Below are 57671 nucleotides of genomic sequence, written 5' to 3' on the forward strand. Positions count from 1 at the left end.
CCGTAGCCGCGGTTGTCGAGGATCACGACGATGATCTTGCGACCGAGCAGCACGGACGTCGCGAGCTCCGCGTTGAGCATCATGTACGAGCCGTCGCCGACGATCACGATCACTTCGCGCTCGGGCCGCGCGAGCTTCGCGCCGAGACCGCCCGCGACCTCGTAGCCCATGCACGAGTACGCATAGTCCATGTGATAGTTGCCCGGCACGCCGCTGCGCCACAGCTTGTGCAGCTCGGCCGGCAGCGTGCCGGCCGCGCACACGACGAGATCGTCGCGCGCGCTGTCGCGTCCCGCGTCCGCCGCCGAGTCGCGCACCGCGCCGATCACTTCGGCGTCGTACGGCAGCGTGTCCTTCGGCACGCGCGTGGTCAGCTCGGTCACGCGCGCGTTCCACGCGGCGGCGTGGTCGCGGTTCGCGGCGGTCCATGCGGCATCCGCTTGCCAGCCGGCGAGCGCGGCCGACAACTGGCCGAGCCCCGTGCGCGCATCGGCGATCAACTGCCGGCCGCGCTTCTTGCCCGCGTCGAACGGCTGCACGTTCAGGCTCAGGAGCGTCGCGTTGCCGAACAGCGCATGCGAGCCGGTCGTGAAGTCCTGCAGCCGCGTGCCGACCGCGAACACCACGTCGGCCTGCGCGGCCGCGCGGTTCGCGGCGGGCGAGCCCGTCACGCCGATCGAGCCGAGGTTCAGCGGGTGGTCCCACGCGAGGCTGCCTTTGCCGGCCTGCGATTCGGCGACCGGCACGCCGTGCGTGTCGGCGAAATTGCGCAGCGCGTCCCACGCCTGGCTGTACAGCACGCCGCCGCCGGCGACGATCAGCGGCTTCTTCGCGGCCTTCAGCACGTCGAGCGCATCGGCGAGTTCGAGCGCGTCGGCCGGCGGCCGGCGCATCCGGATCACCGGCGGCGCGAAGAAATCCTCGGGCCAGTCGTACGCGAAGGTCTGCACGTCCTGCGGCAGCGCGAGACACACGGGCCCGCATTGCGCCGGGTCGGTCATCACCTGGATCGCGCGCGGCAGTGCGACGAGCAACTGCTCGGGCGACGTGATGCGGTCGAAGTAGCGCGTGACCGGCCGGAAGCAGTCGTTCGCGCTGACGTCGCCCTGTTCGAAATCCTCGACCTGTTGCAGCACGGGGTCGGGCAATCGCGACACGAACACGTCGCCGGGCAGCAGCAACAGCGGCAGCCGGCCGACGTGCGCGAGCGCGGCGGAGGTCAGCATGTTGGTCGCGCCCGGGCCGATGCTCGATGTCGCGGCCATCATCCGCTGACGGAAATTCGCCTTCGCGAACGCGACGGCCGCGTTCGCCATCCCTTGCTCGTTGTGCGCGCGGAACGTCGGCAGCCGGTCCTTCTCTGCATGCAGCGCCTCGCCGAGGCCGGCCACGTTGCCGTGGCCGAAGATCGCGAACACGCCGCCGCAGTACGGCAGGATCTCGGTGCGGCCGTCCGGCTGGACGACTTCGGCGCGCAGGGCGGCCAGGTAGCGCACGAGCGCCTGGCTGACGGTCAGTCTCACGGTGGTGGTCATCGTCTGTCGATCAGGAAGAGTCGGGTGGTGATTACGGGCACGGGCAACTGTCGGGCCTCGATCGCGGGCATCCATCGACCCCGCATCAGGCCGCGGCGGCGGCGCGCGCGGCGCCACGGCGCGCGAGCCACGCGTCGACCAGTTGCGCGAAATTGCCGGCCACTTCGTCGATCAGCGCCTGGTCGTCGATCCGGCCGGCGAGCCAGTTCAGCGATGCATCGACCCACAGCGTGCGCCCGACCATGAAGCCCTTGACGATCGGGTTGGTCGCCGAGCGGAAGCTGTCGACCAGATATTGCAGCGGCTGGTTCAGCCCGAGGATCACAGCGCCCCGGCAGTACGGATCGCGCTCGGCCACCAGCGTTTCGAGCCGCGCCCAGCCGTCCGCGCTCATCGGCGCGAGCTTCCACCATTCGGGCATCACGCCGAGGTTGTAGAAGCGCGCGACCGTGCGCAGCACCGCGTCGTCCTCGGTGCCGGCCGGCGTGACCGCGCGCGGCGGGATGATTTCCAGCAGCAGCTCGTTGCCGCTCGCGCGCGTGGCTTCCCACAGCTCCAGCACGCGCTGCTCCTGCGCGACGCGCAGGTCGACGTCGTCGTCGGGGTGGTAGTGGACGAGGCACTTCACGACCTGCTCGGTCGGCCAGTGCGTGAGCGCCGAGCCGACCGAGCGCGTGTCGTCGAAGCAGAGCGGCCGCGAGCCGGGCAGCTCGACCGGGCGCCCGACCCACCAGCCGCGGCCGGTGGCCGACGCGAGCGCATCGCTGCCGTACGCGCCGCCGTCGATCAGCACGCCCACATGGCCTTCGATGCGGCGCTCGCGCTCGACCTGTTCGGCCGCGCGCACGAGCAGGCGCTTGAGTGTCTTGATCCGCGCCTCGTCGGCACCGGCCTGCACCGCGAGTTCGTAGAACTGGCTACGATGGTCGAACGCCATCACGCACAGGTCGTCCCATTCGCGGCGCGGCACCGTCACGCGATGCAGGTGCGCGAGCGTGCGGTCGGCATCCACCTGCGGATTGCGGCTGCCGCCGAACCAGTGCGCGAGCTCGGCCGGCGTCGGCATCGCGGCCGAACACGCGTGGCGCGACACGACGATCGCGCCGCACGCGTTCGCGATGCGCGTCGAATCGGCCCAGTCGCGCCCGCGCAGCAGCCCCGACAGCAGGCCCGACAGGAACGCGTCGCCCGCGCCGAGCACATTCAGCACTTCGACACGTTCGCCGTGAAAGGTCGGCGCATCGTCGATGCGCGCGGGGACGTCGCGTTCGATCACGCAGCAGCCGAGCGCGCCGCGCTTGACCACCAGCACCGCGTTGCTCGCGCGGCGCACGGCCTCGAGCGACGCGATCAGGTCGTGCGGCACGCCGCCCGCGATCAGGAATTCCTCCTCGGTGCCGACCAGCAGGTCGAATTCGCCGAGCACCTGCTGCAGTTGCCGCGTGACGTGCGCGTCCGGAACGTAGCGGTTTTCGCCCGCGCCGCGCGCGGTCAAGCCCCACAACACCGGCCGGTAGTCGATGTCGAGAATCCGCACGACGCCGTGGCGGCGCGCGTAGCCGAGCGCGGTCAGCGACGCTTCGCGGGTGGCCGGCGTGGACAGATGCGTGCCGGTGATCGCGAGCGCGCGGCAGCCGGCGATGAAGTCCTCGCGGATCTCGTCGGCGCGCACGGCCATGTCCGCGCAGTTCTCGCGCACGAACAGCAGCGGGAAGGTGTCGCGATCCTTCAGCCCGAGCAGCACGAGCGCGGTCTGGCGCTCCGGGTCGGTCTGCAGCTGGCTCGTGTCGCAGCCTTCGCGCTCGAGCGTCTCGCGCACGAAGCGGCCCATCTGCTCGTCGCCGACGCGCGAGATCATCGCGGTCTTCAGCCCGAGCCGGGCGACGCCGAACGCGACGTTGCCCGACGAGCCGCCGAGATACATCTGGAAGCTGCGCGCATCCTCCAGGCGGCTGCCGTACTGCTGCGCGTAGAGATCCACGGCGACGCGGCCGAGGCAGGCGAGATCGATGGGGCGGTCAGTCGGAAAGTTCAACGGGCTCATATCACGTATCACGCTCGCGGCCGGCGTTCGACCGTGCCGGCGGATTAGGGGACCGATCGAGCGGCGCTGGCGCGCCACGCCTGCGGCATGACACACGAGCACCTGCCGCATCGAATCGGGCTACGGAACGGAGTCTAGGCCTTTTGGAAATACAGTTCCCTAGGTGAAATCACGTAGAAATAAATTTCCAAATCGTCGAGGAAGTGATCTACAGTTTCATCCGGATGCTTCAGTCCCGATCGGACCAGATCGGACTCGGCACGACGGCGCGCAACGCGCCGCTTTCCGCCCCCCGGAGATGAGGAGACAGAGTGATCATGAAGACCAAGCTGATGGCCGCCGCGGCCGCCGCAATCCTGGCCATGCCGCTCGCGCATGCCGAGAAGATCGGCGTGACGATGGCATCGTTCGACGACACGTTCCTGACGATCCTGCGCAACAGCATCGGCGATGCGGCGAAGAAGGACGGCGCGACCGTGCAGATCGAGGACGGCGGCAACGACGTCGGCAAGCAGTTGAGCCAGGTCCAGAACATGATCGCGCAGAAGGTCGACGCGATCATCGTGAATCCGGTGGATACCGATGCGACGCCGAAGATCACCAAGATGGTGACCGCCGCGAAGATTCCGCTCATCTACGTGAACCGCAAGCCGGTCGATTTCGACAAGCTGCCGGCCGGCGTCGCGGTGGTTGCGTCCGACGAGAAGCAGTCGGGCACGCTGCAGGCGCGCCAGGTGTGCAAGCTGCTCGGCGGCAAGGGCGACATCCTCGTGCTGATGGGCGAGCTGTCGAACGAGTCGGCGCGCGCGCGCACCAAGGACATCGAGGACGTGATCGCGACCAAGGACTGTTCCGGCATGAAGATCGTCGACAAGCGCGAAGGCAAGTGGAGCCGCACGCAGGGCCAGGACATCACGATGAACTGGCTGAGCTCCGGCACGAAGTTCGACGCGATCATTTCGAACAACGACGAGATGGCGATCGGCGCGATCAACGCGCTGAAGGCCGCGCGCAAGCTGACGCCGAAGACGGTCGTCGCGGGCATCGACGCAACGCCGGACGGGCTCGCGGCGATGAAGAGCGGCGACCTGAAGGTGTCCGTCTATCAGAATGCGTCCGGGCAGGGCGCACAGGCCGTCGCGACCGCGCTCAAGCTGGCGACGAAGCAGCCGGTCGACCGCTACGTGAACGTGCCGTTCGAGCTCGTCACGCCGGAGAACATGAACCAGTACGCGAAGCACTGACCGTTTTTTCCGCTGAACTGCGCGGGCCCGGCGCGACCGGGCTCGCGTGAGACTTTCGAGGAACGTCCATGTTTACAGCCAGGATGGCGCGCTCGATGGCCAGCGAAAGCGCGCCGGCCGCTTCGTCCGCCGCGCCCGGTTCGTCCGGCGCTTCCACGGCCGATTGCCTGCTCGAGGTGCGCGGCGTCGGCAAGTCGTTTCCCGGCGTCGTCGCGCTCGACGGCGTGCAGTTTCGCGTGCGTCGCGGCACCGTGCATGCGCTGATGGGCGAGAACGGCGCCGGCAAGTCGACGCTGATGAAGATCATCGCCGGCGTCTATACGCCCGACCAGGGCGAGATCCTGATCAACGGCGAGCCCGTCGTGCTGAACGGCCCGCTCGACGCGCTGGATCGCGGGATCGCGATGATTCACCAGGAACTCAACCTGATGCCGTACATGACGGTCGCGGAGAACATCTGGATTCGCCGCGAGCCGAAGAACCGCTTCGGGCTGATCGACCACGCCGAGCTGCGCCGCCGCACCGCCGCGCTGTTCGAGCGGCTGTCGATCGACATCGATCCGGAAGCCGACGTGCGCACGCTGACGGTCGCGAGCCGCCAGATGGTCGAGATCGCGAAGGCCGTGTCGTTCGACTCCGACGTGCTGATCATGGACGAGCCGACTTCCGCGCTGACCGAGAAGGAGGTCACGCACCTGTTCCGGATCATTCGCCAGCTGCGCGAGCAGGGCAAGGGCATCGTCTACATCACGCACAAGATGAACGAGCTGTTCGAGATCGCCGACGAGTTCTCGGTGTTCCGCGACGGCAAGTACATCGGCACGCATGCGTCGACCGACGTCACGCGCGACGACATCATCCGGATGATGGTCGGCCGCGAGATCACGCAGATGTTTCCGAAGGAAGAGGTGCCGATCGGCGACGTCGTGCTGGCCGTGAAGAACCTGAGCGTCGACGGCGTGTTCCGCGACGTCAGCTTCGAGCTGCGCGCGGGCGAGATCCTCGGCGTCGCGGGCCTCGTCGGCTCGGGGCGCTCGAACGTCGCGGAGGCGTTGTTCGGCGTCGTGCCGGCCACGTCGGGCGAGATCCGCATCCACGGCAAGCCGGTGCGCATCACCACGCCCGCGCAGGCGATGAAGCACGGGATGGCGTTCCTCACCGAGGACCGCAAGGACACCGGCTGCTTCCTGAATCTCGACCTGCTCGCGAACATGGAAGCGGCGGTGCTCAGCAACCGCTACGTGAGGTTCAACTTCGTGCGGCAGGCGCAACTCAAGCGCGACTGCGAGGAAATGAGCCGCATGCTGCGCGTGAAGACGCCCGGGCTGCACGAGGAAATCCAGAACCTGTCGGGCGGCAACCAGCAGAAGGTGCTGATCGGCCGCTGGTTGCTCACGCAACCGCGCATCCTGATCCTCGACGAGCCGACGCGCGGCATCGACGTCGGCGCGAAGGCCGAGATCCACCGGCTCGTCAGCGCGCTCGCCGGCAAGGGCGTCGCGGTGCTGATGATCTCGTCGGAGATGCCGGAGGTGCTCGGCATGAGCGATCGCGTGATGGTGATGCACGAAGGCCGGATGACCGGCATCGTCGAACGCAAGGACGCCGACCAGGTCCGCATCATGGATCTGGCGTCGCGCTGAGCCGCAACAAGCATGGAGACAATGAAATGGGCAACCTGAATCCGGTCGCGGACGCGCAGTCCATGACGATCAAGACGCGGCACGCGAAGTGGCCGCCCGAGCTGAGCATCTTCCTGGTGCTGGTGGGCATCAGCCTGTTCTTCGAGGTGATCGGCTGGCTCGTCGTCGGCCAGAGCTTCCTGTTCAACGCGGAGCGGCTCGAGATCATCGTGCTGCAGATGGCCGTGATCGGCATCATCGCGGTCGGCGTGAACCTCGTGATCATCACGAGCGGCATCGACCTGTCGTCGGGCTCGGTCGTCGCCGCGGCGGCCGTCGTGTCGGCCAGCCTCGCGCAGGTGTCCGATTTCCCGCGCGCGGTGTTCCCGCACCTGACCGACCTGCCGATCATCTGGCCGGTGCTGGCCGGGGTGTGCGTCGGGCTGCTGGTGGGCTTGCTGAACGGTTCGCTGATCGCGCTGACCGGCATCCCGCCGTTCATCGCGACGCTCGGCACGATGGTCGCCGCGCGCGGCTTCGCGAAGTGGTTCACCAACGGGATGCCGGTATCGATGCTGACCGACCAGTTCGCGGCGATCGGTGCGGGGGCGAACCCGGTGATCATCTTCGTCGTGGTGGCCGTGATCTTCCACGTCGTGCTGCGCTACACGCGCTTCGGCAAGTATACGTATGCAATCGGCGCGAACCGTCACGCGGCCGTCGTGTCGGGCATCAACGTGACGCGCCACCTGGTGTTCGTCTATGCGATCGCGGGCCTCCTGAGCGGGATCGCCGGCACCGTGACGGCCGCGCGGGCGATCTCCGGCCAGTCGGGCATGGGCGTGATGTACGAGCTCGATGCGATCGCGGCGGTCGTGATCGGCGGCACGTCGCTGTCCGGCGGGCTCGGGCGCGTGACCGGCACCGTGATCGGCGTGCTGATCCTCGGCGTGATGACGTCGGGCTTCACGTTCATCCGGATCGACGCGTACTACCAGGAGATGGTCAAGGGCGCGATCATCGTCGCGGCCGTGATCGCCGACCAGTACCGCAACAAGAAGTCGCGCCGCTGACCGGCCGCGACCGCCCCTCCAACCGTCCGGGAAGAAAATGAAGATCGCTCTGGATCCCTACATGATTCGCCACCTGCCGCTCGACCGGCTGCCGCACGCGGTCGCCGAGCTCGGCTACGACCAGATCGAGCTGTCGCCGCGCAGCGACTTTCTCGACTGGTGGGTGATGCCGCGCGCGACGCGCGAGCGCATGGCCGCGTTCCGGCAGGCACTGCGCGCAAGCGGCGTGGGCCTTGCATCGCTGCAGCCGATGTACCGCTGGGCCAGCCCGTTCGACGACGAGCGGCAATGGGCGGTGCGCTGCTGGAAGAAGGCGATCGAGGTCGCGATCGAGATGGAATGCACGCTGATGGTGTCCGAGTTCGGGCGCGGCGCGTCGCCGGAGCGCTCGGTCGGCGAGCGGCCGGGCGCGAACCCGAAGGAGCTGTGCGAGGCCGCGTGGTTCCGTTCGATGGACGAGCTGCTGCCGATCCTCGAGCGCGAACGCATCGTGCTGTCGGTCGAGCCGCATCCGGAAGACTGGATCGAACAGCTGCAGCCGGCGAGCGACATCGTCACGAACATCGGTTCGCCGTCGCTGAAACTGTCGTACATCGCACCGCACACGTTCTACTACGGCGACGACATGGCCGCGATGATCGCGCAGGCCGCACCGATCCTCGCGCACGTGCGCGTGGCCGACACCTTCGATCACCGCAAGAGCAGCCAGCTGCGCTACATCGTGAACCCGCCCGGCTCGAACCAGATCCGCGTGCACCAGCATCTCGACATCGGGCAGGGCGAGATCGACTGGGACGTGTTTTTCCGCGCGCTCGGCGCGGCCGGCTTCGACGGCGTGATGTCGTCGTGCGTGTTCGCGTGGGAGGACCGCGCGGAAGCGTCGTCGCGCTATATGCGCGAGACGATCCAGCGCTACGTCGAGCGCCATTTCGAGCACGCGGTGCGCTGACAGATAACCGACGGCGCGGCACGGGTCGCGCCGCTGATGAACGAACGACTGGAGATATCCGGATGACCTTGCAAATCGGCGTGATCGGCTGTGGCGCGATCGGCCAGGACCATATCCGCAGGCTCACGCGCACGCTGTCCGGCGCAAGAGTGGTGGCCGTCAACGACATCGATCCGCAGCAGGCGCGCGATGCGGTGACGAAGTATGGGCTCGATGCGGAAATCTACGGCGACGGCCACGAGGTGGTCGCGGCCGCCGACGTGCAGGCCGTGCTCGTCACGTCGTGGGGGCCGACGCACGAAGCGTTCGTGCTCGACGCAATCGCGCACGGCAAGCCGGTGTTCTGCGAGAAGCCGCTCGCGGTGACGGCCGAAGGCTGCATGCGCATCGTCGAGGCCGAGGTCGCGCACGGCAAGCGGCTCGTGCAGGTCGGTTTCATGCGGCCGTACGACGAAGGCTATCGCGCGCTGAAGCGCGTGATCGACAGCGGCGAGATCGGCGCGCCGCTGATGCTCCATTGCGCGCACCGCAACCAGTCGGTCGGCGAGCGCTACACGACCGACATGGCGATCACTGACACGCTGATCCATGAGCTCGACGTGCTGCGCTGGCTGCTCGGCGAGGACTACGCGAGCGCGCAGGTCGTCTATCCGAAGAAGACGCGCCACGCGAGCGCGCATCTCGCCGATCCGCAGATCGTGCTGCTCGAAACCGCGAGCGGCGTGCGCATCGACGTCGAGATCTTCGTGAACTGCCAGTACGGCTACGACATCCAGTGCGAGGTGGTCGGCGAGAACGGTATCGCGAAGCTGCCCGATCCGCCCGCGATCGGGCTGAAGCACGCGGCGCGGCAGTCGGTCGAGATCATGACCGACTGGAAGGAGCGCTTCATCGCGTCGTACGACGTCGAGCTGCAGGCGTTCATCGACGGCGTGCGGCAGGGGGCGCTGACCGGTCCGTCCGCCTGGGACGGCTATGCGGCGGCGGTCGCGGCCGACGCGTGCGTGCGCGCGCAAAAGAGCAGGGCGGTCGAGTCGATCGCGATGGCCGAACGCCCGGCGTTCTATCGCGGTTGAACAGGCTGAACCGACTCACACCGGGCCGCGCGGACATGCGGCCATGCTCGCGGCCGCGCGCCGCTTTCCTGCCGGACTGACCGACATGACGATGAAGATTGGCTGCGCGCCCTGCTGTTGGGGCGTCGATGACGTGAAGAACCCGCACCTGCCGCCGTGGCGGCACGTGCTCGCCGAAGCGGCGCAGGCCGGGTACTCGGGCATCGAGCTCGGCCCGTACGGCTACATCCCGCTCGAACTCGACGTCGTGAGCGCGGAGCTCGACCGGCAGCGCCTGAGCATCACCGCCGGCACGATCTTCGACGACCTGGTGTCCCCGGAGAACCTGCCGAACCTGCTGCGCCAGACGCGCGAGATCTGCGCGCTGATCACGCGGCTGCCGAAGCTGCCGACGCAGCCGGGCCAGCGCTATGCGGCGCCGTACCTGGTCGTGATGGACTGGGGGCACGAGGAGCGCGACTACGCGGCCGGCCACGCAGATCGTGCACCGCGCCTGTCCGCCGAACGCTGGGCGCGAATGGTCGACCACATCCGCCAGATCGCGACGGTTGCGCGCGACGAGTTCGGCGTGCGCGCGGTGATTCATCCGCATGCGGGCGGCTACATCGAGTTCGCGGACGAGATCGACCGGATCGTCGCGGACATCGCGGCCGATACGGCCGGCCTCTGTCTCGACACCGGCCACCTGTACTACTCGGGGATGGATCCCGACACATGGCTGCGCCGTCACGCGGCGCGCCTCGACTACGTGCATTTCAAGGACATCGACGCGGCCGTGTACGACGCGGTGATGGGCGAGCACATCGCGTTCTTCGCGGCCTGCGCGCGCGGCGTGATGTGCCCGATCGGCAACGGCGTGCTCGACTACCGCGCGATCCGCCGTGCGCTCGACGACATCGGCTATGCCGGCTACATCACGATCGAACAGGAACGCGATCCGCGCAATGCCGGCACGAGCCTGCGCGACGTCGCGGCGAGCCGCGCGTTTCTCGCATCGGCCGGATTCGCGTAAGCGCGAGCGACGGCTCGCACCTCTGAACCCATTCTGAACACCCGAATACAGACAGGAACACGACAATCATGATCGACGGACAGATTCTGCTCGGCCATTCGATTCGCTGGGGCATGGTCGGCGGCGGGCTCGGCAGCCAGATCGGCTACAGCCACCGCTCGGCCGCCTTGCGCGACGGCAGCTTCCAGCTGGTCGCCGGCGCGTTCGACATCGATGCCGAACGCGGTCGACAGTTCGGCGTGAAGCTCGGCGTCGATGCGGACCGCTGCTATCCCGACTACCGGACGATGTTCGATGCCGAGGCGAAGCGTGCCGACGGTATCCGCGCGGTGTCGATCGCGACGCCGAACAACACGCACTTCGAGATCTGCCGCGCGGCGCTGAATGCGGGGCTGCACGTGGTCTGCGAGAAGCCGCTGTGCTTCACGACGGAAGAGGCCGAGGCGCTGCAGCGGCTGTCGGTCGAGAAGAACCGCATCGTCGGCGTCGCGTACGGCTATTCCGGACACCAGATGATCGAGCAGGCACGCGAGATGATCGCGCGCGGCGATCTCGGCGAGATCCGCATCGTGCAGATGCAGTTCGCGCACGGCTTCCATAGCGAAGGTGTCGAGGCCGCGAGCGCGGCCGCGCGGTGGCGCGTCGATCCGAAGTTCGCGGGCCCGAGCTACGTGCTCGGCGACATCGGCACGCATCCGCTGTACATCTCGGAAGTGATGGCGCCCGAGCTGAAGATCAAGCGTCTGATGTGTTCGCGGCAGAGCTTCGTGAAGAGCCGCGCGCCGCTCGAGGACAACGCGTTCACGATCATGGAATACGACACCGGCGCGATCGGCTACGTGTGGTCGAGCGCGGTGAACGCGGGCTCGATGCACGGACAGAAGGTACGTGTGATCGGTTCGAAGGCGAGCGTCGAATGGTGGGACGAGCATCCGAACCAGTTGCGCTACGAGATCCAGGGGCAGCCCGCGCAGGTGCTCGATCGCGGGATGCCGTACCTGCATCCGAACGCAACGCGCGAGGATCGCATCGGCGCCGGGCATCCGGAAGGGCTGTTCGAAGCGTGGTCGAATCTGTACGCGCGCTTCGCGCTCGCGATGGACGCCGCCGATCGCGGCGACGCGCAGGCGTTGAAGAACATCCGCTTTCCGGACGTCCACGCGGGTGTCGAAGGTGTGCGCTGGGTCGAGAACTGCGTGCGGTCCGCCGATGCGGGCGGCGTGTGGGTCGACTATCGATGAGCGAACGGCGGCCGATGCGCGGCGTCGACCAGCGGCCGTGAGCGGCTGTCGGCTGCCGCGGCGCTACCGTCCGTCTGGGCGTCGGTAAACGCCCTAATCTTTACGGCGCGGCGACCCCGTTGGACAATCGTTCCAACCCAGCCGTGGAGCGTGTGCAGGTGATGATCGAGCGCGTGGGAGCGAGCGTGCGGCACGGGCCGTGCCGCAAACGTGATTAAATTCGCCCTTCATGCATGTATACAGGTGAGCCCCGGGCCGCGTCCGCAAGCTGCGCGCGCATCGGGGCCGTCAACTTCGCGCTATCCGATGAGTTCATCCGAGAAACCACCCGCCACCGTCGAGGCGTTCCTGCAGCATCTGACGCAGGAGTACGACGGCCTCAGCAATCGCCTGAAGGTGATTGCGCGTCACGTGGAAACGCATCGGGACCAGCTTGGGCTGGAAGGCATCCAGTCGCTCGCGGAGGCGTGCGGCGTGCAGCCGTCGGCCGTCGTGCGGTTCGCGAAGCATTTCGGCTTCTCGGGCTTCTCCGAGATGCAGCGCCTGTTCCGCGAGGGCCTTGCCCAGCAGATCGCGCCGGGCCGCGCGTACAACCTGCGCGTACGCGACGTGATCGAATCGGGCTCGTCGAGCCTGCAGCCTGAACAGATCGCCGACGAATTCATCAAGGGCAGCATTGCCGGCATGCAGCAGCTGCGCCAGACGCTCGACCCGCACGCGCTCGCACAGGCCGTCGACCTGCTCGCCGATACGCAGGCGATCTGGATCGCCGGCTCGCGCCGCGCGTTTCCGATCGCCGTGTATCTCGACTACGCGCTGCAGCACACCGACAAGCGCATCGGTCTGTTCAGCGCGCTCGGCAGCATGCATCTCGGCCAGATCCGCTCGGTGCGCGAGGGCGACGTGATGATCGTGATCTCGTTCATGCCGTATGCGGAAGAGACGGTGCAGGTCGCGCAGCAGGCCGTGCAGCGCGGCGCGCGCCTGATCGCGATCACCGACAGCCGGATGAGCCCGCTCGCGCGGGAGGCCGAGGTGACGCTGATGGTGCAGGACAGCGCGACGTTCGGGTTCCGCGCGCTGACCGCGACGATGGGTCTCGCGCAGAGCCTGTTCGTCGCGCTCGCGTACCGGCTCGAACTGTCGTACCTGCCGACCGCCGACGGCGCACATGGCACGAAGGCCGGCTGACGCCTGCCTTTGATCTGCCCGCCGCCCGCCGCCCGCCGCCCGCGGCTCCCGCCGGCGGGCGGCTTGCCGATTACGCTTACTTCGCGGTCGGCATCGCGAACTCGGCGCCCTTGCCGATGCTCGACGCCCAGCGCTGCATCACCGACTTCTGGCGCGTATAGAAGCGCACGCCTTCCTCGCCGTAAGCGTGCATGTCGCCGAACAGGCTCTTCTTCCAGCCGCCGAAGCCGTGCCAGGCCATCGGCACCGGAATCGGCACGTTGATGCCGACCATGCCGACCTGGATGCGCCGCGCGAATTCGCGCGCGATGCCGCCATCGCTCGTGTAGCACGCGACGCCGTTGCCGAACTCGTGCGCGTTGATCAGGTCGACGGCTTCGCCGAAGTCCTTCACGCGCACGCAGCCGAGCACCGGCCCGAAGATCTCTTCCTTGTAGATGCGCATGTCGGGCGTCACGTGGTCGAACAGCGTGCCGCCGGTGAAGAAGCCTTCTTCGCGGCCCGGCACGCGCAGCCCGCGGCCGTCGACCACCAGTTGCGCGCCCTCACTGACGCCTTGCTCGATATAGCCTTCGATGCGCTTGAGCGCTTCGCCGGTGACGATCGGCCCCATCTCGACTTCCGGCGACATCCCGTCGCCGATCACCAGCTTGCGCGCGCGCTCGGCGACCGCCGGCACGATCTTGTCGGCCACGTCGCCGACCAGCACCGCGATGCTGATCGCCATGCAGCGCTCGCCGGCCGAGCCATACGCGGCGCCGATCAGCGCGTCGACCGCCTGTTCGATGTTCGCGTCGGGCATCACGACGAGGTGGTTCTTCGCGCCGCCGAGCGCCTGCACGCGCTTGCCCGACTGCACCGCGCGCTGCTGCACGTAGGCCGCGATCGGCGTCGAGCCGACGAAGCTGACGGCCTGCACGTCCGGGTGGTCGAGGAGAGCGTCGACCGCGCCCTTGCCGCCCTGCACGACGTTGAACACGCCGGCGGGCAGGCCGGCCTGCGTGAGCAGGTCGGCGATGAACAGCGCCGCCGACGGGTCGCGCTCGCTCGGCTTCAGCACGAACGTGTTGCCCGTCGCGAGCGCGACCGGGAACATCCAGCACGGCACCATGCACGGGAAGTTGAACGGCGTGATGCCCGCGACGACGCCGAGCGGCTGGCGCATCGTCCAGTTGTCGATGCCGGTGCTGACCTGGTCGGTGAAGTCGCCCTTCAGCAGTTGCGGCACGCCGCATGCGAATTCGATGATGTCGATGCCGCGCGCGACTTCGCCCTGCGCATCGGAGAACACCTTGCCGTGCTCGGCCGTGATGATCGCGGCCAGCGTGTCGCGGTGTTCGTTCATCAGTTGCAGGAAGCGGTGCAGCACGCGCGCGCGGCGGATTGGCGGCGTGTCGGCCCAGGCCGGGAACGCGGCGTGGGCGGAGGCGACCGCCTGCTCGACTTCGCTGTCGTCGGCGAGTGCGACGCGGCGCACCGCGCGGCCGAGTGCCGGATTGAGGACGTCCTGGAAGCGGCCGCTGCGGCCGGCAACCGGCGCGCCGTCGATGTAGTGGCCGACGTCGGCGTCGGACGTGTACGCGGGAACCGTGGTCATGCGTGTCTCCTGGGGATGGGCGATGGACGGAACCTAGTCTAGGCAAAGCGGTGGGGCGGGAGAAGGCCGCGCAGCTTGATTCACTGTTCAGAATTCTGAATAATCGCTGGATGAATCAGCAAAATGTCCAGGCGCTCTGGCCGCATATCCATTCGCTGACGGTGCTGGCCGCGGCCGGCAGTTTCACGGCCGCCGCGCAGCGGCTCGGCATCAGCAAGGCGGCGATGAGCCAGCGCATCGCCGATCTCGAGAAGGCGGCCGGCGTGCCGCTCGTGCGGCGCACGACGCGCAGCGTGCGGCTCACCGACGCGGGGCAGACGCTCGTCGACAGCACGCGCGACGCGTTCGAATCGATCGGCCAGCACTTCGCGCGCGTGAAGGACCTGGCCGGCGAACCGCGCGGGCTGCTGCGCGTGACGGCACCCGTCGCGCTCGGGCGCCAGCAGGTCGTCCCGCATCTGCCCGATTTCCTGCGGCAGCATCCGGGCGTGCAGATCGAGCTCGACCTGTCCGACCGGCTGCATTCGCTGACGCAGGAGGGCTTCGATCTCGCGATCCGCCACACCACGACCGCGCCGCAGACCCACGTCGCGTGGAAGCTGTGCGACACGCGCTCGCTGCTGGTCGCGAGCCGCGACTACCTCGACGCGCGCGGCGCGCCGCGTCATCCGGGCGAACTCGTCGACCACAGCTGCCTGTGCTATCTGCGCGACAACGAGCCGGCCGCGTGGAGCTTCGAGCCGGACGGCCGGCGGCGCGAGCGCGTGAGCGTGCCGGTGCGCGGCAGCTTCGCGGCGAACAACAGCGAGGCGATGCGCGAGGCCGCGCTCGGCGGCCTTGGCATCGCGCTGCTGCCGGATTTCAGCGCGCAGCGCGATCTCGACGCGGGCCGGCTCGTCGCGCTGCTCGACGGCTGGCGGCCGTCCGGCGCGTTCGGCGATCACATCTTCGCGATCCGGCCGTACAGCCCGGTCGTGCCGAGCGCGGTGCGCGCGCTCGTGCGGCATCTGCGCGAGCGGCTCGCGGGCGGGTTCTCCGGCCACTGACATGCGGCGCCCGCGCTTGACGGGCTGGCTTGAGCTTGCCCGAACTTGCTTGAAAGCGCCGCCGCGCGCGCACCGCGTCCCGCGGGCCGTGCGTTGGCCGTTCGGCCGCTCGGGCAGTCGCGGCCGCGCTGCGGTAAAATCGCCGCTTCCTCCCGCGCCCGCGTGGCGCGTCATTCGAAGGTCGACAGCCGATGCAGATTCACAAGGAAGTGGACGCGCGCGGGCTCAATTGCCCGTTGCCGATCCTGCGCGCCAAGAAAGCGCTCGCCGATATGGAGAGCGGGCAAATCCTCAAGGTGCTCGCAACCGACCCGGGCTCGCAGCGCGATTTCGCCGCGTTCGCGAAGCAGACGGGCAACGAGATCGTCGAAGTGACGACCCAGGACAAGACATTCGTGTTCCTGATGCGCCGCCGCTGACGGCACGCATCACGCGCCTCTCGCGGCATGCCGCCGGGCAGGGTCCGGCTGCGGTCGGGCCGCGCCACCCAAGGCTCCGCGCCTCTGACAATTCTTAAACCTCGTCGCACGACCGGCTGCGTATACTGACCCGGCCGGTCGTCCGTCTCGGATGGATGCGCCGGCCACGGTACGTCATACGAGGCGGGCACGGGGGCCATGCCTGACGCTACCGTCGTACAAACGGGGAAAGGACATGTCCTCCAGACCAGGGACCATTCGAAGTCCGTCCGCGGCGGAATGCAGTGCGCCCGCACGCGCGGCGGGGTTGAGCCGGATCGAGCTCGACCCGCAGCAGGATCGCCACGCGCGTGCCGCACTCGAGGCCTATGCCGATTCGGCGGCAACCGACATGCCGTGGCTGGCCGAATCGCTCGGCGAGCGGCTGCGCGATGCCGCGCGGCACGACGGCGCGGGCCTCACGTATTGCGGTGCCACGATCGAGCGCGTGTTCGAGTTCGCACAGGCGTGGGCGGCGAGCCAGCCCGACTATGCGGCGCCCGCGTGGGAGCGCGTGCGCGGCCAGCTGGAGCGCATGCTGACGCAGCCCGTGCTGCGGCAGCCGGAGCAATCGCCCGTCGCACGGTTACGGCGCGTGCCGGCCGACGATTTGGGCGAACCGGGGGCCGGCATGGCGGCCGCCGATTGAGCGCGCGAATGCGCGACGGGAAGGATTATTCGAATAAAGGAGCGTAGTCCGCGCAATTTCTTGGCGAATTTCATACTACTATGATGAAATCGCCGGTTCGTCCGTGCCCCGTTTTTGAGATATTTGGCCGGGGCGTCGCATCGCGCCGATTACGCGGGCGGCAAACGACGGCTCGCCGGCCGGAGCCGGCGTCGCGCGCACGGCGCGTGGCGGGGTGAGCGCGGGGAGCTGTACTGGACGGATCGATTTCGATTTGCGGGGTGCTATGAGAATTGCTGTACTGGATGACGATCCGGCCCAGACGGATTTCGTCAGTCAAACGCTGACGGCCGCCGGCCACACGTGCTATGCGTTCAAGGAAGGCAAGGCCCTGAAGAAGCGTCTGCAGCGCGAGACCTTCGATCTGCTCGTGCTCGACTGGAACGTGCCTGACATGTCCGGCGAGGAAGTGCTCAAGTGGGTGCGTGCGAACCAGACGGAGCACAGCCTGCCGATCATCTTCATGACGAGCCGCGACGACGAGGCGGGGATCACCCAGATCCTCAACGCCGGCGCCGACGATTACGTGGTCAAGCCCGTATCGGGCCCGATCCTGCGCGCGCGCATCGGCTCGCTGCTGCGCCGCGCGTATCCGGTCAACGCGGAGGCGACCGTTCGCGAGTTCGACCAGTTCCGCTTCGACGTGAACCTGAAGCAGGCCTATGTCGGCGACAAGGCCGTGAGCCTCACGCAGAAGGAATTCGAGCTCGCGCTGTTGCTGTTCCAGCACCTCGACCGGCCGCTGTCGCGCGCGCACATTCTCGATCTCGTGTGGAAGCAGGCGACCGACATTCCGTCGCGCACGATGGACACGCACATCTCGATGCTGCGCACGAAGCTCGGCCTGCGGCCGGAAAACGGCTATCGCCTCGCGCCGATCTACGGCTATGGCTACCGGCTCGAGCGGGTCGGCCAGGGAGAGCCCGAGTGACCGCGGGAATCACGCGGCGCACGGCGAGCTTGCGCGCGGCGGCACTGCGGGCCGCAGGCACGGTCGCGTTTGCGTTCGCGGCTCAGCACGCCGCGGCGCAACCGCCCGCGGCGGCGGGCAAGACGGTCGTCTACCGCACGCATGCCGGCGACACGCTGTACGACGTCGCCGCGCGCTACCTGCAAGGTCCGGACGACTGGCACCTGCTGCAGCAGATCAACGGCGTGCCGGCCCCAAAGCACCTGCAGCCCGGCATCGCGCTGAAGCTGCCGGTCGCGCGGCTGCGCAAGGAGAAGTTGACTGCCCGCGTGGTCGCGGTGCAGGGCACGGCCGAGCGCGCGTCCGGCGACGCATACGCACCGCTCGCGAACGACGCGACGCTCGCCGAGGGCGACCGCATACGCACCGGCGCGAACGGCTTCGTCACGCTCGAGCTCGCCGACGGCACGCACATGAGCATGCCGCCGGACAGCCAGCTCAATCTGAAGACGCTGCGCCGTACCGTGCTGACCGGCACGCTCGATCGGGAGTTCGAACTGTCGCGCGGCTCCGTCGACAGCGAAGTCACGCACCTGAAGAAGCGCGACGACCGATTCCAGATCCGCTCGCCGTCGGTCGTGGCCGGCGTGCGCGGCACGCGGTTCCGCGTGAACTACGACGCGGCCGGCAATGCGGCGACGCGCATCGAAGTGCTCGACGGCACCGTCGGCGTCGCGGGCAAGCGGCAGCCGGCCGGCCCGACGCTCGTGCATGCGAACTTCGGCAGCGTCGCGACGTCGTCGGGTGCGGTCGGCGCGCCCGTGCAACTGTTGCCGGCCCCGGCGCTCGCGCACCCGGACAAGGTGCAGGACGAGCCCGACGTCGCGTTCGACATCGCGCCGCTGTCCGATGCGCATGCGTATCGCCTGGAACTCGCGCACGACGCGGGGATGCTCGACCTGTTCCGCGAAACGCGCACGGATACGCCGCGCGCGCTGTTCCGCGACGTGCCGAACGGCACGTATTTCGTGCGGGTCGCCGCGATCGATGCCAACGGTCTCGCAGGGAATCCGCGCACCTACGCGTTCGAGCGGCGCCAGATGGGGCTCGACGCGACCGCGACGCCCGGCGCCGACGGCTACGAGTTCCGCTGGTCGCCGAACGGCGCCGGCAAGGACGCACGTTACCGGTTCGTGCTGTCGCGCTCGAAGGACCTGAGCGCGCCGGTCGTCGACCAGGTCGGCCTGCAGGCGCGCAAGATCACCGTCGCGCACCTGCCGCCCGGCGACTATTACTGGGCAGTGACGGTCGAGGAATTCGAAGGCGGCAAGTTCTATCAGAAGACGAGTCCGGTCGGCGCGTTCACGTTGTCGCGCTGACCCGCGGCGCATGAAACCCGACTCTGTTTCCCCGCGGCGGCGCCTCGGCCGCCGCTTCCTCATTGAGTGGATCGCGATCGGCTGCCTCGGGATCGCGGTGATTCTCTCGTGCGCGCTCGGCCGGCTGTCGTCGAGCGTCGACGGGCTGATCTACGACCGGCTGCTGATGCTGCGCAGCCTGCCGCTGTCGCCTGACGTCGTCGTCGTCGACATCGACAACCAGAGCGTGTCCGCGCTCGGCCGCTGGCCGTGGCCGCGCACCGTGCATGCGCGGCTGCTCGACACGCTCGCGCGGGCGCAGCCGGCCGCGGTCGTCTACGACGTGCTGTTTACCGAACAGTCGCCCGAGGACCGCGCGTTCGCGGACGCGATGACCCACGTCCCGACCTTCCTGCCCGTGCTGCTCAGCCCCGAACAGGCGGACGGCTCGCGCACCGTCGATCCGCCCGTCGCCGAGCTCGCGGCGCGTGCGACGGGGCTCGGCCACATCAATCTCGAAGTCGATCCCGACGGCATCGTGCGCAGCGTCGCGCTGTTCGAAAGCGACGGACGCGTGCGCTGGCCGCAATTGATGGTGCCGGTCTACCGCGCGATCCAGGCCGGCCGGCTGCAGCCGGTCGCCGGTGCGCCCGCCCCGAATGCGCACGACCTGGCGCGCGACGCGACGGGCGACGGCCGCTACCTGATCCCGTTCAGCCGCAACACGCCCGCGTATCCGACGCTGTCGTTCGACGACGTGCTCGAAGGGCGCGTGAAACCCGACGCGCTGCGCGGCAAGATCGTCGTCGTCGGCGTGACCGCGTCGGGCCTCTACGACCGCTTCGCGACGCCGGTGTCGGGCGATTTCGGGCCGCTCGCCGGCGTGTACATCCACGCGAACGTGCTCGACATGCTGACGACCGGCAGCGCGATCCTGCCCGCGTCGCGCGCGGGGCTCTTCGTCGCGTCGCTGCTGCCGCTCGCCGTGCTGCTGGGCGGCTTCCTGATGCTGTCGCCGTGGCGCGCGCTGCTGCTGACGCTGAGCCTGGCCGCGCTTGCCGTCCTCGCGAGCGTCGCGCTGCTGTTCGAGGCGCGCGTGTGGCTGTCGCCCGCGCCCGCGATCTTCGGGCTGATCGCCGTGTACCCGATCTGGAACTGGCGGCGCCTGGAAATGACGATGTCGTACCTGCGCCGCGAACTGCAGCGGCTCGCCGACGAGCCGCACCTGCTGCCCGAGGCGCCGCGCACGCGCAGCGTCGGCGGCGACGTGCTCGAACGGCAGATGGCGTTGATGGCGCAGGCCGCGCAGCGCGTGCAGGACATGAAGCGCTTCGTGTGGGACAGCCTCGACAGCATGCCGGAGCCGATCTTCGTCACGGATCTCGCCGGCACCGTGCTGATCGCGAACCACGCGGCGAAGCGCTACGGGTCGCGACTCGCGCTGCCGCTGCCGGAAGGGCGGCCGCTGCGCACCGCGCTCGGCGAGCTCGCGTTCATGAAGACCGTCGACGGCAACGCCGAGCACGACGTCAGGATCCGCGAACACTGGCCGGCCGCGCTCGACCCGACGCTCGAGGCCGAGCACGACGCGATGGCGCGCGGCATCGAGGTGCGCGACCGCGACGGCTTCGACCATCTGTTACGCTACGCCGCATGCACGAACGCACAGGGCCGCGTGACGGGCTGGATCGCGAGCCTCGTCGACGTGACCGAGCTGCATGCGGCCGAGCGGCAGCGCGAGGAAGCGCTGCACCTGCTGTCGCACGACATGCGCTCGCCGCAGTCGTCGATCCTCGCGCTTGTCGAGATCGAGCGCGACCGCGTCGAATCCGACACGATGCGCGGGCTGCTCGCGCGGATCGAGCGTTATGCGCACCGCGCGCTGTCGCTGGCCGACGAGTTCGTGCAGCTGGCGCGCGCGGAGTCGCAGGCGTATCAGCTCGAACCGACGGGGCTCGTCGACGTGCTGATCGACGCGAGCGACGAAGTGTGGCCGCAGGCGCAGGCGAAGCGCATCCGCATCGATACCGACGTCGGTACCGACATGTGCTGGACGCGCGCCGATCGCTCGCTGCTCACGCGCGCGTTCGTGAACCTGCTGAACAACGCGGTCAAATACAGTCCGCCCGACACGGTGATCGCGTGTACGCTGACGGTCGAGCACGCATCGAAGCGGATGTTCTGTACGATTCGCGATCAGGGGTACGGCATTGCGCCGGAGGATCAGCGACATCTGTTCGAGCGGTTCAAGCGGTTCCATGCCGGCGAGCGGCCCGAAATCTCGGGCTCCGGGCTCGGCATGGCATTCGTGAAGACGGTCGTCACCCGCCACGGCGGCAGCGTGACGGTCGACAGCGAAGTGGGTGTCGGCACCGCGGTGACGGTGTCGCTGCCCGCGATCGACGAGCCGTCCGCCTGACAGGGCCGGGCACGACGGCAGGCATTTGGGGAAAGTCATGAGAAAGGAATGGGCAGCGACCGCGCTGGCGGCGTCGCTGTTGACGGGTTGCGCCGGCGTCACGACCGGCGTAAGCACGCTCGGACAGCCGAATGCGTTCGCATCCGGTGCGCACGGCTACGCGTTCGTCCGCACGGCTGCGCAGGCCGATGATGCCGAATACCGGCAGGTCGAGACGCTGGTGCGCGACGAGCTCGCGCACCGCGGCTTCGACGCGCAGCCGGGCAACGCCCGCTACCGGTTGTCGATCGCGTATGCGACACAACCGGCGGCGGTTGCCGCGACGGCCGAGCAGTGCGGCGCCGCGAGCAGCGCGTGCGTGACCGTCGACGGGCCGGCGCCGTTCGCGCTGCCGCTCGCGGGCAAGGTGTACCGCCATGTGCTGACGCTGCGCTTCGTCGACGCGCAAACCGGCGCCGACGTCTATCGCGTATCGGCGTCGCTGCGCGATCGCGATGCGGGCACGCAGCAGGCCGCGCCGACGCTCGTGAAGAGCGCGCTCGCGAAGCTGCCGTTCGAACCGGGCGACGGCTGGCTCGTGAAGACGAAAAAAGACGACGCGGGCGCAATGCCGGGCGTCGTCTCGGTGAAGCCGGCCGCTGCGCGCTGACGCGCGGGCCGTGAGGTGAGGGCGGGCCCGCCGTCGAGGCGAGGCCGGCCCGTGCCGGTTCAGTCGGCCGCTTGCGCGTTGCCGCGCGTGCGCAGGTACGCGTCGAACTCGGTGCCGACTTCCGGGTGGCGCAGCGCGAATTCGACGGTCGCCTTCAGATAGCCGAGCTTGCTGCCGCAGTCGTAGCGCGTGCCCTGATACTTGTAGGCCAGCACTTGTTCGTCGGCGAGCAGCGCCTGGATCGCGTCGGTGAGCTGCAGCTCGCCGCCCGCGCCCGGCTTCAGCGCGCGCAGGTGTTCGAAGATCCGCGGCTTCAGGATGTAGCGGCCGACCACGCCGAGGTTCGACGGCGCGACTTCCGGCGCCGGCTTCTCGATGATGGCCGACATCTTGACGATCGACTCCTCCCACTCCTTGCCGTCGACGATGCCGTACGACTTCGTCTCCGACGGCGGGATCTCTTCCACGCCGATCACCGAGCTGTGATAGTGGTCGAACACGTCGACCATCTGCTTCATCACGGGCGGGTTGCCGTCGAGCAGGTCGTCCGCGAGGATCACGGCGAACGGGTTGTCGGCGACGAGTTTCTCCGCGCACAGCACCGCATGGCCGAGGCCGAGCGCTTCCGGCTGGCGCACGTAGAAGCAGTCGACGTGGCTCGGCTTGATGCTGCGCACGAGCTCGAGCAGCTTCTCCTTGCCGCGCGCCTCGAGTTCGGCCTCGACTTCGTACGACTTGTCGAAGTGATCCTCGATCGCGCGCTTGCTGCGCCCGGTCACGAAGATCATCTCGGTGATGCCCGCGGCGATGGCTTCCTCGACCGCGTACTGGATCAGCGGCTTGTCGACGACCGGCAGCATTTCCTTCGGGCTCGCCTTCGTCGCAGGGAGGAACCGCGTGCCGAGACCGGCAACGGGGAATACCGCCTTGGTAACTTTCAACATGATCGAACCTTTATTCCTGTAATCGTCTTGTCAGACGGTCTATGTTCACGTTCCGATTATAGTGAACGCAAACGACCTTACCGTTTGTTACGCAGGCAACCGATCGAGTTGGGCGCGCAGTTTTTCGAGCGTGCTCTGGAACTCGGCGACGCGTTTCTGTTCCTGTTCGACCACGGCCGGCGGCGCTTTCGCGACGAACGCCTCGTTGCCGAGCTTCGCATTGCACTTCGCGATCTCGCCCGTCAGGCGCGCGATTTCCTTCGACAGGCGCTCGCGCTCGGCCGCGACGTCGATTTCCACCTTCAGCACCAGCTTGTTCGGGCCGACGATCGCGATCGGCGCGCCGTGCGCTTCCTTGTCGAGCGTCGCTTCGTCCGCGAGGATCTGCACTTCCGACAGGCGCGCGAGGGCCTGCACGTACGGCGCGAACGAGCGCAGGCGCTCGGCATCGCCGGCCGCGAGCAGCGGCACCTTGGTCGCCGGCGACAGGTTCATTTCGCCGCGCAGGTTACGGCACGCGTCGACGATCGCCTTCAGATCGGCCGCCCATTGTTCGGACGCCTCGTCGATCTTCTCCAGGTTCGCGACCGGATACGCCTGCGTCATCAGCGACGCTTCGCCCTCGGCCTTGCCTTGCGGATAACGGCCGGCGAGCGGCGCGACCTTCTGCCAGAGCGCTTCGGTGATGAACGGGATGATCGGATGCGCGAGACGCAGCACCGTTTCCAGCACGCGCAGCAGCGTGCGGCGCGTCGCGCGCTGCTGTTCCGGCGTGCCGTTCTGGATCTGCACCTTCGCGAGTTCGAGGTACCAGTCGCAGTACTCGTCCCACACGAACTTGTAGATGCTGGTCGCGATGTTGTCGAAGCGGTAGTCGGCGAAGCCCTTCGCGATGTCGGCCTCGGTGCGCTGCAGGAGCGACACGATCCAGCGGTCGGCCGCCGAGAAGTCGAGGTAGCCGCCGGGGCCGCAGTCGCCCGCGCCGCACACTTCCGGCTTGTCGGCGCCGCAGTCGTGGCCTTCGCAGTTCATCAGCACGAAGCGCGTCGCGTTCCACAGCTTGTTGCAGAAGTTGCGATAGCCTTCGCAGCGCGCGAGGTCGAAGTTCACGTTGCGGCCGAGCGTCGCCATCGACGCCATCGTGAAGCGCAGCGCGTCGGTGCCGAACGCAGGAATGCCGTCCGGGAATTCCTTGCGCGTCTTCTTCTCGATCGTGGCGGCCTGCTTCGGGTTCATCAGCCCCGTCGTGCGCTTCGCGACCAGCGTGTCGAGGTCGATGCCGTCGACGATGTCGATCGGGTCGAGCGTGTTGCCCTTGCTCTTCGACATCTTCTGGCCTTCCGCGTCGCGCACGAGGCCGTGCACGTAGACGGTGTGGAACGGCACCTTGCCGGTGAAGTGCGTCGTCATCATCACCATCCGGGCGACCCAGAAGAAGATGATGTCGAAGCCGGTGACGAGCACCGACGACGGCAGGAAGTGCTGCAGTTCAGGCGTTTCGTTCGGCCAGCCGAGCGACGAGAACGGCACGAGCGCCGACGAGAACCACGTGTCGAGCACGTCCTCGTCGCGCTTCAGCGCGCCGGCATAGCCCTTGGCAGCGGCCTGCGCACGCGCTTCTTCCTCGTCGCGCGCGACGAACACTTCGCCGTTCTCGCCGTACCACGCGGGAATCTGGTGACCCCACCACAGCTGGCGCGAGATGCACCAGTCCTGGATGTTCTCGAGCCATTGGTAGTAGGTGGTCGTCCAGTTTTCCGGCACGAACTTGATCTGGCCGCTGCGCACGACGTCGAGCGACGTTTCGGTGATCGACTTGCCCGGGTTGAACGTGCCTTCCGGCGCCGCCTTGGTCATCGCGACGAACCACTGGTCGGTCAGCATCGGCTCGATCACGACGCCCGTGCGGTCGCCGCGCGGCACCATCAGCTTGTGCGGCTTCACCGAGTCGAGGAAGCCCTGCGCGTCGAGGTCGGCGACGATCGCCTTGCGCGCGTCGAAGCGGTCGAGGCCGCGATACTGCTCGGGGCCGTTGTCGTTGATCTTCGCGTCGAGCGTCAGGATCTCGATCGGCGCGAGGTTGTGGCGCAGGCCGACCTGATAGTCGTTGAAGTCGTGCGCCGGCGTGACCTTCACGACGCCCGTGCCGAATTCGCGGTCGACGTAGTCGTCGGCGATCACCGGAATTTCACGGCCGGTCAGGGGCAGCGTGACCAGCTTGCCGATCAGGTGCGCGTAGCGCTCGTCTTCCGGGTGGACCATCAGCGCGACGTCGCCGAGCATCGTCTCGGGGCGCGTCGTCGCGACCGTCAGCGAACCCGAACCGTCGACGAGCGGGTAGCGGATGTGCCACAGGTGGCCGTTTTCTTCCTCGCTCGCAACTTCGAGGTCCGACACGGCGGTGAGCAGCACCGGATCCCAGTTCACGAGGCGCTTGCCGCGATAGATCAGGCCCTGTTCATACAGCGTGACGAACACGTCGCGCACGGCGGCCGACATCTTGTCGTCCATCGTGAAGTATTCGCGCGACCAGTCGGTCGACGCGCCGAGGCGGCGCACCTGGCCCGTGATGGTCGAGCCGGACTGCTGCTTCCATTCCCACACGCGCTCGACGAATTTCTCGCGGCCGAGGTCATGGCGCGACACGCCCTGCGCATCGAGCTGGCGCTCGACGACGATCTGGGTCGCGATCCCCGCGTGGTCGGTGCCGGGCACCCACAGCGTGTTCTCGCCGAGCATTCGGTGGTAGCGGGCGAGGCCGTCCATGATCGTCTGGTTGAACGCGTGGCCCATGTGCAGCGTGCCGGTGACGTTCGGCGGCGGCAGCTGGATCGCGAAATCGGGGCGCGCCGGATCGAATGCCGGGGCGGCATGGCCGCGTTTTTCCCACTCCGGCCCCCATTGGGACTCGATGGTGTGGGGTTCGAAACTCTTCGCAAGCGTGCTGTCGCTCATGGTTGGAAATCTGCCGAAAAATGCGTGAATTGGATGCCGAATCTGACAATTATAAATGGATGCACATCGGCCAGCCATTGCCGTGCCCGCGCAGGCCTGTCGCGGCACAACGGCGGCGCGCTGGCGGCGTGACGGCGGCCGCGACAGCGGCGCTGCGGCGGTGGGGCACCGAACGGAGGGAAACGGCATCGCGCCGCCGACTTATAATGGCGGGTCCGCATTTTTCTCGCCCGTCCGCTGCCGCTCCATGCCCGATCTGCTCGCCAATCTGAACCCTGAACAATACGCCGCCGTCACGTTGCCGAACGAACCGGCGCTGATCCTCGCGGGGGCGGGCAGCGGCAAGACCCGCGTGCTGATCACCCGCATCGCGTGGCTGATCCAGCAGGGCTATGCGTCGCCGCCCACCGTGCTCGCCGTCACCTTCACGAACAAGGCCGCGCGCGAAATGATGGCGCGCCTGTCGGCGATGATGCCGATCGACACGCGCGGGATGTGGATCGGCACGTTCCACGGGCTGTGCAACCGGATGCTGCGCGCGCACTACCGCGACGCCGGCCTGCCGCAGAGCTTCCAGATCCTCGATACGGCCGACCAGCTGTCCGCGATCAAGCGGTTGATGAAGGCGGCGAACGTCGACGACGAGAAATACCCGCCGAAGAACGTCCAGTACTTCATCAACAACGCGAAGGAGCAGGGGCTGCGTCCCGACAAGGTCGACGCGTCCGACAACTTCAACCGCAAGTTCGTCGAGCTGTACCAGGCGTACGACCAGCAGTGCCAGCGCGAGGGCGTGGTCGACTTCCCCGAGCTGCTGCTGCGCTGCTACGAGCTGCTCGCGTACAACGCGCCGCTGCGCGCGCACTACCAGGCGCGCTTCAAGCACATCCTCGTCGACGAGTTCCAGGACACCAACAAGCTGCAGTACGCGTGGCTCAAGATGCTCGCCGGCGCCCAGAACGCGATCTTCGCGGTCGGCGACGACGATCAGTCGATCTACGCGTTCCGCGGCGCGAACGTCGGCAACATGCGCGACTTCGAAGACGAATTCCGCGTGCGCAACCTGATCAAGCTCGAGCAGAACTACCGGTCGCACGGCAACATCCTCGATGCGGCCAACCAGCTGATCTCGAACAACTCGCACCGCCTCGGCAAGAACCTGCGCACCGACGCCGGCCACGGCGAGCCCGTGCGCGTGTACGAGGCGAGCACCGACGCGCAGGAAGCCGGCTGGATCGTCGAGGAGATCCGCTCGCTGATCAACACCGGGATGTCGCGCAGCGAAGTCGCCGTCCTGTATCGCAGCAACGCGCAGTCGCGCGCGATCGAGCACACGCTGATGACGTCGGGCATTCCGTATCGCGTGTACGGCGGCCTGCGCTTCTTCGAGCGCCAGGAAGTGAAGCACGCGCTGGCCTACCTGCGCCTGATCGACAACCCGAACGACGACACCGCGTTCGCGCGGGTGGTGAATTTCCCGACGCGCGGGATCGGCGCGCGCTCGATCGAGCAGCTGGCAGACGCCGCGCGCCTGTACGACTGCTCGATGGCCGCCGCGATCCCGTATGTGACCGGCAAGGCCGGCTCGAGCCTCGGCGCGTTCGCGACCTTGATCGCGAAGATGCGCGCCGAGACGCAGCAGATGAGCCTGCCGGAGACGGTCGAGTACGTCGTGCGCGCGAGCGGCCTCGCCGATTTCTACCAGGGTGAGCGCGAAGGCCAGGATCGCCTCGAGAACTTGCAGGAACTCGTGAACGCGGCCACCGCGTTCGTCGGCGAGGAAGGCTACGGGCTTGACGCGCCGGCCCGCTCGATTCCGCTGCGCGGGGGCGCCACCGCCGCACCGGAGCTCGGTGTGGACGCAGGCGATGCGTCGGTCGACGTGCTCGATCCGGCACCGCTCGGCGACCCCGCGCAGAACCCCGACACGATGACGCCGCTCGCGGGCTTCCTGTCGCACGCGTCGCTCGAAGCCGGCGACAACCAGGCGCAGGCCGGCCAGGACGCCGTACAGCTGATGACGGTGCACGCGGCGAAGGGCCTCGAATTCTCGGCGGTGTTCATCACCGGCCTCGAGGAAGGGCTGTTCCCGCACGAGAACAGCGTGCTCGAATCGGACGGCCTCGAGGAAGAACGCCGCCTGATGTACGTCGCGATCACGCGCGCGAAGGAGCGGCTCTACCTGTCGTTCGCGCAGAGCCGGATGCTGCACGGCCAGACGCGCTACAACGTGCGCTCGCGCTTCTTCGACGAATTGCCGGAGCACGTGCTGAAGTGGCTGACGCCGAAGGTCGAGGCCGGCTCGCGGTGGGGCGGCCGTTCGGACAACGCCGGCTGGGGGCGCGACTGGTTCGGCCGGCCGGGCGGCGGCAGTCGCGAGCAGGTGGTCGATGCAGCGGTGTCCGCGCCGCTGCCGGCGTTCGCGAACAAGCAGCGCGCGGCCGACACCGGCTTCCGCGTCGGCCAGCAGGTCTTCCATACCAAGTTTGGCGAGGGCACGGTCACCGCGCTCGAGGGCAATGGTGCCGATGCGAAGGCGCAGGTGAAGTTCAAGCGGCACGGCGAGAAGTGGCTGGCACTGGCGGTCGCGAAACTGCAGGCGGTGGAATGATGAGCATCGACATGGTTGAAACGGTATCGACGCGTCCGCTCGGCATTCTCGCCGCGCTGCCCGAGGAGCTTGGCGACCTGATCGCCGCGATGCGCGCCGAGGGCGCGATGAAGACGGTCACGTTCGGCCGCCGCGATTACCACCTCGGCACCGTGCACGGCGCGGCCTGCGTCGTCACGCTCGCGCGGGTCGGCAAGGTCGCGGCCGCCGCGACGGTAAGCGCGCTGATCCATGTGTTCGGCGTGTCCGGCGTCGTGTTCACCGGGGTGGCCGGCGGCGTGGCGCGCTCCGTGCGCGTCGGCGACGTCGTCGTTGCCGATACGCTGCTGCAGCACGACCTCGATGCGTCGCCGCTGTTTCCGCGCTACGAGGTGCCGCTGCTCGGCATCACGCGGTTCGCGACCGACGCAGAACTGACGGCCCGCCTGAAGGCGGCCTGCACGCTGTTCGTCGCCGAGGAGGGCGCGCAGTTCGCCGAGCGCTTCGGGCTGGCCGGCGCGACGCTGCACGGCGGGCTGATCATCAGCGGCGACCGCTTCGTGTCGAGCGAGCACGAAGTCGTCACATTGCGAGACGCGCTGCCGGACGCGCTCGCGGTCGAGATGGAAGGCGCGGCGATCGCGCAGGTGTGCGCCGAACACGACGTACCGTTCGCGCTCGTGCGCACCATCTCCGACACGGCCGACGATCACGCGACGCAGTCGTTCTCGCACTTCCTGTCGGCGATCGCGAGCAGCTATTCGTCGGGCATCCTCAAGCGCTTCCTGACGCTGCATGCGACGACGGCGGCCTGAAGCCGCCGCCATCCATTCCCTTCCAGTCGATCGACCGGCCGCGGCACGCGTGCCGCGGCCGGTGCGTCACGCGTGCTTGCGCCGGCTGCTTTCGAGGTTCGGCAGGAATACCGTCAGCACGCCGATCAGCGGCAGGAACGAGCACACCTTGTAGACGAACGCGATGCTCGTCGCGTCCGCCAGTTGGCCGAGCACGGCCGCGCCCACGCCGCCCAGGCCGAACGCGAAGCCGAAGAACAGGCCCGCGACCATCCCGACCTTGCCGGGCATCAGCTCCGTCGCATAGACGAGGATCGCGGCGAATGCCGACGCCAGCACGATGCCGATGATCACGCTCAGCACGCTCGTCCAGAACAGGTTTGCGTACGGCAGCAGCAGCGTGAACGGCGCGACGCCGAGGATCGACACCCAGATCACGTACTTGCGGCCGATCCGGTCGCCGACCGGGCCGCCGATCAGCGTGCCGGCCGCCACGGCCGCGAGGAACACGAACAGGTGGATCTGCGCGGCCTGCACCGACAGGTGGAACTTGTCGATCAGATAGAACGTGAAATAGCTGTTGATGCTCGCGAGGTAGAAGTACTTCGAGAACACCAGCAGCACCAGCACGCCGATCGCGGCGAGCACGCGGCCCTGCGACAGCGTCGGGTGGCCGGCCGGTGCCGCTTTCTTCTTCATCGACGGATGCTTCTTGTACCAGTGGCCGATCTGCGTGAGCACGACCATCGCGACGAGCGCGGCCGCCGAGAACCACGCGATGCTGTGCTGTCCGTGCGGGATGATCACCAGCGCCGCGAGCAGCGGCCCGAGCGCCGAGCCGGCGTTGCCGCCGACCTGGAACAGCGACTGCGCGAGCCCGTGCTGGCCGCCCGACGCCATCCGCGCGACGCGCGACGATTCCGGATGGAACACCGACGAACCACAGCCGACCAGCGCGGCCGCCACCAGCAGCGTCGGGAAATTCTGCGCGGCCGACATCAGCAGCAGCCCCGCGAGCGTGAAGCCCATCCCGACCGGCAGCGAATACGGCTTCGGCCGCTTGTCCGTGTACAGGCCGATGAGCGGCTGCAGCAGCGACGCGGTGATCTGGTAGGTCAGCGTGATCAGGCCGATCTGCGCGAACGACAGCGCGAACTGGCTCTTGAGCATCGGATAGATCGCGAGGATCAACGACTGGATCATGTCGTTGAGCATGTGCGAGAAGCTGATCGCGCCGAGCACCGGATACACGGTGCGCGGCGCGGATGGTGCGGACGGCTGGGCGGCGGCGGTGCCTGCGCCCGTATCGAGGCGGGTTTGCATGTGAGCTGAGCGAGTTGAGGTGGCCGGGACGCGCTCTGAGGGGATCGGCGCGTTCGAATCGTTGTTGCGTCAAAGAAGTGTAATGTGGCGTATTGAGAATGTCAGGCCAAGTTTTGTCGCGATTCGGACATTGCTGGCGACGCGCGGCCGGCAAATCGGCCATTACGCCCGTTTTTGGCCGGGTATAACGCTGGCTGTGAGTCCGCTGTCAGCGGGTCGCGCCGGGCCGGATGCGTGTTTGTCCGGACTCAAGGAATGCCGGCGGTTGCCGTAGAAACGCAAAGTCAACACAGGCGCGCCGCGCCCGGCCCCGGTCACGAGCCGGACGGACGCAGGACGCGCGGCACGGGCAGCCATCGCGAAGCCCGTCGGAACCGACCTTTCCGGCGGCGTGCTCAATACGGGGATATATCGATGAAAGCAGCATCATTGCATCCGCAGCCGGTTGCGGCCGGCGTCGCCTCCAACCCGGCCGTCAAGCCCGGCCGTCGTCCGCGCGCAGCCCGGCGCGAGCGCCGGCCGTGGACCGTCAAGGCGACGTTGCGCGCCGCGTTCGCGATCCTGCTGGTCGGCACGCTCGCGATCGGCGTGTTTTCGCTGTGGCAGATCAGCCGGCTGAACGCGTCGATCGCGTCGGTCTACGAGCAGGGGCACGTCGCGAGCCGGGCCGCCGAGGAGGTGCGCGCCGAGGTGCTGCGGGCGAGCCGCGCGCAGAAGATGCTGTTGACCGCAACGACCGCGAAGGAGCGCGACGACCTGGGCGCCGAAGTCGGTGCGGGGCTCGCGTCGATCGGGCAGGCGCTCGCGACGCTGCAGCGTTACGCGGATCCGGCCGATGCGGACGATTCCGCGCGGCTGCGCGCATTCTCGATGGCGGTCGGCACGTGGAGCGGCCATCTGCGTGATTTCGTCACGCTCGTGCAGGCGCAGCCGCTCGACCTGTCGCAAATGAACTGGCAGGTCGGCACGCAGGACGTATCGTTGCTGGTCGAGACGGGCAAGCTCGAGAAGCTCGTCGCGATGCTCGTGAAGACGCGCGGCGCGAAGTCGAAGGCGACGCTCGATGCGTCCGCCACGATCTTCTCGTCGTCGTTCGCGATGATCGCGGCGATGACGGCCGCGCTGATCGTGCTGGCGATCGCGATCGCCGAGCGCGTCGTGCGCCGCCTCGCCTCGCAACTCGGCGGCGAGCCGGCGGATGCGAAGGCGATTGCCGCCGACATCGCGCGCGGCGACCTGACGCGGCCGATTCCGCTCGCCCGGCACGACCGCGACAGCATGGTGCGCGCGCTGTCCGACATGCAGACCGGGCTCGCGGCGACCGTCGGTGAGATCGCCGTCAGCGCCGAGGCGATCGCGGCCGCGTCCGGCGAGATTTCGACCGGCAACCTCGACCTGTCGCGGCGCACCGAGCAGCAGGCCGTCGCGCTCGAGCGCACCGCGGCCAGCATGGAGGAGCTCACGTCGACCGTGCGGCAGAACGCCGAAAACGCGCGGCAGGCGAGCACGCTCGCGGCCAATGCGTCGGCGGTCGCGGAAGCGGGCGGCGAAGTGGTCGGTCGCGTGGTCGCGACCATGAGCGAGATCGACGACAGCGCGAAGAACATTCGCGACATCATCGGCACGATCGAGGGGATCGCGTTCCAGACCAACATTCTCGCGCTGAACGCGGCGGTCGAGGCCGCGCGTGCGGGCGAACAGGGGCGCGGCTTTTCGGTGGTGGCGGGCGAGGTGCGGCTGCTCGCGCAGCGCTCGGCGACCGCGGCGAAGGAGATCCGCGAGCTGATCGGCTCGTCGGTCGAGCGCGTCGCCAACGGCGCGGCGCTCGCGCACGATGCGGGCCGCACGATGGACGACGTGGTGCGGGCGGTCAAGCGCGTGACGGACATCATCGGCGAGATCTCCGCCGCATCAGACGAGCAGAGCGCGGGGATCGACGAGATCGGCCGCGCGGTCACGCAGATGGATGCCGGCACGCAGCAGAATGCGGCGCTCGTCGAACAGGCGGCGGCCGCGGCGAACGCGCTGGACGAACAGGCTCAGGCGCTCAAGTCGCTGGTGGGGCGCTTCCGCCTGGCGGCCTGACAGTCGCGCCTTATCGCTGCGTCGCGGGCTGGCCCTTCGCGACGCACGCCGGCCGCTGGCCGCCGGGTACAACCAATCGATGACAAAACCCGACGGTCGGCCCGCGCGCAATCGCTTACAATGCGCGACCACACACATGGGGCCAGAACCCGCGGCGCATGGACGCCGAATCGCGGTGCAATCGCACACCGAGCGGGTCGAGACAATGACATTGACCATTTACCTGACGGGGTACCTGTGCATGCTCGCGTCCGCCGCGATCGGCATGCGCATGCGCGTGGTTGCGTGGCGCTGGCTGGCGGCAGGCATCGCGCCGGCCGCCGCCTTCGCGTTGCTGCGAGGCCGGACGGGCACCGACACCGCGGTCTACCAGGACATCATCGCCGGCATCTGGGCCGGCAACCTGAAGGTCGTGCCGCGCACGCTCGAACCGGGCTTCGTGTGGCTCGTGCGCGCGCTCGAATGGCTCGGGCACGATCCGCGCATCGCGACGGCGGTCCTGACGCTGCTGGTCGTCGTCGCGTGTGTCGCCGCGTTCGGCCGCAGCGCCGACGATGCGTGCGTGTTCGCGACGCTGATTTTTCCGCTGTTCTTCTACGACATGGCCATGAGCGGCCTGCGCTACGGCGTCGCGTTCTGCATCGCGAAGCTCGCGTCGGACGCGTGGGCGCGCAGGCGGCACGGCGTGTCGGTCGCATTCACGGTCGCGGCGACCGGCATGCATGTGTCCGCGGTGCTGCTCGTCGTGCTGCTGCAGGTCCGACGGTTGCGCAGGCTGCGCTATGCGGGGCTGGCTGTCGCGATCGGCGGCGTGCTGTTCGCGATGCATCACGAGGCGCTGCTTGCGAAGGTCGGCCTCTATGCGGCGTTCACGCCGCCCACGCAGATGTCGGGTGGCGCGCCGCTCGTGCTCGCGCTGCTGACGCTCGCGGCCGGATGGGTGCTGTTGGCACGCATGCCGCGCACGCTCGTGTTCCTGTTCGTCTGCGAGATCGCGAGCTTCGCGCTCGCGCGGGTCAGCTACGCGGGGCTGCGTTTCCAGTGGCTCGTGCTGTTCGCGATGAGCTGCGTGTTCGTGCCGTTGCTGCAGGTGCCGACCATCCGGCGTCGGCACGTGGTCGTCACGATGGCCGTGATCGGCGCGATCGGCTTCGCAATGCGAACGCGCAACATGCTCGGCGAATACGGGCTCGGCCCGTCGCCGTTCCTGCCTTACCGGTTCTTCTGGGAATGACGCGGCCGGGCGGGGCGCCACCCGGCCGGATCGCCATCATGATTTCTTCTGCTGGTCCGGGTCGATGATGACCGTGCAAGTCGTGCCCGCCGACAGCACCACGTCGGCCGGCACTTCGTCGATCCGGATGCGCACCGGCACGCGTTGCGCGAGGCGCACCCAGTTGAAGGTCGGGTTCACGTCGGCGACGAGGTCGCGGCTTTGCGGGTTGTCGCGATCGTAGATGCCGCGCGAGATGCTCTCGACGTGGCCCTTCATCACGCCGCCGCTCATCAGCCGCATTTCGGCCGGTGCGCCGACCTTCACGCGCGGCAGCTTGGTTTCCTCGAAGTAGCCGTAGACCCAGAACGAATGGCTGTCGACGATCGCGAGCTTCGCCTGGCCGGCCACCGCGTAGTTGCCCTTGAACGTCTGCAGGTTCGTGACGTAGCCGTCGACCGGCGCGACCACGCGCGTGCGTTCCAGGTTGAGCTTCGCGGCGTCGAGCGCGGCGATCGCCTGCTGGTACTGCGCATCGGCGCTCGACGCGCTGTGCGCCGCGTTCTCGCGGTTTTCCTTCGACACGACGAGCGCATCGAGGTCGGCGCGGCGGGCCGCGTCGTCGCGGCGCATCTGCAGTTCCGCGCGGCGGGCGGCCACGGCCGCCTGCGCCTGCTCGACCGCGATCTGGTAGTGCGACGGGTCGATCTGCATGATCAGGTCGCCCTTTTTCACGAGCTGGTTGTCATGCACGGGCAGCTCGACGATCGCGCCCGACACGTCGGGTGCGACGTTGACGATCTCGGCACGGACGCGCCCGTCGCGCGTCCACGGATCGTCCATGTAGTGCACCCACAGCGAGCGCCCGATCAGGATCGCGACGAGAAGGATGACGGCGGTCGCGACGAAGCCGAAGAGTTTTCTGAGAATCATGATGGTTCGGGATCAACGGTAAACGGCAAGACTCAGTCCGCCGCAAATGCAGACGAGAAGGCACGCGCGGAACAGCGACGGGTGCCAGACTAGGCGATAGAGGCCCGTGTAGGCGAGCAGGCGATCGACGGCCCAGGTCGCCAGCCCGCCCAGCACGAACATCAGGACGACCGTGGGCATGTAGGCATCGAGAATGGCGATTTCACGCGGCATCATGACGAGGCTCCTTGTTGGGGACGCACGGGGCGATTGCGATTGAGCGGCTCGAGCGGCGACTCCGGATCGAGCAGCGCCGTGCGTACGAAATGCAGATGGCTCAGGATGCGCTGCAGCCGGTGGCGCTCGTCGCGCGACGGCGTGACCGCATCGAGCGTCTGACGCGTCGCTTCGATCGCGGTGTTGACCGCGGCAAGCGTCGCGTCGAAGCGTGCCGCGTTCGGCTTGCTGAACAGCGCGGACAGCGCGGTGCGCATCGTTTCGATCGCGCGTCGCCACGGCGTCGCCGGCGCATAGCGCGGGTCGGACGGCAGCGTTGCCAGCTCGGCGCGCAGGTCGAGCGCCGCGTTGCCGGTTTCCAGCACCGCGAACATCCAGCGCAGCGCGTCGCGCTGCACGTCGGGCTGGTCGGCCGACAGCGTGTGCGCCTGGTACATCAGGTCGCGCGCGCCGCTTTCGAAGCGCGTGCGCAGGCCGGCGAGCCGCGCGTGGCACGCCGCGACCACCTGGTGGCGCAGGTCGGCGAACAGCCGCTTCTTGAGCCACGGTGCGGTCGGCGGGAACAGCACCGCGAACGCGATCGCCGACACCAGCATCGACAGCACGAGCGCGAGCGCATCGTTCATGAAGCTCGTCGGGTCGTAGTGCGTGATGTTGTCCGGACCGGCGAGGAAACAGAAGAAGATCAGGTAGCCCATTCCGTAGCCCGCGAGCTTCGGCTTCAGCGTCATGTAGATGCCGATCGCGAGCAGCGGCGCGAGCGCCACGCACAGCAGCGGGAAGCCGTCGATGTGCGGGTAGATGCCGAACGTCAGCAGGAAACCCGTGCACACGGCCAGCGCCGTGCCCATGCCCATCTGCGCGGACATCGCGGTCGGGCGCGGCGTCGACGATGCGAGCGCGCAGGTCGCCGCCGCGGTCAGCGTCATCGTCACGCCGCTCGGCCACGCGGTCGCGATCCAGAACCCGCCGAGCACGAGGATCACGGTCGCGGTGCGAATCGCGGCGATCACCATCGCGGTCACGTTGGTGCGCGGCTCGTAGCGCTCGATCCAGCGTTCGCGCTCGTGGGTCGCGGTCGACAGCGACGCGTACGTCGCCGCGTATTCGTGCAGGTCCGTGATGAAGCGGTACAGCAGCTCGGCGGCCGTGTCGAAGTCGAGCAGCGGGAAATCCGGCTGCGTTTCGAGCGTGCTGCGCGTCGCGCGAATGCGGCGCGGCAGCGCGTCGCGCCATGCGAGCAGCTGTTCGGCCGCGTGCGCGGCATCGGCCGATGAGCGTACCGGCTCGCCGTTGCGCGTCAGAAGCGGCGCAATCTCGCGGAAGTACGGCTCGATCGCATCGATCGCCGCCTGCGCGCCGGCCGCGCGCAGCCGGTTCATCAGCTGGTGCAGCGCGTGGAAGCGGCTCGATACGCTCATGAATTCGCTGTTCAGCCGCGCGAGACGGCCGCTGCGCATCCGCGTGTCCGGATCCTCGAACACGGCCATGCTGCGTGCCGCTTCGAAGCCCACCACGTCCGCGACGAAACGCGTATGGATCGATTCGATGCGCGCGCGGTCGAGCTGGCCCGACAGCGCCGCCGCGACGTAGTCGACGAAGCTGCCGAAGCGCTTGCGCACCGTCGTGCGCATCTGCTCGCCGGTGTATTGCGGAAACACCAGCGCGCTGACCACGCCGGCCGACACGATCCCGACCATGATTTCGGCGACCCGCGTCATTGCGCTCATGAACGCGCCGTCCGGGTGTTGCGATGCCGGCAGCCCGATCAGCGCGGTCGTATAGCCCGCGAGCAGGAAGCCGTAGCTGCGGAAGTTGCGGTTACGGGCGGCGCCGGCCGTGCACAGCGCGACCCACAGCGCGACGGCCAGCAGGAACAGTTGCGGCTGCTGCGGGAACAGCCCGACGAACGCGAGCGTCGCGATCAGCCCGAAGATCGTGCCGGCGACCCGGTAGAAGCTCTTCGCGAGCACGGCACCGCTTTGCGGCTGCATCACGATGAACACGGTCGTCATCGCTGTCTTCGGCGCGGGCAGGTCGAGCCGCATCGACACGCCGGTCGCGATGAACGCGGCGAGCAGCGCCTTGAACAGATAGAGCCACGCGGCACCGTCGCTGCGGGCCCAGTCGCCGAACGCGGCGTACCAGGCCGCGAGCGGGCCGCCGGCATGCGTGGAAGCGGGGGAGGAGGCTGACATGGCGGTCGCTCCGGGTTACCGTGCGAGCGGCGTGGCGGTCGCCGCGGTCGCTGCGACCGGCGCGGGCCGGGCGGCGGCCGCGCGGGGCTTCGCTCCCGAGGCGGCGGCCGGCGCAGCGGCACCAGCACCAGCACCAGCACCGCCGGCACGAGCAGGGGCAGGGGCAGCGGAGACACCGGCACCCGCGGCGACTTCGTCATGCGGAGCGTGGCCGCCCGGCACGTCCTGCGCCGGTTCGACGCCGCCACCAAGCGCGGCCATCAGCTGCGCGTGCGCGGCGAGGCGTACCGCGTCGATGCGGGCAGCCGTCTCCTGCGCGCGCAACAGCTGCTGTTGCGCGACCAGCACGTTCACGTAATCGGTCAGCCCGCGACGGAAGCCTTCGCGCGACAGCTGATAGCTGCGGTCGTTGGCCGCCACCGAGCGCGCGGCGTCCTTCTTCTGCGTGTCGAGCGAGCGGATCCGCACGACTTGGTCGGCGATGTCCTTGAGCGCGCCGACCACCGTCTGGTTGTAGCGCTCGACCGCCTGGTCATAGCCGGCGTCGGCCGCGCCGAGCTGCGCGCGCAGGCGCCCGCCTTCGAAGATCGGCAGCGACAGCGCGGGGCCGGCCGTCCAGCCGCCGTTCATCGCGCGCAGGAAGTCGGTGAACGGCGCGGTCACGCCGAAGCCGCCGACGGTCGCGAGCAGGTCGATGTTCGGGTAGAACGCGGCTTTCGCGACATCGATGCCGCGCGCCTGCGCGTCGACCGTCCAGCGGGCCGCGACGACGTCCGGGCGGCGGCCGAGCAGGTCGGCCGGCAGCGCGGACGGCAGGCCGGCCGGCGCGTCGAGCGACAGGCTCGGACGCTTGATCGCATCGCCGGCGCCCGGACCCTTGCCCGCGAGCGCGGCAAGTTGGTGGCGCGCGAGCTGGATCGCTTCTTCATAGCTGTCGATCTGGCGCTCGTAGTCGGGCAGCGTCGATTCGGCCTGGCTCACTTCGAGCTGCGTGCCGAGGCCGGCCTGCAGGCGCTTGCGCGCGAGATCGGCCAGCGAGCGCTGGCGTTCGAACGTTTCGTGCGCGAGGTCGAGCAGCGCGTAGTTCATCGACATGCCGACATACGCGCGCACGACGTTGACCTCGAGCTCGAGCTTCGCCGCCCGTGCGTCGGCCGCGGTCGCATGCGCGGTATCGAGCGCGCGCTCGGTCGCGTTCTTGTCCTTGCCCCACAGGTCGAGGTGGTACGACAGGCCGAGCGTGCCGGTGTTGTTCCAGGTGTCGGTGTCGGCGAGCGGCCCCGGGCCGTAGTACACGTTGTCGGGCCAGTGCTGGCGCATCAGGGACAGGTTGCCGTTGATCTGCGGCAGCTCCGCCGAGCGGGCCACGCGCGCCATCGCCTGCGCTTCGCGCACGCGGGCCTCGGCGGCCGCCAGGCTCGGGTTGCCGGCCTGCGCGGCGGCGATCCACGTGTCGAGCTGCGGATCGCGGTATGCGCGCCACCAGTCCGACGCGGGCCAGCCCGCATCGCGGTCGGCCGCGCGGATGGCAGCCCCGGCGTCGAGCGCATTCGCTTCGATCCGGGCGGACTGCGGCTTGTTGTCGCCCATGCTCGCGCACCCGGCCATTATTAATGAGACTGCAAGAACCGCCAGTGCCAGCGTCCCTTTTGTTGCCGGAGACCGCACGATTTTCTCCCTTTCGGATATAGATGAGTCGGAGGCGATTATATTTTTCAGCGATTCCTGAATAAACGGACAACGGTGCAAGTCATTTTTACGAATCCTGAGATAATATTTGTTGGCCCCTGTGCAACAATCCCTGCGGATTCAAACGGGTATTGGGATGGATACGCTACAAAACATGCGGGTTTTCGTCCGCGTGGTCGACGCGGGAAGCTTTACCGCGGCCGCCCAGCAGATGAATTCGACTACCGCCTACGCATCGCGCGCCGTGTCGGACCTGGAAGCGCATCTGCGCACGCGCCTGCTGAACCGGACCACACGCCGGATCGCGCTCACCGAAGCGGGCGAGCGCTACCTGCAGCGCTGCGAGCAGATCCTCGCGTACGTCGACCAGGCCGAGGCCGAGGCGGGCGACGCGCACGCGCGCCCGTCGGGCAAGCTGAAGGTCCACTGCTTCACGAGCCTCGGGCAGCACTACCTGGTGCCTGCCATCGCGCGCTACCGGCAGCGCTATCCGGACGTGCACGTCGAGCTGACGCTCGCGCAACGGATGCCCGACCTGCTCGACGAGGGGTACGACGTCGCGATCGTCGTCGGCCGCGACCTGCCCGATTCGGGGCTCGTGTCGCAGCGGCTCGGCGAGAGCTACAGCGTCGTGTGCGCGTCGCCGGCTTATGTCGACGCCCACGGCCTGCCGCAGACGCCGGCCGATCTCGAGCAGCACGTGTGTCTCGGGATGGTCGCGCCCGGTTTTCACTTCGACCAGTGGGCGCTGTCGGGGCCGCGCGGCGACGAGGTGATTCCGATCACGGCGCCGCCGTTCCGCGTGAATGTCGCCGAGGCGCTCGCGGTGGCCGTGCGGGAAGGGATGGGGATCGGCGGGTTGCCGCTCTATTCGGCGATCGGCGGGCTGCGCAGCGGTCAGATCGTGCGCGTGATGCCCGAGTACCGGTCGCACGTGATGAACATCTACGCGCTGTATCCGTCGCGCCAGTACCTCGACGCGAAAATCCGCACCTGGGTCGATTTCCTGCGCGACGAGTTGCCGGCCACTCTGGAGGCCGACGAAGCCGCGCTCGCGCAGTTCACGGCTGCGACATGAGGGCGCGGTTGCGCCGGATCTGACGAGATTTGTCGTTCGCGCAACATTTCTTTACCATCGAACGGCAGACTGTTTGATACTGTTCAAACATTGAGATTTGGATCTGCCTACACCCGGAGCCGCAATGGATACGCAACTGATGATCGGCCTTGGAATTCTGCTTGGTGCGGCTGCCGCCGCCGCGGCGACGCGCGATCTGCTGCGCGCGAAGGCGCGGATGAAGCCGGTGCCGGCACGGGTTCGTCCGTCGTCGAATCCGTCGCACGGCTCGCGCCGCGCCGATCGCTGAGTTCCTGATCGGGCGGCATGCCCGATCGTCGAGGGCCGCATCGCGCGGCCCGCTGGCCTGTTCGTCCGTTGATCCGTTGACCCGGCGCTCAGCCGAGCTCGACCACTTTGTCCCACGCAAACGCGGGATTTTCCAGGTCCCCGGTGCGCCGGTGGATGTAGCCGCGCGGATTGCAAACCACCCGCGTGCCGCTGTCGGTCACGTAATCGAATGAAGTATGCGTATGGCCGTGGATCCACAGGTCCACGGGCGGCCGCACGAGTTCCGCCAGGTCCGTGACGAATCCCGCCGACGCCAGGTCTTCCGCATAACGGTCCGCCAGCGAGCGCAGGTGCGGCGCATGATGGGTGACGACGATCGTCCGCCCCGCGAACGGCGTCGCGAGCCGGGCTTCCAGCCACGCGCGGCTGTGCCGGTGCAGCGCGATCGCGTCGGCTGGCGCAAAATCCCGCTCCGGCGCCTGCGCCGCATGCAGTGCCGCCTCGTGCGGCCACGTCACCTGGATCAATCCCTTGAAATCGAGCATCACGCGCTGGCCGGCGTCGATCGCGCGCGCGACGCTCGCGTCGTCGGCGCCGAACAGCGAGAAATCGGCCCACAGCGTCGTGCCCAGCACGCGAAAGCGCTGCGCCGGGTCGACGTACACGCCGTTGTTCAGGTAATGCACGTGGTCGATCGCATGCGCGGCGTCGCGCATCGCGGTTTCGAGCGCGCCGAATTCCCCGTCGTAATACTCGTGATTGCCCGGCACATAGACAACCGGCACGTCCGGGTCGAACGTTTCCGCCGCCCAGCGCAGGCCTTCCGCGTGATTGTGGATGTCGCCGGCCAGCACGACGAGATCGGCATCGGCATGCGGGATCGTGTCGGGCTGGTTGCTCTCGAGATGAAGGTCGGACAGCACGCGAACTCTCATGGACATCGCTCCGGGGTGGGTGGCGTCAGCGCAGGACCTTGCCGGGATTCATCAAGCCGCGCGGATCGAGCGCGGTCTTCAGCGTGCGCATCAGCGCCGTTTCGACCGGCGACTTGTAGCGCTGCGCATCGTCGATCTTCAGCTGGCCGATCCCGTGTTCCGCGCTGATCGTGCCGTGATGACGATGCACGTTGTCGTAGACGATGCGATTGACGGGCTCCTGGAATGCCGCGAGGAACGCCTTCGGATCGCCGCCTTCGGGCGTCTGCACGTTGTAGTGCAGGTTGCCGTCGCCCAGATGCCCGAACGTGACCATCCGCGCGCCGGGTGCGGCCTGCTGGATCGCCGCGTCGGTTTCGTCGATGAAGCGCGCGATCGACGAGATCGGCACCGCGATGTCGTGCTTGATGTTGAGCCCTTCGTCGGCCTGCGCGAGCGGGATGTGTTCGCGCAGGTCCCAGAACGCGCGCGACTGCGCGAGATTTTCCGCGACCACCGCGTCGACCACGAGCCCGGCCTCGAACGCCTCTTCCATCAGCTTCTCGAACAGCGCGCGCGCATGCGTGTCGCTCTCGTTGTCCGACAGTTCGAGCAGCACCGTCTGCGCATGCGTGCGATCGAACGGGTAGCGCAGCTGCGGATAGTGCTTGCCGACGAGCTGCATGCAGAAGTCCGACATCAGCTCGAAACCCGTCAGCAGCGGGCCGGCCGCGCGCTGCGCGAGCGCGAGGAAGTCAAGCGCCGCATGCGGCGACTCGAGCGCGGCCAGCGCGGTGACCTGCGCGGCCGGCAGCGGATGCAGCTTCATCACGGCGGCCGTGATGATCCCGAGCGTGCCTTCCGCGCCGATGAACAGGTCGCGCAGGTCGTAGCCGGTGTTGTCCTTGCGCAATCCGCGCAGGCCGTCCCAGATTTCGCCCTGCGGCGTGACGACCTCGAGCCCGAGGCACAGCTCGCGGGCGTTGCCGTAGCGCAGCACCGCGGTGCCGCCCGCGTTGGTCGACAGGTTGCCGCCGATCGTGCAGCTGCCTTCGGCGGCGAGACTCAGCGCGAACAGCCGGCCGCCTTCGCGGGCGCGCGCCTGCACGTCGGCGAGGATCACGCCGGCTTCGACGGTGATCGTGTTGTTGTGCGGATCGAGCGCGCGCACGCGGTTCAGGCGCGCGAGGCTCAGCACGGCCTGGCCGCCGCTCGGGTCGGGCGTCGCGCCGCCGGCGAGGCCCGTGTTGCCGCCTTGCGGCACGAGCGCGACGCCATGCGTGTTCGCGAGCCGGACGACGGCGGCGACCTCGGCTGTATCGGCCGGTTTCAGCACCGCGCACGCGCTGCCGTGGTAGCGGCGGCGCCAGTCGGTCAGGAACGGCGCGGTGTCGTGCGGATCGGTCAGCACGTAGGGGGCGCCGAGCGCGTCGCGGCAGGCGGATACGAAGGCTTCGGAGGAAATCATCACGTTCGGTCGCGTAAGGGTCAGGACGCCGCGCGCTGCTTCTTGGCCGCGCGCTTGAACGGCGCGACGTACGCCAGCGCGGCGACGAAGAAGCCGACGGCAAGCGCGGTCTCGCCCCAGCCGAGCGTCGCGGACAACCCGCGGTCCGACATGCCGCGCACGATGCCTTCGGCGAAATAGACGAGGATCAGCATGCTTGCCCACTGCATCGTATAAATGTTACGCCGCCAGACGCCCGGCAGCGCGAGTGCGAGCGGCACGGCCTTGAGCATCAGCGCGGAGCCGCCCGGGCGCAGCGGCGCGAGCCACAGTTCCCACGCGAGCGACAGCGCGATCAGCGCGACCAGGCACGCGGCGGCGGCCAGCGCGTACTGCGCACGGGCCGCGACGGGGGGCGGGCGGGCGCGTTCATGCGGCCCCGGCGGTCTGCGCTGCCTGGGCGTCGGCCAGCGCCGCCGCCGCGCGTGCGAGCCGCACGCCGAGCGCGGCCGCGAGGGCCTTTTCGTCCGCCGACAGTCCGGCGGCCGCGTTGCGATCGTGCTGCGACACGTGCGACGCGCCATACGGCGTGCCGCCGGTGCGCGTCGTGCTGAGCGCGGATTCCGTGTAAGGGATCCCGACGATCATCATCCCGTGATGCAGCAGCGGCAGCATCATCGATAGCAAGGTCGATTCCTGGCCGCCGTGCAGGCTGCCCGTCGATGTGAACACGCACGCCGGCTTGCCGGTCAGCGCGCCGGACAACCACTGCGGCGTCGTGCCGTCGAGGAAATACTTGAGCGAGGCGGCCATGTTGCCGAACCGGGTCGGCGAGCCGAGCGCGAGGCCCGCGCATTCCTCGAGATCGCGCAGTTCCGCATACGGCGGGCCGTCGTCGGGGATGTCGGACGCGGTGGCTTCGCAGACCGTCGAGACCGACGGCACGGTGCGGATGCGCGCCTGCATGCCGGGCACGCTGTCGATGCCGTTCGCGATCGCGAGCGCGAGATCGCGGGTTGCGCCGTGGCGGCTGTAATAGAGGACGAGAATGTCTTTCATGGGCGGCGGAGCCGCGTGCGGCCGCGCGCATGCCCGGTGCAGTCGGCCCCTGCTGGATCGAGCGGCTATTATAGGGGCTGAAGTCGTCGCGCAGCGCGGCGGCGGCGCGCCGTCGGGCGCGCGGCATCGAGAAGGAGAAGCCGTTTGCCGAAGTTGAGCGTCGATCTCGACACCATCAAGCGCCTCGCGCAGTTCGCGGCCCGGCGCAGCGCCGAGGATCGCATCCCGCAAGTGGCGGGCAGCCTCACGTTCACGACGATGCTGGCACTCGTGCCGCTCGTCACGGTCGCGTTCGCGCTGTTCACCGCATTCCCGATGTTCGCGTCGTTCCAGATCTCGCTGCAGGGGTTCCTCGCGGATCACCTGATGCCCGCGCAGTTCAACGTCCAGATCTTCAAGTACCTGAACCAGTTCGCGTCGAAGGCCAAGGGGCTGACGACGGCCGGCCTGATCGTGCTGGTCGTCACGTCGGTGATGACGATGATGACGATCGAATCCGCGTTCAACCTGATCTGGCGCGTGCGCAAGCCGCGGCCGTTCGCGCAGCGCGTGCTCGCGTACTGGGCGCTGATCACGCTTGGGCCCTTGCTGTTCGGCGTGAGCCTGTCGATCTCGTCGTATCTGTTTACGCAGTCGCTGGCGTTCACCGGCGCCGCGCCGTCGACGTCGATCGTCGAGTGGCTGCTCGCGCTCGCATCGCTGCCGCTGACCGTGCTCGCGTTCACGCTGCTGTACGTGTACCTGCCGAACTGCACGGTCGCGTGGCGCGACGCGGTGATCGGCGGCCTGTTCGCGGCCATCGCGTTCGAGCTCGCGAAGCGCGGCTTCGGCTATTACGTGCGGCGCATTCCGACCTATACGGCCGTCTACGGCGCGTTCGCGGCGCTGCCGGTGTTCCTGCTGTGGGTGTATCTGAGCTGGTTCATCGCGCTGCTCGGCGCGATGGTCGCGTCCGCGCTGCCGGCGATCCGCGTCGGCCAGTTCCATCGCATCCACTATCCGGGCAGCGACCTGCTCGATGCGCTCGAATTGCTCGCGCGGCTCGCCGAGGCACGCGCGATCGGCAAGGCGGGCTATCCCGCGATACGGCTCGCGACCATGCTGCGCTGCGACATGGAAACCGCGCAGCGGCTGCTGCTGACGATGGAGGAGCGCGAATGGATCGCGCGGCTGGACAACGGCGAGCTCGCGCCGCGTTACATCCTGCTGGCGAACCCGGAGCAGCTGACGCTCGCGCAACTGTTCGACGTGCTGGTGATCGATCGCACCGAGCTGACCTACCAGCTGCAGCGCCGCGGCAGCCACGTCGAAGGCGCGGCGCTGCTCGAGGTGCTGTCGAACGACCGGTTCGACGTATCGCTCGCGTCGCTGATCGCCGCGCACCGGCTGACCGGCGCGCAGCCGGACGCGCCTGAGCACGGCGAGATGGCGGACGGCGCGCCCGACCCGCACGCGCGGCCGCCGAAAACGGCGTGATGCGTGGCGGGCCGGCGTTACAGCGGAATCTTGCCGGTGCAGATGTCCTTGAACATCACCCAGTCGCCCATCAGGCTGTAGACCGGGTGCCGGAACGTGGCGGGGCGGTTCTTCTCGAAGAAGAAGTGTCCGACCCACGCGAATCCGTAACCGCACACGACGGCGGCCGGCAGCCACAGCCAATAGCCCGTCGCGATCGCCATCGCGACGCAGCCGATCACGCCGAGCGAGCCGATGAAATGCAGCCGCCGCGACGTGAGGTTCTGGTGTTCGTTCAGGTAGTACGGATAGAAATCAGCGAAGCTGGCGAATTGCTCCGTATGCGTATGCGCCATGGCCGTCTCCTCGGGCCGCCGTTCATGCGGTCATTGTGCGGCGGGCGGCCGGTGTCCGCAAGCGGGGCGGCCGCGCCGCGCGGGGCCTGAGCTTTCCTTTTGACAGGCTTTCCGATACGATCGAAAGCGGATTTGCATTCAAGCATGAGGGGACTACGATGCGCGTCAGCGATATTCTGAAAGTGAAGGGCAACACGCTGTTTACGGTGACGCCCGATAAGCCGCTGCGCGAAGCGGTCGATACGATGGCCGAACACGATATCGGTTCGCTCGTCGTGATGGAGTACGGCGATCTCGTCGGGATGCTGACGTTCCGCGAAATCATCCTGCGCCTGCACGTGAACGGCGGCGCGATCGGCGACGTCCAGGTGCGCAAGGTGATGGACGAGCCGCTCACCTGCACGCCCGAAACCGACGTCAACGAAGTGCGCCGGATGATGCTCGAGCGCCACGCGCGCTACATGCCGGTGCTCGACAAGAAGGTGCTGATGGGCGTCATTTCGTTCTACGACGTCGCGAAGACGGTCGTCGAGGCGCAGAGCTTCGAGAACCGGATGCTGAAGGCGTACATCCGCGACTGGCCGGAATCGGAAGCCGAAGCGCACAAGCCGTGACACGCATCGCGCCCGTTGCCATGACGCGCGGGCGCTGCCATCCGGCGCACGGCGGCGCAGGTTCAGCCTGCGCCGCCGTTTTTTCAACAACAACACAACGAGGCCCGCGCAGCTTCGCCCAGACGATGCGCGCGTATTCCGCATGAGCGATCACACGCAAGTCTCTTCCGCGTCGCGCGGCGAACGGCGCGCCCACGCGTCCCAGTTCGACCTGTTGCGCCAGCGTCGTTTCGCACCGTTCTTCACGACGCAGTTCCTGGGTGCGCTGAACGACAACGTGTTCAAGATCGGCTTCACGTCGCTCGTCACCTATCACACAGCGCGCTTCTCCGGCGTCGATGCGAAGACGGCCGCGTTCCTGATTTCCGCGATCTTCATCCTGCCGTTCGTGCTGTTCTCGGCCACTTCCGGCCAGATCGCCGACAAATACGACAAGGCGACGCTCACGCGCTTCGTGAAGACCTTCGAGATCGCGCTGATGCTGGTCGGCGCGGCCGGTTTCGTCACGCACAGCGCGACGCTGCTGTATCTGTGCACGTTCATGATGGGGATGCACTCGACGCTGTTCGGCCCCGTCAAGTATTCATACCTGCCGCAGCATCTCGGCGATCATGAACTCGTCGGCGGCAACGGGCTCGTCGAGATGGGCACGTTCATCGCGATCCTGATCGGCACGATCATCGGCGGCGCGGCCGCCGGCATCGAAGGCGGCGGCGAGCGCGTGCTCGCCGTGAGCGTCGTCGTTATCGCGATCGCGGGGCGGCTCGTCGCGCAGCGCGTGCCGCCGACGCCGGCGCCGCAGCCCGATCTCGTGATCAACTGGAACCCGTTCAGCGAGACGTGGCGCAACCTCGGGCTCGCGCGGCAGAACCGTACCGTGTTCCTGAGCCTGCTCGGCATTTCGTGGCTGTGGTTCGTCGGCGCGACGTTCCTCACGTCGTTCTTCAATTTCGCGAAGGACGTGCTGTCCGCGAGCCCCGATGTCGTCACGGTCCTGCTCGCGACGTTCTCGGTCGGCATTGGCCTCGGCTCGCTGCTGTGCGAGCGGCTGTCGCAGCGGCGCGTCGAGATCGGCCTCGTGCCGCTCGGCTCGATCGGCATCAGCGTGTTCGCGATCGAGCTGTATTTCGCGAGCCGCTCGCTGCCGTCGCCCGGCCATCTGCTGTCGGTCGGCGAATTCCTCGCCGGCGCGCGCCACTGGCGCATCCTGGCCGACCTGTTCCTGCTCGCGATGTTCGGCGGGTTCTACAGCGTGCCGCTGTATGCGCTGATCCAGAGCCGCAGCGCGCCGACCCACCGTGCGCGGATCATCGCCGCGAACAACATCCTGAACGCGCTGTTCATGATCCTGTCGGCGCTGATGGCGATGGGGCTGACCAAGGCCGGCGTCGACATCCCGGGCCTGTTCCTCGTCACCGCGCTGCTGAATGTCGTCGTCGCCACGTATATCTACCTGCTCGTCCCCGAGTTCCTGCTGCGCTTCGTCGCATGGGTGCTCGTGCACACGTTCTACCGGATCCGTCTCGTGCATGCGGAGCGGATTCCGGAAGAGGGCGCGGCCGTGCTGGTGTGCAACCACGTGAGCTATGTCGATGCGCTCGTGCTGGCTGCCGCGAGCCCGCGGCCGATCCGCTTCGTGATGGATCACCGGATCTTCAAGACGCGCTTCGCGAGCTGGGTGTTCCGGCATGCGAAGGCGATCCCGATCGCACCGCGCCACGAGGATCCCGAGATGCTCGCGCGCGCGTACGACGCATGCGAGGCCGCGCTGAAGGACGGCGAGCTCGTGTGCATCTTCCCCGAAGGCAAGCTGACCAAGACGGGCGACATCAACACGTTCCACCACGGCATCACGGAGATCCTCGGCCGCACGCCGGCGCCCGTGATTCCGATGGCGCTGCGCGGGCTGTGGGGTAGCTATTTTTCGCGTCATGCCGATGCGCGCATGCCGCGCCCCATCAAGCGCGGCGTGATGAGCCGGCTGACGCTCGCGGTCGGCGAGCCGATGCCGCCGTCAGTCGCGACGCCCGAGGTGCTGCAGGCGGCGGTGACCGAACTGCGCGGCGCGCGGAAGTAGGAGGGGCGGGCCCGGCGCGGGATGATCGATTCGCGCACCGGGCCGGGGTGACGGCTTCGAATCGACTGGTCCCCAACGCGATGCCGCGGGCCAGCGATCGCCGCACCAGCCTCGCACGTACCCCATCTGCCCCTATCCGCGACCAGTCCGCGTGGTCTGAACGGTTCACACGGCCCGCGTGCCCGGGACGGCTGGCATAATAGCGGTTTACCTTTTTTCTCGACCGGCAAACGAGCGGCCTGCCTGCGGCCCGGCAGCGCGTCGGTTCGGTCATTTCTCTTTGGGCGGTTCCATCATGTCCGGCAATACCCTCGGCACGCTTTTCACTGTCACGACCTTCGGCGAATCGCACGGTCCCGCGATCGGCTGCGTGATCGACGGCTGCCCGCCGGGAATGGGCCTGACCGAAGCCGACATCCAGGTCGAGCTCGATCGCCGCAAGCCCGGCACGTCGCGGCACGTGACGCAGCGCCAGGAGGCCGACGAGGTCGAGATCCTGTCGGGCGTGTTCGAAGGCGTGACCACCGGCACGCCGATCGCGCTGCTGATCCGCAACACCGACCAGCGCAGCAAGGATTACGGCAACATCGTCGAGACGTTCCGTCCCGGCCATGCCGACTACACCTACTGGCAGAAATACGGCATCCGCGATTACCGCGGCGGCGGCCGTTCGTCCGCGCGCCTGACCGCGCCGATCGTCGGCGCGGGTGCGGTCGCGAAGAAGTGGCTGCGCGAGCGCTTCGGCGTCGAGGTGCGCGGCTACATGAGCGGCCTGGGCGAAATCGACGTGCCGTTCGTCGACTGGTCGTACGTGCGCGAGAACCCGTTCTTCTCGCCGAACGCGGCGATCGTTCCGGAGCTGGAAGCCTACATGGACGCGCTGCGCAAGGACGGCGATTCGATCGGCGCGCGCATCGACGTCGTCGCGTCGGGCGTGCCGGTCGGCTGGGGCGAGCCGGTGTTCGACCGGCTCGACGCGGACATCGCGAAGGCGATGATGAGCATCAACGCGGTGAAGGGCGTCGAGATCGGCGCGGGCTTCGACAGCGTCGCGCAGCGCGGCTCGGTGCACGGCGACGAACTGACGCCGGCCGGCTTCGTCGGCAACCACGCGGGCGGCGTGCTCGGCGGGATTTCGACCGGGCAGGACATCACCGTGTCGATCGCGATCAAGCCGACATCGAGCATCCGCACGCCGCGCCGTTCGATCACGAAGGCAGGCGAAGAGGCGACGGTGGAAACCTTCGGCCGCCATGACCCGTGCGTCGGCATCCGCGCGACGCCGATCGCCGAGTCGATGCTCGCGCTGGTGCTGATCGACCATGCGCTGCGCCATCGCGCGCAGTGCGGCGACGTCGAGACGTCGACGCCGAAGATCGGCGGCAGCGCGACCTGATCGCGATCCGCGCGGGCCGGCAAGCGCCGGCCCGACCGATACGCGTGCACGATACGAAGCGGGGCGCCTGAGGCGCCCCGTTTTTCATTGAGCCGCAGACGCCGGCGGCGGCGCGGCCGATTCGCGCACCCGCAGTTCGGGCAGTACCGCGCAACCGGGCCCGGCCTTGCCGTTCTCGAGCGCGTCGAGCAGCGCGTGCGCGGCCTGGCGCCCGATCGCGGCGGTGTCGACCCACATCGTCGTCAGCGACGGCCGGATTTCGCGCGCCAGCGCGACGTCGTCGAATCCGGTAATCGACAGTTGCGACGGCACCTCGAGGCCCAGCGCCTGCGCTTCGAGCAGCGCGCCGAGCGCGAGCGCGTCGTTCCCGCATATCACGGCGGTCGGGCGCGTCGGCCCGCTGTCGGCAATCGCGCGCAGGCTCGCGCGCCCGAACGCGATCGTGGCGGGGCCTTCATGCTGGTGCACCGGGCGTACCGCCAGCCCGCGCGCGGCCAGCGTGTCGTGAATGCCGCGCAGACGGGCCTGCACGCGGTCGTTGTTCGCGGAAGGCTGCATGATGACCGCGAAATCGCGATGGCCGAGGTCGAGCAGGTGCGTCGTCAGCCGCGCGAATGCCGCCCGGTTGTCGAAACCGATGCAACAGTGCGGGCTGTCGTCGCGATACGCATAGGTCACGACATACGGCACGCGATGCAGGTCGAGCAGTTCGAACACTTCGGGCGGATGCGCTTCGCCGACCAGCGACAGCGCCTCGACGCCGCGCGACAGCATCGCGCGCACCTGCGCGAGCGCCTGCGCCGGATCGTAATTCGAGCAGCCGAGGAAGAGCGTGATGCCGTGTTCGGCCATGACCGCCTGCATGCCGGCGACCTGCGATGCGAACACCTGATCGTCGAGCGTCGGGATGATCGCCCCGGTGATGTGGGTGCGCGTGGACGCGAGGGCGCGGCCGGCCGCGTTCGGGATCCAGTTCAGCGCGCGGGCGGCGTCGCGCACGCGCTGCTGCACGTCGGCCGACACCTTGCCGGGTTCGTTGTACACGCGCGAAACGGTCGCGGTCGACACGCCGGCGAGTTTCGCGACATCGCCGAGCACCGACCGGCCGCTGCCACGGCGTGCGCGCGCCGGGCCGCCATTGGAAGGGGGCGTGCTCATCGGCGATACCCGGCCGGAACGGTCGCGCGGGTTGCGCAGGTTCTCAAAAGCGCCATCGTTTACCCTCGATTCCTCGTGGTCCTGCTTGCATTCCCGGCATCGCCTGTGAGAATGTAAGCGCTATCTTGATGTCAGTCCGTATTATGTCAGACACCCGTTCCGCCCGCATCACCGGGAAATTTTCGTCGATTCCAGCCTTGTCGGCCATTTTGTTTGTCGTAAATGTAAGCGGTTACATTCAATGATGGATCTCGCAAAATCACCGCGAATCGCGGTCGTCGGCAGCCTCAACGTCGACCTCGTCACGCACGCGCCGCGGCTGCCCGTGCCGGGCGAAACGCTGCTCGGCACGACGTTCCGGACCGTCCACGGCGGCAAGGGGGCGAACCAGGCAGTGGCCGCCGGGCGCCTTGGTGCGTCGGTGGCGATGATCGGCTGCGTCGGCAACGACGCGTTCGGCGCACGCCTGCACGACGCGCTGGCGGCGGAGCGCATCGACGTGACGCACCTGCGGCGGGTCGACGGCGAGGCAACCGGCGTCGCGACGATCACCGTCGATGCGCACGGGGCGAACAGCATCGTCGTCGTGCCCGGCGCGAACGCGTGCCTCGATGCCGCATCGATCGACGCGGCGCGCGACGTGATCGCCGGCGCGGCATTGATGGTGTGCCAGCTCGAGGTGCCGATCGAGACCGTTGCGCGCGCAATCGGCAGCGCCATCGCACATCGCACGCCAGTGTTGCTCAATCCGGCGCCCGCACGGCCGCTGTTCGATGCGCTGCTGGCCCGGATCGACTACCTCGTCGTCAACGAGACGGAAGCGGAGTCGCTGACCGGCATCGCGGTCGGCGACGACGCGTCAGCGGTGCGCGCGACGGATGCGTTGTGCGCGAAGGGCGTCGGCAACGTGCTGGTCACGCTCGGCGCGCGCGGCGTCTGCTGGCGCGGCAGCGCAGGGCACGGCCGCCATCGCGCGGTGGCGGTGGCGGCGGTCGATACCACGGCTGCCGGCGATACCTTCGTCGGCGGGTTCGCGGCCGCCCGCGCGGGCGGTGCGTCGATGGACGACGCCATCGCATTCGGCCAGCGCGCGGCCGCGATCAGCGTGACGCGTTACGGCGCGCAGACGTCGATTCCGACCCGCGAAGAAGTGGTAGGCATGGCCGGATAGATTCCGCGACGACGGAACGATGGGCCGGCACCCATTCATGACATGGAGACAAACGCAATGAACGAGAACCAGGCAGTACCCAGTGCGCCGCCACGGATCCGGCGCGGACAACGCATCGCGCTCGCCCTGCTGATGGTGAGCGGGATCGTCAACTATCTCGATCGCGGCACACTGGCCGTCGCGAGTTCGGCCATCCGCCACGACCTCGGGCTGTCGCTCTCCGAGGTGGGCCTGCTGCTGTCGGCATTCTCGTGGAGCTATGCGTTGTGCCAGTTTCCGGTCGGCGGACTCGTCGACCGGATCGGCCCGCGCCGGCTGCTCGGCATCGGGCTGATCGTGTGGTCGTTCGCGCAGGCCGCGGGCGGCATCGTTTCCACGCTCGGCTGGTTCATCGTCGCGCGCATCGTGCTCGGCATCGGCGAGGCGCCGCAGTTCCCGTCGGCGGCGCGGGTCGTGAGCAACTGGTTTCCGCTGCGAGCACGCGGTACGCCGACCGGCATCTTCAACGCGGCATCGCCGCTCGGCACCGCGCTCGCGCCGTTGCTGCTGGCGGTGGTCGTCGCATCGTTCCACTGGCGCTGGGCGTTCATCGCGACGGGGGCGCTCGGTCTCGTCGTCGCCGTCATCTGGTTCGCGCTGTACCGCGATCCGGCGCGTCCGGAGTTGACCGCGGCGGAACGCGCGTATCTCGATGCCGATGCGCAGACGAGCGTCGCGGCGCCCAAGCTGACCTTCGCCGAGTGGCGCAGCCTGTTCTCGCACGGCACGACCTGGGGCATGCTGATCGGATTCTTCGGTTCCGTGTATCTGAACTGGGTCTATCTGACGTGGCTGCCGGGGTACCTGACGATGGAGCGCCACATGAGCCTCGTTCGCACCGGGTTTGCGGCCTCGGTGCCGTTCCTGTGCGGGTTCGTCGGCTCGCTCGTCGCCGGCTGGCTGTCGGATCTGGTCACACGCCGCAGCAGTTCGCCGGTCGTGAGCCGCCGCAACGCGGTGGTCGTCGCGATGCTCGGCATGGTCGCGTTCACGATTCCGGCCGCGCTCGTGCAGAGCAACACGGTCGCGCTCGCGTGCATTTCGGTCGTGATCTTTCTCGCGAATGCGGCATCGGCCTGTTCGTGGGCGCTCGCGACGGCTGCCGCGCCGCCGAGCCGCATCGCATCGCTCGGCGCGATCCAGAATTTCGGCGGTTTCATCGGCGGGGCGCTCGCGCCGATCCTGACCGGGGTCATCGCGCAGAAGTGGTCGTTCGTGCCGGCGCTGCTGACGGCCGCGGCCATTGCATTCGCCGGGGCGATGGCCTACCTGCTGCTGGTTCGCAAGCCGATTCCCGAGCAGTCCGCGAGTGCCGCGCCCGGCGTGCTGCCGGCCTGAGCATCGCGGCTGCACCGCAATTACTGAAGCAAGGAGAGACAGATGCAACACCATCAGCCGTCGACCACGGCCATCGAAGGGATCGTGCCGGTGATGCTGACGCCGTTCGACGACGCCGGTGCGATCGACTATGCGGGCCTCGAGCGACTCATCGAGTGGTACCTCGCGCACGGCTCGGATGCGCTGTTCGCGGTCGCACAGTCGAGCGAGATGCAGTTCCTGAGCCTGGCGGAGCGGGCGGAACTCGCGCGCTTCGTGGTCGAGCGCGTGGCCGGGCGCGTGCCTGTCGTCGCGTCCGGGCACATCAGCGACGATCTCGATGCGCAGGTCGCCGAGCTGCGCGCGGCCGCCGAATCGGGTGCGCAGGGCGTCGTGCTCGTGACCAACCGTCTGGATCCGCAGCGCAAGGGCAGCGCCGCGTTTCTCGATCATCTTCACAAGCTGCTGGCGCGGCTGCCTTCGGATTTGCCGCTCGGCCTGTACGAATGTCCGGCGCCGTATCGCCGACTGCTGTCGGACGACGAACTGCGCGCGTGCATCGACACCGGCCGCTTCGTGATGCTCAAGGACGTGAGTTGCGACCTGGAGACGGTGAAGCGGCGCGTGGCGCTCGCCGCCGGGTCGCCGCTGAAGATCCTGAATGCGAACGCCGCGATCGCGTGGGATGCGATGAAGGCGGGCTCCGCCGGCTTCAACGGCGTGTTCACCAACTTCCATCCCGACCTGTATCGGTGGCTGCGCACGCGGGGCGACTCCGACCCGGCACTCGCCGACGAACTGTCGACGTTCCTGGTGATCTCGGCCGTGTCGGAGGTACTGGGCTACCCGGCGCTCGCGAAGATCTATCACCAGCGGATCGGCACGTTCGATTCGATTCGCTGCCGCGCGATCGATTACGACGTGCGCGAGCGGTTCTGGGCGCTCGACGCGGTGCTCGACAAGATCGTGTCGGGCACCGAGCATTTCCGTCGGCGGATCGCAGCCCGCTAGCGTGAGGCAATGCGGTGCGCGGTACGCGGCGCCTGAGCCGCGTGCCCGCGCGGACACGTGGCAGCGCCGGATGCCGAGCGGACGAAAAAAACGCCGCGCGAGGCGGCGTTTTCCGGCAGCTTACATGTTCGGGTAGTTCGGCCCGCCGCCGCCCTCCGGCGTGACCCACACGATGTTCTGCGTCGGGTCCTTGATGTCGCAGGTCTTGCAGTGCACGCAGTTCTGCGCGTTGATCACCAGTCGATCGCTGCCGTCGTCGTTCTTCACGAACTCGTACACGGCCGCCGGACAGAAGCGCGCTTCCGGCCCCGCATACGTGTGCAGGTTCACGTTTACCGGCACGCTCGCATCCTTCAGCGTCAGGTGCGCCGGCTGGTTTTCCTCGTGGTTCGTGTTCGAGATGAACACCGACGACAGCCGGTCGAACGTCAGCTTGCCGTCCGGCTTCGGATACTCGATCGGCGTGCACTGCGACGCCGGCTTCAGCATCTCGTGGTCTGCATGCTTGTGGTGCAACGTCCACGGCACGTTGCCGCCCATCACCTTCTGTTCGAGCCCGACCATCAGCGTGCCGAGGTACAGGCCTTTCGCCATCCACTGCTTGAAGTTGCGCGCGCGGTACAGCTCCGTGTACAGCCACGATTGCTTGAAGGCGTCGGGATACGCGTTCAACTCGTCGCTTTGACGGCCGGCCTGCACCGCGTCGAATGCGGCGTCGGCCGCCAGCATGCCGGTCTTGATCGCCGCGTGGCTGCCCTTGATCCGCGATGCGTTCAAAAAGCCCGCGTCGTCGCCGATCAGCGCGCCGCCCGGAAACACCGTCTTCGGCAGCGACAGCAGGCCGCCCGCCGTGATTGCCCGCGCGCCATACGACACGCGCTTGCCGCCTTCGAGGAACGCGCGGATCGACGGGTGCGTCTTGTAGCGCTGGAATTCCTCGAACGGCGACAGGTATGGGTTCGTGTAGCCGAGGCCCACCACGAAGCCGACCACGACCTGGTTGTTGTCCATGTGATACAGGAACGAGCCGCCGTACGTATCGGATTTGAGCGGCCAGCCGGCCGTGTGGATCACGAGGCCCGGCTTGTGCTTGGCCGGATCGATTTCCCACAGCTCCTTGATGCCGATCCCGTACGCCTGCGGATCGGCGTTCGCGTCGAGCTTGAACTTCGAGATCAACTGGCGACCGAGATGGCCGCGGCAGCCTTCGGCGAACAGCGTGTACTTCGCGTGCAGCTCCATGCCGAGCTGGAAGTTCTCGGTCGGCTCGCCGTCCTTGCCCACGCCCATGTTGCCGGTCGCGACGCCTTTGACCGAGCCGTCGTCGTTGTAGAGAATCTCGGCTGCCGGGAAGCCGGGGAAGATTTCCACACCAAGCGCTTCGGCCTGTGCCCCAAGCCAACGCGTGACGTTACCGAGCGAAATCACGTAGTTGCCGTGATTCTGGAAGTTGGCGGGCAGTGCCCAGTTCGGCGTGGTGATCGCGCTGCTCTCGGACAGGAACAGGAAGCGGTCTTCGGTCACCTCGACGTCGAGCGGTGCGCCGCGTTCCTTCCAGTCGGGGAACAGTTCGGTAATCGCGCGCGGGTCCATCACCGCGCCCGACAGGATGTGCGCGCCGATTTCCGAACCCTTTTCGAGCACGCACACGCCGATCTCGGTGCCTTTCTCGGCAGCCAGCTGCTTGAGCCGGATCGCAGCCGACAGCCCGGCGGGGCCGCCGCCGACGATCACGACGTCGTATTCCATCGATTCGCGCGGGCCGTATTGCTCGATGAGGCTTGCGGGGGTCATTGGCGTTCCTCTAACCGTTAGAATGCTTTTATTCGGGAGCGTATTGTCTGCGAAACGAAACGCTTGCCGCAACAGCATGCGGATAGATTAGCACGATCGTTCTATTTTTTCTGCTAGGGTTATGCTGCACGGGACAGGGCGCCCGCGGCGGCGCAACGACATCGAAAGGGGTGTGCAATGGGTCGATCGATCAATCTGGAAGGCAAGGTCGCGCTGGTCACGGGCGCGTCGAGCGGCCTCGGCCAACGCTTTGCCCAGGTGCTGTCGCAGGCCGGCGCGAAGGTCGTGCTCGCGAGCCGCCGCGTCGAGCGCCTGAAGGAGCTGCGCGCGGAGATCGAGGCGGCGGGCGGTGCCGCGCACGTCGTATCGCTCGACGTCACCGATGTGCAAAGCATCAAGGCGGCCATCGCGCATGCGGAGACGGAAGCCGGCACGATCGACATCCTCGTGAACAATTCGGGCGTGTCGACGATGCAGAAGCTCGTCGACGTGACGCCGGCCGATTTCGAGTTCGTGTTCGACACCAACACGCGCGGCGCATTCTTCGTCGCGCAGGAAGTCGCGAAGCGGATGATCATGCGCGGGAACGGCAACGGCAAGCCGGGTTACCGGATCATTAACATCGCGTCGGTGGCCGGCCTGCGCGTGTTCCCGCAGATCGGGCTGTATGCGATGAGCAAGTCGGCGGTCGTGCAGATGACGCGCTCGATGGCGCTCGAATGGGGCCGCCACGGGATCAACGTCAATGCGATCTGCCCGGGCTACATCGATACCGAAATCAATCATTACCTGTGGGAAACCGAGCAGGGCCAGAAGCTGCAGTCGATGCTGCCGCGCCGGCGCGTCGGCAAGCCGCAGGATCTCGACGGGCTGTTGTTGCTGCTCGCGGCCGACGAGTCGCAGTTCATCAACGGCTCGATTATCTCCGCCGACGACGGCTTCGCCCTCGCCTGAGTGGATGACATTCAGCAACAAAAATGACTGCAATGAACGATTATTCCCCCGTATTTGAAATGTCGATGCCGATCCGCTGGGGCGACATGGACGCATTCGGCCACGTGAACAACACGGTCTATTTCCGCTACATGGAGCAGGCGCGGATCTCGTGGTTCGAGGAACTCGGCATCGCGGGCGGCAACGGCGAGGGGCAGGGGCCCGTGATCGTCACGGCATCGATGGAGTTCCTGAAGCAGCTGCACTATCCGGGCGACGTGATCGCACGGATGTCGGCCGCGCAGCCGGGCCGCAGCAGCTTCGACACCGGTTTCGAGCTGACGCGCGCGGACGATCCGCAGCACGTGTATGCGCGCGGCAATGCGCGCTGCGTGTGGGTCGACTATGCGCTCGGCAAGTCGGTGCCGCTGCCGCAACTGCTGCGCGACACGATCGAGCGCGCGCTCGCCGCGAAGGTCGACTGAGCACCGTCGTGCAGTAGCGCCCAACCCGGCGCACACGGGCGCACG

Annotated in this window: 47 protein-coding genes (1 of these 47 only partly in view); 30 read left to right on the forward strand and 17 right to left on the reverse strand. The window is 68.0% G+C overall.

All coding sequences use genetic code 11. The annotated features are described in order from the left end of the window. On the reverse strand, nucleotides 1-1535 hold the 5' portion of the coding sequence (gene iolD / locus C7H84_RS16995; RefSeq protein ID WP_121859860.1) for a 3D-(3,5/4)-trihydroxycyclohexane-1,2-dione acylhydrolase (decyclizing). The gene continues 349 nt to the left of window position 1, outside the view; 1535 of the gene's 1884 nt are visible here — the first part of the coding sequence; the start codon lies at nucleotides 1533-1535; its stop codon lies off the left edge, out of view. A gap of 85 nt (nucleotides 1536-1620) precedes the next feature. Next, nucleotides 1621-3579: a 5-dehydro-2-deoxygluconokinase gene (gene iolC / locus C7H84_RS17000; protein ID WP_121859861.1), complete on the reverse strand. Its 1959-nt coding sequence runs from the start codon at nucleotides 3577-3579 to the stop codon at nucleotides 1621-1623. Nucleotides 3580-3896: 317 nt separating this feature from the next. Between iolC and C7H84_RS17005 the strand changes: the two genes are divergently transcribed. The 8 genes from C7H84_RS17005 (at nucleotide 3897) to C7H84_RS17040 (ending at nucleotide 12987) form a co-directional block, all read left to right on the forward strand. After that, on the forward strand, nucleotides 3897-4823 hold the full coding sequence (locus tag C7H84_RS17005) for a sugar ABC transporter substrate-binding protein (RefSeq protein WP_121859985.1): 927 nt from the start codon (nucleotides 3897-3899) through the stop codon (nucleotides 4821-4823). Nucleotides 4824-4891: 68 nt separating this feature from the next. After that, complete coding sequence (locus tag C7H84_RS17010) at nucleotides 4892-6466, forward strand: sugar ABC transporter ATP-binding protein (RefSeq protein WP_121859862.1); 1575 nt, start codon at nucleotides 4892-4894, stop codon at nucleotides 6464-6466. A 26-nt stretch (nucleotides 6467-6492) separates the two neighbouring features. Beyond that, complete coding sequence (locus C7H84_RS17015) at nucleotides 6493-7518, forward strand: ABC transporter permease (RefSeq protein ID WP_121859863.1); 1026 nt, start codon at nucleotides 6493-6495, stop codon at nucleotides 7516-7518. 37 nt (nucleotides 7519-7555) lie between these two features. Next, nucleotides 7556-8467 (forward strand): sugar phosphate isomerase/epimerase, encoded by a 912-nt coding sequence (locus C7H84_RS17020; protein WP_121859864.1) that lies wholly within the window; start codon nucleotides 7556-7558, stop codon nucleotides 8465-8467. A 62-nt stretch (nucleotides 8468-8529) separates the two neighbouring features. Next, nucleotides 8530-9543: a Gfo/Idh/MocA family oxidoreductase gene (locus C7H84_RS17025; RefSeq protein ID WP_121859865.1), complete on the forward strand. Its 1014-nt coding sequence runs from the start codon at nucleotides 8530-8532 to the stop codon at nucleotides 9541-9543. 85 nt (nucleotides 9544-9628) lie between these two features. Then, nucleotides 9629-10555, forward strand: coding sequence for a TIM barrel protein (locus tag C7H84_RS17030; RefSeq protein ID WP_121859986.1), 927 nt, complete (start codon nucleotides 9629-9631; stop codon nucleotides 10553-10555). Nucleotides 10556-10623: 68 nt separating this feature from the next. Next, nucleotides 10624-11796, forward strand: coding sequence for a Gfo/Idh/MocA family oxidoreductase (locus tag C7H84_RS17035; protein ID WP_121859866.1), 1173 nt, complete (start codon nucleotides 10624-10626; stop codon nucleotides 11794-11796). Between the two features lie 306 nt (nucleotides 11797-12102). Continuing rightward, nucleotides 12103-12987, forward strand: a complete 885-nt coding sequence (locus C7H84_RS17040; protein ID WP_121859867.1) for a MurR/RpiR family transcriptional regulator — start codon at nucleotides 12103-12105, stop codon at nucleotides 12985-12987. A gap of 76 nt (nucleotides 12988-13063) precedes the next feature. Here the strand turns inward: C7H84_RS17040 and C7H84_RS17045 are convergent, their stop codons facing one another. Further along, on the reverse strand, nucleotides 13064-14584 hold the full coding sequence (locus tag C7H84_RS17045; RefSeq protein ID WP_121859868.1) for a CoA-acylating methylmalonate-semialdehyde dehydrogenase: 1521 nt from the start codon (nucleotides 14582-14584) through the stop codon (nucleotides 13064-13066). Between the two features lie 110 nt (nucleotides 14585-14694). Here C7H84_RS17045 and C7H84_RS17050 point away from each other — a divergent pair, with 110 nt between their 5' ends. The 7 genes from C7H84_RS17050 (at nucleotide 14695) to C7H84_RS17080 (ending at nucleotide 22112) form a co-directional block, all read left to right on the forward strand. After that, the gene (locus C7H84_RS17050; protein WP_121859869.1) at nucleotides 14695-15630 is read left to right on the forward strand and encodes a LysR family transcriptional regulator; all 936 of its coding nucleotides are present in this window, start codon (nucleotides 14695-14697) and stop codon (nucleotides 15628-15630) included. A 191-nt stretch (nucleotides 15631-15821) separates the two neighbouring features. Then, on the forward strand, nucleotides 15822-16049 hold the full coding sequence (locus tag C7H84_RS17055; protein ID WP_006753156.1) for a sulfurtransferase TusA family protein: 228 nt from the start codon (nucleotides 15822-15824) through the stop codon (nucleotides 16047-16049). A gap of 235 nt (nucleotides 16050-16284) precedes the next feature. Further along, nucleotides 16285-16737, forward strand: a complete 453-nt coding sequence (locus C7H84_RS17060) for a peptidase (protein WP_121859870.1) — start codon at nucleotides 16285-16287, stop codon at nucleotides 16735-16737. A 265-nt stretch (nucleotides 16738-17002) separates the two neighbouring features. After that, nucleotides 17003-17707 carry a response regulator transcription factor gene (locus C7H84_RS17065; protein ID WP_006402120.1) on the forward strand — a complete coding sequence of 235 codons (705 nt, stop codon included), beginning with the start codon at nucleotides 17003-17005 and terminating at the stop codon, nucleotides 17705-17707. Next, nucleotides 17704-19065 (forward strand): FecR domain-containing protein, encoded by a 1362-nt coding sequence (locus tag C7H84_RS17070; RefSeq protein WP_121859871.1) that lies wholly within the window; start codon nucleotides 17704-17706, stop codon nucleotides 19063-19065. The genes C7H84_RS17065 and C7H84_RS17070 overlap by 4 nt, the downstream gene beginning before the upstream one ends. Before the next feature lie 10 nt (nucleotides 19066-19075). Next, nucleotides 19076-21463 carry a CHASE2 domain-containing protein gene (locus tag C7H84_RS17075; RefSeq protein ID WP_121859872.1) on the forward strand — a complete coding sequence of 796 codons (2388 nt, stop codon included), beginning with the start codon at nucleotides 19076-19078 and terminating at the stop codon, nucleotides 21461-21463. Between the two features lie 37 nt (nucleotides 21464-21500). Further along, entirely contained in the window at nucleotides 21501-22112 is a 612-nt protein-coding gene (locus tag C7H84_RS17080; RefSeq protein ID WP_121859873.1) for a DUF4136 domain-containing protein, read from the forward strand. Between the two features lie 59 nt (nucleotides 22113-22171). On the opposite strand, the gene galU is transcribed toward C7H84_RS17080, so the two are convergent. Both galU and C7H84_RS17090 read right to left on the reverse strand, forming a co-directional pair. Beyond that, the gene (gene galU / locus C7H84_RS17085; protein WP_121859874.1) at nucleotides 22172-23056 is read right to left on the reverse strand and encodes a UTP--glucose-1-phosphate uridylyltransferase GalU; all 885 of its coding nucleotides are present in this window, start codon (nucleotides 23054-23056) and stop codon (nucleotides 22172-22174) included. An 87-nt stretch (nucleotides 23057-23143) separates the two neighbouring features. Then, complete coding sequence (locus C7H84_RS17090; RefSeq protein ID WP_121859987.1) at nucleotides 23144-26011, reverse strand: valine--tRNA ligase; 2868 nt, start codon at nucleotides 26009-26011, stop codon at nucleotides 23144-23146. A 247-nt stretch (nucleotides 26012-26258) separates the two neighbouring features. On the opposite strand from C7H84_RS17090, the gene C7H84_RS17100 reads away from it, so the two are divergent. After that, nucleotides 26259-28622: a UvrD-helicase domain-containing protein gene (locus C7H84_RS17100; RefSeq protein WP_121859988.1), complete on the forward strand. Its 2364-nt coding sequence runs from the start codon at nucleotides 26259-26261 to the stop codon at nucleotides 28620-28622. Continuing rightward, a complete protein-coding gene (locus C7H84_RS17105) occupies nucleotides 28619-29416 on the forward strand; it encodes a 5'-methylthioadenosine/adenosylhomocysteine nucleosidase (protein WP_121859875.1) in 798 nt (265 codons plus the stop codon). The genes C7H84_RS17100 and C7H84_RS17105 overlap by 4 nt, the downstream gene beginning before the upstream one ends. Before the next feature lie 66 nt (nucleotides 29417-29482). Here C7H84_RS17105 and C7H84_RS17110 read toward each other — a convergent pair whose 3' ends face one another. Continuing rightward, nucleotides 29483-30718, reverse strand: a complete 1236-nt coding sequence (locus C7H84_RS17110; protein ID WP_121859876.1) for an MFS transporter — start codon at nucleotides 30716-30718, stop codon at nucleotides 29483-29485. Nucleotides 30719-31132: 414 nt separating this feature from the next. On the opposite strand from C7H84_RS17110, the gene C7H84_RS17115 reads away from it, so the two are divergent. Together C7H84_RS17115 and C7H84_RS17120 are read left to right on the forward strand one after the other, a co-directional pair. Then, the gene (locus C7H84_RS17115) at nucleotides 31133-32803 is read left to right on the forward strand and encodes a methyl-accepting chemotaxis protein (protein ID WP_121859877.1); all 1671 of its coding nucleotides are present in this window, start codon (nucleotides 31133-31135) and stop codon (nucleotides 32801-32803) included. A 205-nt stretch (nucleotides 32804-33008) separates the two neighbouring features. Further along, entirely contained in the window at nucleotides 33009-34037 is a 1029-nt protein-coding gene (locus C7H84_RS17120) for an EpsG family protein (RefSeq protein ID WP_162999295.1), read from the forward strand. 36 nt (nucleotides 34038-34073) lie between these two features. On the opposite strand, the gene C7H84_RS17125 is transcribed toward C7H84_RS17120, so the two are convergent. From C7H84_RS17125 to C7H84_RS17140, 4 genes are read right to left on the reverse strand one after another with little or no spacing between them, the layout of a single operon-like run. Then, a complete protein-coding gene (locus C7H84_RS17125; RefSeq protein ID WP_121859879.1) occupies nucleotides 34074-34949 on the reverse strand; it encodes an HlyD family secretion protein in 876 nt (291 codons plus the stop codon). Nucleotides 34950-34961: 12 nt separating this feature from the next. Continuing rightward, nucleotides 34962-35165 carry a DUF1656 domain-containing protein gene (locus tag C7H84_RS17130; RefSeq protein ID WP_121859880.1) on the reverse strand — a complete coding sequence of 68 codons (204 nt, stop codon included), beginning with the start codon at nucleotides 35163-35165 and terminating at the stop codon, nucleotides 34962-34964. Then, on the reverse strand, nucleotides 35162-37363 hold the full coding sequence (locus C7H84_RS17135) for an FUSC family protein (protein WP_121859881.1): 2202 nt from the start codon (nucleotides 37361-37363) through the stop codon (nucleotides 35162-35164). Before C7H84_RS17135 ends, C7H84_RS17130 begins: the two co-directional genes overlap by 4 nt. A 15-nt stretch (nucleotides 37364-37378) precedes the next feature. Beyond that, the gene (locus C7H84_RS17140; RefSeq protein WP_121859882.1) at nucleotides 37379-39031 is read right to left on the reverse strand and encodes an efflux transporter outer membrane subunit; all 1653 of its coding nucleotides are present in this window, start codon (nucleotides 39029-39031) and stop codon (nucleotides 37379-37381) included. 157 nt (nucleotides 39032-39188) lie between these two features. Between C7H84_RS17140 and C7H84_RS17150 the strand changes: the two genes are divergently transcribed. Continuing rightward, nucleotides 39189-40130 carry a LysR family transcriptional regulator gene (locus C7H84_RS17150; RefSeq protein ID WP_121859883.1) on the forward strand — a complete coding sequence of 314 codons (942 nt, stop codon included), beginning with the start codon at nucleotides 39189-39191 and terminating at the stop codon, nucleotides 40128-40130. Between the two features lie 124 nt (nucleotides 40131-40254). After that, complete coding sequence (locus C7H84_RS36415; protein WP_162999296.1) at nucleotides 40255-40419, forward strand: hypothetical protein; 165 nt, start codon at nucleotides 40255-40257, stop codon at nucleotides 40417-40419. An 88-nt stretch (nucleotides 40420-40507) separates the two neighbouring features. Here the strand turns inward: C7H84_RS36415 and C7H84_RS17155 are convergent, their stop codons facing one another. Genes C7H84_RS17155 through wrbA form a run of 4 tightly spaced genes read right to left on the reverse strand, consistent with a single transcriptional unit; the run spans nucleotide 40508 to nucleotide 43820 of the window. After that, nucleotides 40508-41335 carry a metallophosphoesterase gene (locus C7H84_RS17155; protein WP_121859884.1) on the reverse strand — a complete coding sequence of 276 codons (828 nt, stop codon included), beginning with the start codon at nucleotides 41333-41335 and terminating at the stop codon, nucleotides 40508-40510. A 25-nt stretch (nucleotides 41336-41360) separates the two neighbouring features. Beyond that, entirely contained in the window at nucleotides 41361-42782 is a 1422-nt protein-coding gene (locus C7H84_RS17160; protein WP_121859885.1) for an FAD-binding oxidoreductase, read from the reverse strand. Between the two features lie 20 nt (nucleotides 42783-42802). Then, entirely contained in the window at nucleotides 42803-43147 is a 345-nt protein-coding gene (locus tag C7H84_RS17165) for a DUF2069 domain-containing protein (RefSeq protein WP_121859989.1), read from the reverse strand. A gap of 43 nt (nucleotides 43148-43190) precedes the next feature. Further along, entirely contained in the window at nucleotides 43191-43820 is a 630-nt protein-coding gene (gene wrbA / locus C7H84_RS17170) for an NAD(P)H:quinone oxidoreductase (RefSeq protein WP_121859886.1), read from the reverse strand. A 144-nt stretch (nucleotides 43821-43964) separates the two neighbouring features. Here wrbA and C7H84_RS17175 point away from each other — a divergent pair, with 144 nt between their 5' ends. Beyond that, nucleotides 43965-45296, forward strand: a complete 1332-nt coding sequence (locus C7H84_RS17175; RefSeq protein ID WP_121859887.1) for a YihY family inner membrane protein — start codon at nucleotides 43965-43967, stop codon at nucleotides 45294-45296. Nucleotides 45297-45313: 17 nt separating this feature from the next. On the opposite strand, the gene C7H84_RS17180 is transcribed toward C7H84_RS17175, so the two are convergent. Further along, nucleotides 45314-45631 carry an Mpo1-like protein gene (locus tag C7H84_RS17180; protein WP_121859888.1) on the reverse strand — a complete coding sequence of 106 codons (318 nt, stop codon included), beginning with the start codon at nucleotides 45629-45631 and terminating at the stop codon, nucleotides 45314-45316. Nucleotides 45632-45789: 158 nt separating this feature from the next. Between C7H84_RS17180 and C7H84_RS17185 the strand changes: the two genes are divergently transcribed. The 3 genes from C7H84_RS17185 (at nucleotide 45790) to aroC (ending at nucleotide 49718) form a co-directional block, all read left to right on the forward strand. Continuing rightward, nucleotides 45790-46245, forward strand: coding sequence for a CBS domain-containing protein (locus C7H84_RS17185; RefSeq protein ID WP_006488504.1), 456 nt, complete (start codon nucleotides 45790-45792; stop codon nucleotides 46243-46245). Nucleotides 46246-46387: 142 nt separating this feature from the next. Next, the gene (locus tag C7H84_RS17190; protein ID WP_121859889.1) at nucleotides 46388-48322 is read left to right on the forward strand and encodes an MFS transporter; all 1935 of its coding nucleotides are present in this window, start codon (nucleotides 46388-46390) and stop codon (nucleotides 48320-48322) included. 295 nt (nucleotides 48323-48617) lie between these two features. After that, complete coding sequence (gene aroC, locus C7H84_RS17195; protein WP_121859990.1) at nucleotides 48618-49718, forward strand: chorismate synthase; 1101 nt, start codon at nucleotides 48618-48620, stop codon at nucleotides 49716-49718. An 84-nt stretch (nucleotides 49719-49802) separates the two neighbouring features. Here the strand turns inward: aroC and C7H84_RS17200 are convergent, their stop codons facing one another. Next, entirely contained in the window at nucleotides 49803-50876 is a 1074-nt protein-coding gene (locus tag C7H84_RS17200) for a LacI family DNA-binding transcriptional regulator (RefSeq protein WP_121859890.1), read from the reverse strand. A gap of 241 nt (nucleotides 50877-51117) precedes the next feature. Here C7H84_RS17200 and rbsK point away from each other — a divergent pair, with 241 nt between their 5' ends. The 3 genes from rbsK to C7H84_RS17215 are packed head-to-tail and all read left to right on the forward strand — an operon-like array spanning nucleotide 51118 to nucleotide 54414. Then, a complete protein-coding gene (gene rbsK / locus C7H84_RS17205; RefSeq protein WP_121859891.1) occupies nucleotides 51118-52047 on the forward strand; it encodes a ribokinase in 930 nt (309 codons plus the stop codon). 57 nt (nucleotides 52048-52104) lie between these two features. Further along, complete coding sequence (locus C7H84_RS17210) at nucleotides 52105-53424, forward strand: MFS transporter (RefSeq protein ID WP_121859892.1); 1320 nt, start codon at nucleotides 52105-52107, stop codon at nucleotides 53422-53424. Nucleotides 53425-53466: 42 nt separating this feature from the next. Further along, nucleotides 53467-54414: a dihydrodipicolinate synthase family protein gene (locus C7H84_RS17215; RefSeq protein WP_121859893.1), complete on the forward strand. Its 948-nt coding sequence runs from the start codon at nucleotides 53467-53469 to the stop codon at nucleotides 54412-54414. A 120-nt stretch (nucleotides 54415-54534) separates the two neighbouring features. Here the strand turns inward: C7H84_RS17215 and C7H84_RS17220 are convergent, their stop codons facing one another. Next, nucleotides 54535-56208: an electron transfer flavoprotein-ubiquinone oxidoreductase gene (locus C7H84_RS17220; RefSeq protein WP_121859894.1), complete on the reverse strand. Its 1674-nt coding sequence runs from the start codon at nucleotides 56206-56208 to the stop codon at nucleotides 54535-54537. Nucleotides 56209-56385: 177 nt separating this feature from the next. Here C7H84_RS17220 and C7H84_RS17225 point away from each other — a divergent pair, with 177 nt between their 5' ends. Together C7H84_RS17225 and C7H84_RS17230 are read left to right on the forward strand one after the other, a co-directional pair. Next, nucleotides 56386-57162, forward strand: coding sequence for an SDR family oxidoreductase (locus C7H84_RS17225; RefSeq protein ID WP_121859895.1), 777 nt, complete (start codon nucleotides 56386-56388; stop codon nucleotides 57160-57162). A gap of 32 nt (nucleotides 57163-57194) precedes the next feature. After that, the gene (locus C7H84_RS17230) at nucleotides 57195-57626 is read left to right on the forward strand and encodes a thioesterase family protein (RefSeq protein WP_121859896.1); all 432 of its coding nucleotides are present in this window, start codon (nucleotides 57195-57197) and stop codon (nucleotides 57624-57626) included. The last annotated feature ends 45 nt before the right edge of the window (nucleotides 57627-57671 follow it).

The sequence above is a fragment of the Burkholderia sp. Nafp2/4-1b genome (assembly GCF_003635165.1).
GTDB lineage: Bacteria > Pseudomonadota > Gammaproteobacteria > Burkholderiales > Burkholderiaceae > Burkholderia.

Bases quoted from the DNA above. Each gene is read 5' to 3' on its own strand.
- iolC (WP_121859861.1), bottom strand. From the start codon at position 3,579: ATGAGCCCGTTGAACTTTCCGACTGACCGCCCCATCGATCTCGCCTGC.
- C7H84_RS17005 (WP_121859985.1), top strand. From the start codon at position 3,897: ATGAAGACCAAGCTGATGGCCGCCGCGGCCGCCGCAATCCTGGCCATG.
- C7H84_RS17010 (WP_121859862.1), top strand. From the start codon at position 4,892: ATGTTTACAGCCAGGATGGCGCGCTCGATGGCCAGCGAAAGCGCGCCG.
- C7H84_RS17015 (WP_121859863.1), top strand. From the start codon at position 6,493: ATGGGCAACCTGAATCCGGTCGCGGACGCGCAGTCCATGACGATCAAG.
- C7H84_RS17020 (WP_121859864.1), top strand. From the start codon at position 7,556: ATGAAGATCGCTCTGGATCCCTACATGATTCGCCACCTGCCGCTCGAC.
- C7H84_RS17025 (WP_121859865.1), top strand. From the start codon at position 8,530: ATGACCTTGCAAATCGGCGTGATCGGCTGTGGCGCGATCGGCCAGGAC.
- C7H84_RS17030 (WP_121859986.1), top strand. From the start codon at position 9,629: ATGACGATGAAGATTGGCTGCGCGCCCTGCTGTTGGGGCGTCGATGAC.
- C7H84_RS17035 (WP_121859866.1), top strand. From the start codon at position 10,624: ATGATCGACGGACAGATTCTGCTCGGCCATTCGATTCGCTGGGGCATG.
- C7H84_RS17040 (WP_121859867.1), top strand. From the start codon at position 12,103: ATGAGTTCATCCGAGAAACCACCCGCCACCGTCGAGGCGTTCCTGCAG.
- C7H84_RS17045 (WP_121859868.1), bottom strand. From the start codon at position 14,584: ATGACCACGGTTCCCGCGTACACGTCCGACGCCGACGTCGGCCACTAC.
- C7H84_RS17050 (WP_121859869.1), top strand. From the start codon at position 14,695: ATGAATCAGCAAAATGTCCAGGCGCTCTGGCCGCATATCCATTCGCTG.
- C7H84_RS17055 (WP_006753156.1), top strand. From the start codon at position 15,822: ATGCAGATTCACAAGGAAGTGGACGCGCGCGGGCTCAATTGCCCGTTG.
- C7H84_RS17060 (WP_121859870.1), top strand. From the start codon at position 16,285: ATGTCCTCCAGACCAGGGACCATTCGAAGTCCGTCCGCGGCGGAATGC.
- C7H84_RS17065 (WP_006402120.1), top strand. From the start codon at position 17,003: ATGAGAATTGCTGTACTGGATGACGATCCGGCCCAGACGGATTTCGTC.
- C7H84_RS17075 (WP_121859872.1), top strand. From the start codon at position 19,076: ATGAAACCCGACTCTGTTTCCCCGCGGCGGCGCCTCGGCCGCCGCTTC.
- C7H84_RS17080 (WP_121859873.1), top strand. From the start codon at position 21,501: ATGAGAAAGGAATGGGCAGCGACCGCGCTGGCGGCGTCGCTGTTGACG.
- galU (WP_121859874.1), bottom strand. From the start codon at position 23,056: ATGTTGAAAGTTACCAAGGCGGTATTCCCCGTTGCCGGTCTCGGCACG.
- C7H84_RS17090 (WP_121859987.1), bottom strand. From the start codon at position 26,011: ATGAGCGACAGCACGCTTGCGAAGAGTTTCGAACCCCACACCATCGAG.
- C7H84_RS17100 (WP_121859988.1), top strand. From the start codon at position 26,259: ATGCCCGATCTGCTCGCCAATCTGAACCCTGAACAATACGCCGCCGTC.
- C7H84_RS17105 (WP_121859875.1), top strand. From the start codon at position 28,619: ATGATGAGCATCGACATGGTTGAAACGGTATCGACGCGTCCGCTCGGC.
- C7H84_RS17110 (WP_121859876.1), bottom strand. From the start codon at position 30,718: ATGCAAACCCGCCTCGATACGGGCGCAGGCACCGCCGCCGCCCAGCCG.
- C7H84_RS17115 (WP_121859877.1), top strand. From the start codon at position 31,133: ATGAAAGCAGCATCATTGCATCCGCAGCCGGTTGCGGCCGGCGTCGCC.
- C7H84_RS17120 (WP_162999295.1), top strand. From the start codon at position 33,009: ATGACATTGACCATTTACCTGACGGGGTACCTGTGCATGCTCGCGTCC.
- C7H84_RS17125 (WP_121859879.1), bottom strand. From the start codon at position 34,949: ATGATTCTCAGAAAACTCTTCGGCTTCGTCGCGACCGCCGTCATCCTT.
- C7H84_RS17130 (WP_121859880.1), bottom strand. From the start codon at position 35,165: ATGATGCCGCGTGAAATCGCCATTCTCGATGCCTACATGCCCACGGTC.
- C7H84_RS17135 (WP_121859881.1), bottom strand. From the start codon at position 37,363: ATGTCAGCCTCCTCCCCCGCTTCCACGCATGCCGGCGGCCCGCTCGCG.
- C7H84_RS17150 (WP_121859883.1), top strand. From the start codon at position 39,189: ATGGATACGCTACAAAACATGCGGGTTTTCGTCCGCGTGGTCGACGCG.
- C7H84_RS36415 (WP_162999296.1), top strand. From the start codon at position 40,255: ATGGATACGCAACTGATGATCGGCCTTGGAATTCTGCTTGGTGCGGCT.
- C7H84_RS17155 (WP_121859884.1), bottom strand. From the start codon at position 41,335: ATGAGAGTTCGCGTGCTGTCCGACCTTCATCTCGAGAGCAACCAGCCC.
- C7H84_RS17160 (WP_121859885.1), bottom strand. From the start codon at position 42,782: ATGATTTCCTCCGAAGCCTTCGTATCCGCCTGCCGCGACGCGCTCGGC.
- wrbA (WP_121859886.1), bottom strand. From the start codon at position 43,820: ATGAAAGACATTCTCGTCCTCTATTACAGCCGCCACGGCGCAACCCGC.
- C7H84_RS17180 (WP_121859888.1), bottom strand. From the start codon at position 45,631: ATGGCGCATACGCATACGGAGCAATTCGCCAGCTTCGCTGATTTCTAT.
- C7H84_RS17185 (WP_006488504.1), top strand. From the start codon at position 45,790: ATGCGCGTCAGCGATATTCTGAAAGTGAAGGGCAACACGCTGTTTACG.
- C7H84_RS17190 (WP_121859889.1), top strand. From the start codon at position 46,388: ATGAGCGATCACACGCAAGTCTCTTCCGCGTCGCGCGGCGAACGGCGC.
- aroC (WP_121859990.1), top strand. From the start codon at position 48,618: ATGTCCGGCAATACCCTCGGCACGCTTTTCACTGTCACGACCTTCGGC.
- C7H84_RS17200 (WP_121859890.1), bottom strand. From the start codon at position 50,876: ATGAGCACGCCCCCTTCCAATGGCGGCCCGGCGCGCGCACGCCGTGGC.
- rbsK (WP_121859891.1), top strand. From the start codon at position 51,118: ATGATGGATCTCGCAAAATCACCGCGAATCGCGGTCGTCGGCAGCCTC.
- C7H84_RS17210 (WP_121859892.1), top strand. From the start codon at position 52,105: ATGAACGAGAACCAGGCAGTACCCAGTGCGCCGCCACGGATCCGGCGC.
- C7H84_RS17215 (WP_121859893.1), top strand. From the start codon at position 53,467: ATGCAACACCATCAGCCGTCGACCACGGCCATCGAAGGGATCGTGCCG.
- C7H84_RS17220 (WP_121859894.1), bottom strand. From the start codon at position 56,208: ATGACCCCCGCAAGCCTCATCGAGCAATACGGCCCGCGCGAATCGATG.
- C7H84_RS17225 (WP_121859895.1), top strand. From the start codon at position 56,386: ATGGGTCGATCGATCAATCTGGAAGGCAAGGTCGCGCTGGTCACGGGC.
- C7H84_RS17230 (WP_121859896.1), top strand. From the start codon at position 57,195: ATGAACGATTATTCCCCCGTATTTGAAATGTCGATGCCGATCCGCTGG.